The sequence below is a fragment of the Myxococcus sp. AB036A genome, from assembly GCF_006547355.1.
GTDB lineage: Bacteria > Myxococcota > Myxococcia > Myxococcales > Myxococcaceae > Myxococcus > Myxococcus virescens.
The window spans coordinates 1-57,671 of record NZ_VHLC01000005.1 but is presented as its reverse complement, the minus strand read 5'-3'; the positions used below and the strand labels follow the sequence as shown (position 1 = coordinate 57,671).

Here is a 57,671-nt window from a genome sequence, read left to right as displayed (position 1 = left end):
ATCAGCGCCAACGTCCAGTTCGGCGCGGGCTCCGCCCTGCACACCTCCAGGGCTGCCGGCTACGTGGAGCCCTTCACCGTCGTCGAACGGGATGGCCAGAAGATTGGCCTCGTCGGCCTGACGATTGCGGGCAAGACGAAGGAGTCCTCCAGCCCGGACGCGGACACCACGTTCGAGGCCGAGGTGCCCGCCGCCCAGCGCGCCATCGATGCGCTGCGGGCCCAGGGCATCAACAAAATCATCGTGATGAGCCACATCGGGTACCAGCTCGACCGGACCATCATCCCGCAGTTGAGTGGCGTGGACGCGGTCATCGGCGGTGACTCCCACACACTGCTGGGGCCTGCCGCCATGGAGACCTTCAACGTCGGAACGCCCGCGGGCCCCTACGCGGAGTCGCTGCGCAACCGCGACGGCGAAACCGTGTGCCTGGGGCAGGCCTGGCAGTACTCGCAGGTCGTCGGAGAGATGACCCTCCGCTTCGACGCCGAGGGCGTGGTCACCTCCTGTGGAGGCACGCCCCACGTCCTCATCGGCAATCAGTTCTCCGTTGACGGGACGCCCGTCTCCGAATCCGACAACGCCGCGATGCTGGCCAGCGTGGCCGCCAGCGGCTTCCTGCGGGTGACGCAGCCGGATGCCGCCGCCGCGCAAGTGCTGGCACCGTTCCTGGGCCGGATCGACGAGTACAGCCGGACGGTGGTGGCCACGGCGGACGACGAGCTTTGCAATCGCCGCGTGCCGGGAAACACGGAGCCGGGCCGCTCCAGCGTGAGCTGCAACGCCCTGGGCGAGGTCCACACTCGGGGTGGCGACATCCAGCAGCTGGTGGCCCAGGCCTACCTGGAGGTGGCGAACGCGGATTACGGCGGCGCGGACATCACGTTGCAGAGCGCGGGCGGCGTGCGCCGACCGCTGCAGGGACCGGTGACGGCGGCGGACGTCATCGAGGTGCTGCCCTTCGGCAACATGCTGTTCCGGCTGGACGTCACTGGCACCGAGGTGAAGTCGATGATTGAGGACGGGCTGCACGCCACGTTCCGGGAGGGCGGCACCACGGGGCCCTATCCGTACACCGGCGGTCTGCGTTTCGACGTCAACGCCGCCCAGGCTCGCGGCCAGCGCGCCAGCAACCTGGAGGTGCTGGACCAGACGACGGGCCAGTGGAACGAGCTCCAGCCGACCGCCACCTATCGCCTGTTCGTGCTGAGCTTCAATGCCACGGGGGGTGATGGCTACGTGACGCTGGCCAACGTGCCGGCCGAGCGCCGCTCCGACATCGGCGTGCTCGATGCCGACGTCCTCCAGACGTACATCGACCGTCAGGCCGAGCGCGAGCCCGGCACGAACCTGCCCGTCCTGCGCAAGGTGGATGCTTCGCGCTACAGCACGAAGTCGTTCGTCGAGTAGCGCGTCGAAGGAGCGCCGTCCCGCCCACCGTCCGCTGCTCGGCGGTCCCTTCAAGCAGGCACCCACCGATGAACGGTGACGAAAGGTGTTCTGGCCGTGCCTTTCGTGCTCGCCCGGTTTCTTGCTGGCCTGCGACGTGGCCTTGCGAAGTGGAAGGGCCGCCACGGTGGCGGGCATGCAGGCGGTCCTTGGCTCGCGGCGCCGTGGGTGTCCCCTGCATTCCGAGGGAGGAGTGCCCACGCTCCGGAAGAACCCTGTCGGGGCGTGAGCTCCCCGCCCACGAGGACTCTCCATGAAGACATCCATTCCGTCGCAGATGAAGGCCGCCGCCATCGACCGCTTCGGTGGGCCGGAGGTGCTTGGCGTGAAGACGGTGGCCGTTCCGGCCGTGGGCGCGGGAGAGGTGCTCATCCAGGTGGAGACCGCGGGCGTCGGTAGCTGGGACGCGGCGGAGCGCGAGGGGGAAATGGAGCTGCTCAAGCCTGGAAAGTCATCCTTCCCCTATGTGCTGGGAACGGATGGGGCCGGCACCATCGTGGCGGTGGGCGAGGGCGTTACGTCCCGCAAGGTGGGCGACCGGGTGTATGGCTCCGGCTTCCTCAATGACAAGGGCGGGTTCTTCGCCGAGTACGCGGTGGTGAAGGCCGAGGACACGGCGCTCGTGCCGAAGGGCTTGAGCGCGGAACAGGCGGGCGTCCTGGGCGCGGATGGAATCACGGCGCTCCAAGGCGTGCAGGACGCGCTGAACGTTCGTCAGGGCATGACGCTGCTGGTGTACGGCGCGAGCGGCGGTGTGGGCCATCTGGCGGTGCAGCTCGCCAGGCGACTGGGAGCGCGGGTCCTGGCGGTGGCTTCGGGCTCGGACGGCGTGGAGTTGGTGAAGCGCCTGGGGGCGGAGAAGGCGGTGGACGGGCGGGGTGGTGATGACGTGGCGAAGGCGATTCGGGACTTCGCGCCGGACGGGCTCGACGCGGCGCTGGTGCTCGCGGGCGGCGAGGGCAGGGCCTCGGCCCTACAGGCCGTGAAGAAGGGAGGCCACATCGCCTACCCGAATGGCGTCGAGCCGGAACCACGGGCCCCCGAGGGCGTGAAGCTCACCGCGTACAATGGCGAGTCGAATGCTGACGTCCTCGCGCGCCTCAACCGGCTCATTGAAGCAGGGCCCTTCCATGTCGAAGTTTTCCAGGTGTACCGGCTAGACGACGCGGGCCGCGCGCTCGAAGCCGCGAGCAAGCACCATCTGGGCAAGCTGGCCCTGCGCATCCACTGAGCCGCCGCGCGCCGCGCCAGGACGCTGGCGTGGGCTTCGCGGCCGCCGCTGCTGGAGCCGGGCGGAGGGGCCCGTCCGAGGTTAGAATCCGCGGATGAACTCCAGCCCATCCAGCCGGTCGTCCGTCGTCGTGGCGGAGCTGGGGCCCACGAACACAGGGAAGACCCACCGGGCCATCGAGCGCATGCTCGAGCACGGATCGGGCATCATGGGGTTGCCGCTCCGCCTGCTCGCCCGCGAAGTCTATGACCGGGTGACCGCTCGGGTGGGTGAGGGTCGCGTGGCGCTGATGACGGGGGAGGAGAAGCGCGTGCCCCCGCGCCCCGACTACTGGATTTGCACCGTCGAGGCGATGCCGACCGACAAGTCCGTCGACTTCCTCGCGGTGGATGAAATCCAGCTTGCTGCTCACCGTGAACGCGGGCACGTCTTCACGGATCGACTGCTCCATGCGCGGGGACGCAAGGAGACCTGGTTCCTGGGCGCGGACACGATGCGTCCCATGGTCCAGACGCTCATCCCCCATGCCTCGGTGAAGCGCGCCACGCGTCTGTCACAGCTTCGTTATGCCGGGCATCGCTCCCTGAAGAGTCTCCCGCCGCGGTCGGCGGTGGTCGCGTTCTCCGCGGACCGCGTCTACGAGTTGGCCGAGTCGCTGCGGCGCCTCCGGGGCGGCGTGGCCGTGGTGCTGGGCGCGCTGTCTCCCCGGACGCGAAACGCCCAGGTGGCGATGTACCAATCCGGAGAGGTGCAGTACCTGGTGGCCACGGATGCCATTGGTATGGGGCTGAACCTGGACCTCAACCACGTGGCCTTCGCCGCGCTGTCCAAGTTCGACGGCGCCGACCAGCGCGAGCTCTACCCGGACGAGCTGGCGCAGATCGCGGGCCGCGCCGGCCGCCACTTGAACGACGGGAGCTTCGGCACGCTGAACACGTTGCCGGAGCTGCCGCCGCGGGTGGTCTCCGCCATCGAGACGCACCGCTTCCCGGCGGTCCGGAGCCTCATCTGGCGCAATGCCGCGCTCGACTTCTCGAGCCCAGAGGCCCTGCTGGATTCACTGGCGCGCGCGCCGGGCCACAGTGCCTTCGTCCGGGTGGAGCGCGCGGATGACTTCGATGCGCTCAAGGACCTCTCGCGTCTTCCCATCATCCAGGACCTGGCCACCGGGCCGGCCATGGTGGAGCTGCTGTGGCAGGTCTGCCAGATACCCGACTTCCGCAAGGGGCTCTTTGGCCAGCATGTGGCGTTGCTGCGTGAGACGTTCCTGCAACTCACCGCGGGGGACGGGAAGCTGGACGCTGGCTGGCTGAACAAGCAGGTGGCTCCGCTCGACGACGTGTCCGGAGACATCCACACGCTGATGGACCGGCTGGCGGCCATCCGCATCTGGACGTACATCAGTCATCGGCCGGGGTGGCTGCACGAGGCGGAGCACTGGCAGGAGCGGACGCGCGGCATCGAGGATGCGCTGGGGGACGCGCTCCATGAACGGCTCGTTGAGCGCTTCGTGCAGCGCGCCGCGAGGCGCAGCACGCGTCGCTTTGTGAAGGCCACCGCGCGCCCTCCGTCCGGTTCGGCCAGTCCCTTCGCCAAGCTGGGGCAGATGCTGGAGGAGTTGCCCGGCGCCGAGGGCTTCGCGATGACGGAGGAGCAGTTCGTCCAGCGGGTGGTGGACGCGAGCCATGACGCCTTCCAGGTGGATGCGACTGGCACCATCTCCTTCGAAGGCGAGCCCATGGCACGCCTCGTTCGCGGGACGGACCGCCGCTCTCCCTTGCTGGCACTGGCGGAGCCGGAGGTCTGGACGGGCGGCGCGCGGCAGCGACTGGAGCGGCGCCTGCTCGCGCTGGCGCGGGACCTCGTCACCGAGGCCATGGGCGGCTTTCCCGCCGAGTCCTTCTCCGGAGCGGGGCGCAACGCGGCGGCGCGTGGGCTCGCGTATCGCCTGTCCGAAGGACTGGGCGTGATTACGCAGGGCGAGGCGCATGAGCAGTGGCGGCTGTTGGATGAGGAGGCGCGCGCACACTTGACGGAGCAAGGCGTCTGCCAGGGACACCGCTTCGTCTACGTCGCCGAGGCCCTCAGCCCGCATGCGCTGGAGCGGCGCTGCATGCTGACGTCGCTGTTCCTCCAGCGGACATGTCCCACCGGGGTGCCACGAGAACCCGTGCTTCAGCTCTCCGAGTTGGACCGCCGGGACGCACGTGCCTATGGGTACGAGGTGCTCGGGAGCGTGGTTCTGCGCATCGACATCGTCGAGCGGCTATGCGAGGCCCTGCGCCACCCGCACGGGGGCCGGCAGGTGCAGGCGCTCATGCAGGAACTCCGCTTGGAGGGAGCGCTTCGGGCCCGGGTGCTGCGCGAGCTGGGAGGCGCCACGGGAAACCCTCCGCCGCGGCGGCGCCGTCGCCGACGTGGCGGCGCCGCGCAAGTGTCCGGCACGAGCGGCGCTCACCCAGGTTCGTCTCGGAGCGGTGCCTCGGAGCGGGAGGGACGTCGGCCCCGGGAGGGGGCGGTCCGGAATGCCACGGCGTTTCGAGACGGACCCTCGGAATCATGAGGCGCTGGCGCACCCGTCGGCGTCGGAGCTCCTCGTCTGAAGGGGCGGCTCGCCTCCGCCAGCCTTCGAGTGCTGGTGGCGCTCATCCGGGAGCGGAGGCGAGGCCCTGCTTGGGGCTTCAGGGGACGGCGGCGCTCAGTTCGCGTCGTGCCCGTGCGGCTTGTGTCGCTTCGAGGGCATGAACGTCAGGGTGGCCGCATTGGCGCCGCCGCCACTCCCCGCCGGCACGAAGACGTCAATGAAGTTCCCCGTCTTCCCGCTGAAGCGCAACACCGTGGCCGGGAGGAAGTCCGGGATGTACAGGTTGCCGTCGGGACCGAACTCCATGTCCACGAAGTCAGTCAGGCCACCGCTCCCCGACTCGACGAAGACGTCGATGAAGGCGCCTGTCTTGGCGTTGAAGCGCAGGACGTCATCTCCAGCCGTGGTGCCAACGTAGAGCTTGTGGTCCTTGCGAATGGCAATCGTCACCGCGTCGATGTCCGGGATGAAGATGGCACCAGGCTGTCCGGCCGCGGGGAAGGGCGCGCCATTCTCGTCGTAGCGCACCACGTTGTTGCCGATGATGCTGACGACGAACAGGTTCCCCTTCTTGTCGAACGCCATCTTCTGGGGAACGAGCAGTCCGCCGCCCGAAGCGAACACGTCGATGAAGGCGCCTGTCGTCCCGTCGTAGCGCAGCACGCTGTTGGTGCCGCCAAAGCTGTCGGCGACATACAGGTTGCCATCAGGACCGAAGATGAGCCCGCCGGGGAAGCCCAGCCCGCCACTGCCCACGGGCACGAAGATGTCGATGAAGGCGCCCGTCTTCCCGTCGTAGCGCAGCACCTCCCTGCTGGCGAAGCTGGCGATGTAGAGGTTGCCGTCAGGGCCGTAGACGAGCTCCTGCGGGTTGTTGAGCCCGCCGGCGCCAGGCGGGATGAAGACGCCCACGAAGTCGCCCGTCTTCCCGTCATAGCGCAGCACGCTGCTGTTCACGTTGTTGCTGACCAGCAGGTCGCCTCCCTTCTTCTTCCGGACCTTCACCTTCACTGAATCCAGGCCCCACTGTTCGTTGGCCTCGCCTCGAGGCGGGTCCGCGAAGCGGAGTGTCAGCCGGTCTCCGGTGTGCCGGAAGGTGAAGGACAGGGGGTAGATGGCGTCCCCCTTGCTGCCAAAGCCGGACTCGTCCTGGTACCCGAGCTTGCCCTTCATCGATGCGCCGGTGAGGCCCGGGTGGCTGCCTTGGAGGTAGGGCTTCGGGTACGACTGCTCGTAGCGTGCGTCGAACGGCGCGTCGTCATTGGAGAAAGTGGCGTCCAGGAGGACGGGACCGTCGTCCACGCTCGCGACCCAGCGGTCTGGCCCCTTCGTCGTGTCGTTACCGTCCCACGACTTGAGGACGAACAGCTCCAACTGGACCTCGACCTCGTCATGGTCCGGCAGGCCAGCCAGGCTGAGCGTGACTTCCTGTTCGCTGAAGGGCCCCAGGAACTTTCGTTCTCCCTTCGGCGTCCGGGACACGGTGCGGTGGCTCCACTCGGGGCCCGCGCCTTTCCCGAAGTTCTCTGAATAGACTTTCTCCTCCGCGTTCTTCCACTGTGCTTCGACGCTTTCCTGTTCGACAGACTCCGACGCCGCCTGCTCCGCGAAGCTGTCTGCCTGCTCGTCGGGACCTCCCATGCACCCAACCAACCACCACGCCGCGAGTGCTGCACAACCCAGCCGCCAACCCTTCATGAGCTGCCTCCCCTTTGACGCGAGGCCCAGGGTGCGGACACGGCGGGAGGGCTGCCATTGACTGGGAGGGTTCCACGCGTCCGTGCAAAGGACGCTTCAATGCCCGGCAATCCGGAGCCGGAGCTCCGGGATGCGCCGCTTCATGCGCGGGGAGGGCCAGGCAGGGGCTCGGGCGCCGGGCCTACCGCTGCGCCCGCTGCACGCGACAACGGCTTGCCGCCGGGGCCAATGGGGAAAGGCCCGCAGACGCAGTCCTCGAAGAGGCAGAGGACGCCCGAGGAGGGACAGGGTTTTTCTCCACGCCTGCGGCTGCGGCGGGCGTCCGCAGCGCCGCGACCGAGCACTCCAGTGGCATGGCGGTGCTCAGGCGAAGGATGGCGGAACGCTCGATGCCGCTATTCTGCTGTCGGTGCGCTGGCATGGATGCCAATGCTCAGTCTCTCGCCGTGGCGGTCTTGGTGCTCCGGCCCCGGTTCATGCGGCTCTTGGCGAGCTTCTGGAAGGAGCGGGCATCGGAGTCGTTGGGGCCGGGCATGGCGCGATAGAGGGCTTGCGCCGCATCGGGCAGTCCGAACGCTTCCGCCAGACGTGCGCGGGCGTAGAGCATGCCTGGAGTCAGTTCTGCGGGGGTGTGCTGGGCGAGTGCGCTGTCCATCAGCTTGCGCGCCTCTTCCAACTTCCCGGTCTCTACGAGGAGCGTGGCCAGAAGCGACAGGGTTTCGAGCTCGTCCACCCGGCTCATGCGAACGGCTCGCTGCGCCCACTGGACGTCGTCCGCTGTGACGCGCCCACGCAGGAGCGCCGCCCAGGCCAGCGTCCGGTATGCCTCCGCACTGGCGGCTCCCTGGTCCACGAGCTGCTTTCCCGTCCGGCCCACATCGTCCCAGTGTTGTTCGTTCACCGCCGCCACCAGCAGCGTTTCCATTCCGAGCGGGTCGGTGTGCAGCAGCCCGAGTCGGCGGTCGGCTGCGTCGCGGAGCGACCGCCAGCGGCCTCGCTCCACCAAGAACTCTCGCTTCATGTTGAAGGCGTCCTCGGACGCGGGGACGTCCTCACGCACTTCATCCAGCAATGCCTCTGCGTCCGGGCCTTTTCCGGCTGCCTTCAAGGCCACGGCCAGGGCCATCATCAGCCGGTGACGCTCGACTCCCGATGCGAAGGAGGCTTGGGAGCGCAGCGTCTTCAGCACGCGTGCATCACCCGTGTTCGCGCCCAGATAGGCAGACGCGGCACGCAGGTGGGTGACGCCCTCCATCCCAGAGAAGCCCTTGAGGGTACTCACGAAGGAGGCGAGCGGAGAGAGTCCTTCGGGAGGAATGTCGCGGGTGTCCGCCACTGCCCAGCGAATCCACTGGATGGCTTCCTTCAGATGGCCCGCGTCCAGCCACCTCAAGGCTTCCGCGCCAAGCGGGCGCGGGTCGCTCGCCGAGGCCAGCAGCTTGTACTCCTTGTTCTCGCGCACCACGTACCAGGCGTCCTCGAACGTCTGGTCGCCCAGCAGCAGGTTCAGGCGGACGCGATACCCGACCTTCTCTTGCCCGTCGGGCTTCAGGTCGAGCGCGGACACCGCGAGCTCCGCCCGGAACTTCGCATCCGTCACGTTCCAGAAGGACTTCGCATGCCGCGATGCATAGGCATGCAGGGCCCGCAGCTTGCGACGAAACTCGCTGTCGCTCCGGTCCCTGGATGAGAGATGCGGACGAATGGCCTCTTCGAACGCGCGCTCGTCATGGGCCGTCCATGCGGCCAAGACCACACTGCGCACCAGCGCGATGGCGCCTGCGTCTTTCGCCTTTTCCGGCCCGCGGCGAGATTTCCGGGCGAGCTCTAGACGGAACTGGAGGTCGGGGTCGTAGGTGTCCTTCAGCGCGGCTTCGAAGAGGCGCGCCGCGGCATCGGCGTGGCCCTTCGTGAGCAGATGGTCTCCCGCGAGCGTCAGGGCCTCGCGCCGCGAATCCAGCCCCTCGAACTCGCGCTCCGCCAACGCCAGTGCGTCGGCCGCACCCTTCAGTTCGGCGGTCGTCATGACCATCACCCGGCCCCTGAGCTCGGACGGCGCGGCGACGCGCGCGGCCTCCAGGGCCTCTGTCGACGCCCCTGCTCGGAACAGGGCCGTCATCAATCGGTCATCCACGTTGCGAGCACGGAGCGTGTCGCGCAGATGGCGCCACGTGGTGATGGCTTCGGTGAGGCGCGCGCCCTGCCCGAATCGCTCCCCGTGCGCGTTGTGCTCCAGCATGTCGGCCAGCAGGATGTTGGCGGCGACGTTCTCCGGTTCCAGGCTGATGGCCTTGCGGCAGGCCGCCACTGCGCCCTCGAAGTCGGCGCCGGGGTGGCGCAGCCGTCCGTGGAGGTCATGTTGAAGCACCCACGCCAGGACGTGGTGGGCCAGAGGGGAGTCCGGACGCTGCGTCACCGCGCGGCGGGCCTCCTCCCGCGCCTGTCCGCCGAAACCGAGCCGTAGCAGGGTGCCCGCGTACCGGGCTCGCACCAGCGCGGAGTCCGGGCGAGCGGTCAGCCATCTCTCATACACGGCGAGCCCGTCCCGGACGCGGGCGCCCTCGACGAGCCGCGAGCCACGGTCCTCGAACTCCACTGCCTGGGCTTCCCGTCGGACCAGGTCCGCGAGCGCGGTTCGGAACGCGTTGACCTCATCAGGGGTGTAGCGACGCTTGCCCGAGTCGAACACGTAGGTGGCGGACAGTCCGCCATCCTGCTCACGCATGTATCGAAGAGAGAGTGAGGCGGGCCCCAACGCCAGCGTTTCGTCCCGGGGAACGGCGTTCACGGCGAACCCGCGGGGCGGCTTCAGGCGGTAGCGTGCCTCGGCGCGGTAGGCCACGGGCAGCACCAGGTCGGCCTGTCGCCGGGCGGGAGGTGGCCGGACGCGGCCGAGTTCATCCGGCAACAGGTCGCGGACGTCATCCAGCGTGTCGGGAAGCCAGGCGAGGGGGGACTCGATGCGCAGTGGCACCTGGACGCTGCGCCAACTCGTCGCGGCGAAGCGAGCGGAGGCGATGTCCAGCTCCATGCGGAAGGGGCCGGAGACCTCATCCAGCGGCGAGTGCTTCATCCCCTCCAGCGTGCCCTGATACTGCGCGGTGGCCACGGCCTCCATGTTCCGGCGGAAGTCCATGGGCCGCAGCTCTTTCAGCAGGCGTCGGTATTGGACCGCCAGTGCCCCAGTGAACTCCCGGAGTTCATGCACGCGCGCGGGCCCTTCCTCGGACAGCGTCACGGTCCGCGTGAAGATGGCGGTGTTCCGTTCCGGAAGCGTCTCGTCGATGCGCACGAGCCCCTGGGTGTCCGGGGTGGCCACGAGCGCGTGGCGCCCTTGCAGCTCGGGAGCGACCACGCCGGCTTCCGCACCCGGGTCGGTGGGGTCCATCCACAAATCGGGCGACCCGGGCACGTAGACGATGGCGTGATTGAAGAACCCCATGCCCGGCAACTGGGGCACGTCCTCACGGCCGACACGCACGAGCGCTACATGGGCGGGAATCCCCGCTCCGCGGAGCAGCCCGACGAGGAGGGTGGACATCTCCTTGCAGTCGCCATACTGCCGCGTGAGCACTTCCTGAGGCCGGGCGGGAACGATGGCCGCCGCGCCGAATTCCAGGCCCGTGTAGCGCACCGATTGACGCACGTGCTCCAGCATGCGCTGTGCGATGACGCGCCGGTCTTTCGTGCCCTTGCTCAGCTCACGCGCGCGGGGCTGGAGCGAAGCACCCTCCAGCCGGCCTTCGACAATCCGGTGGTAGCTGGCAGCCACGTCGTTCCAGGAGCGCCCGGTGGAGAAGGCGACATGCGGGTAGAAGGCCTGCGCCGGCGGCATGTCCGCTTCGAGCGGAGCCACGGGGGCGTAGGGACCCCCTTCGAATGACAGGCGTTTCCGGTCGGACTGGTGTTGTGGCAACGGATCCAGGGGGAGGCCCTGGACACGCAGTGTGAGTTGCGTTGTCAGCGCCACGTCCAGGTCCAGGCGCACCTTGCGGACGGGGACGGGACTGGCGAAGTAGAAGTGGGTGACGACGCCAGCTTCGAAGAATGACTGGGTGTCCTCCACGATGGACTCCACCTCGACCAGGCTGCCGGGGCGCAGGGCTGGGAGTGGCGCACGCAGCGCGCGGGTGTCCGTGTAGATGTCCGGGCCAGGATCCTCCACGGGCGCATCGTGCAGCGTCTGTTCGTCGAGCGGGTGCACCTTGCCGTCAGGGGAGATGACGCGTGCTCGCAGCAGCGGCCGTTGCTGGCGCCAGGGGGACCATTCAACGCGGGCTTCGGACCATGCGCGCACGCCCGCTCGCGTGATGATGCGGAAGACGGTGCGAGACGATGCTCGCCATTGGTGAGGCGCAAGCTCCGTGTAGCGGCCCTCCTTCAGGAGAACCTCCACATCGGTGCCTTCCGCTGGAGCCGGTAGCTTCGCGGCGGCCTGAGCCATCGTGGGCCCCGTCGCTTCGAACGCCGCGCCCTCCCAGGGAGCCATGCGCCCACTGGCAAGAGAAGGAATGCTAAATAGGAAAACGAGACAAAACAGCACAGGCTGCTTCAAGCCTACCCCCATCATATCCGTGGCGGTCACATAACACTCCGCCAGGGCAGGGAGCTACTGGGGGGCCGGGTGGCCGCCGCCGCGTTTGTCTAACGCCGCGCGGACACGAGCAACATCATGGGGCGCTCCCGCTCCTCGGCCAGTTCTGGCTGGGCGGAGAGCTGCGCCTCGGTCGGACCCCATTCGTTGACCTGGCGCAGACTGAAACCGGTGTGAATCAGGGCGTTCAACAAGGTGCCCAGCGTGCGGTGGTACTTGATGACGCCCTTGGCGAGCCAGTCCGTGGTGCGGGGCCCCTCGGCCTGGTAGCCATTGAGGGGCCATGTCTTCTGGCCTTGTTCATCCACTCGCCAGCCAGGGTGGGTGGGAGCCATGTAGATGGGATGCTCGGTGGAGAAGACCAGCGCGCCACCTGGAACCAGGGTGGCGTGCACCTTCGCGAGCAGGCGCGGCAGGTCTTCGATGTAGTGAAAGGCCAGGGAGCTGTAGACGAGGTCGAAGCTGGCTCGAGGAAGTTCCACCGTCTCCAGGTCTGCCTGGGTGTAGACGATGTCGTGGGTGGGCGTCAGCTGCCGGGCCCGTTCCAGCATTCGAGCCGAGACGTCGAGCCCGTGAACCTGCAGTGCCCCTTGTTCCCGGGCCCACCGGCAGAACCAGCCATAGCCGCAGCCGAGGTCCATCACCCGGAGGCCCCGCAGCTCGGGCAGCATCGCCCGCAGCGCGGGCCATTCCGGTGCACCTGCGAGCCCCTCCATCGAGCGCCGCAGCTGGCTGTAGCCTTCGAAGAAGCCGGGGTCGTCGTAGATGTTCTGCGCCATGCTGGCTTCTGAGCACCCTTTGCGCGGGCCTGCAACCGGTGCGCTCCCATCCGTCACTGCGTGGACGTCACGGGACGCGGCTCAGTCATCGAGCGTTCCCGCCTGGAGCGCGATGCGGGCCGTGCCCGCCATGTTCTCCGCCAGCGCTTGCACCGAACCGGACACCTTCTGCGTCTCCTCGACGGTGCGCAGTGTATGCCGCATCTGGGCTGACAGGTCTTGAATGGCCTGGGCAATCTGGGAGGTGCCCGCGTCCTGCTGCGCCACCGCCGCGGAAATCTGCCGCACACTGGTGCCGGTGTCGTCGATGATGCCCGTGAGCCGCTGGAGCTGGGTGCCGGAGACACGCACCGCGTCCAGGCTCGCCTTCACGCGTTGCTCTCCCTGTTCACTCATCTTCGCGGCCTCACGCATGCTCAGACTCACGCCGTCGAGCACCTCGCGGATGCGATGGGTCGCCAGGATGGACTGGTCGGCGAGGCTGCGGACCTCTCGCGATACGACGCCAAAGCCCCGGCCGTGCTCCCCGCTGCGCGCGGCCTCGATGGCGGCGTTGATGGCCAGCATGTTGGACTGGTCCGCCAGCCCCTTCACGGTGTCCACGATGCTGGAGATTTCGCGGGTGCGTGCGTCCAGCGCGAGGATGCGGCTCGACATCTCGGAGACCTCCTGGCGGATGGCTTCCAGGTTGGTCAGCGTGCGGGTGATGGCCGCGCCGCCATCGCGCCCCGCCTCCTCGGCGGTTTCGATGGAGCCGGCGAGCCGCCGCGCCTTGTCCGCCGTCACCAGGGAGCCCTGCCGGATTTCCTGGACCGTCTGCTCCGCCTCGCGGAGCGCCGCGGCCTGCCGGCTGACACCCGCCGTCTGCACCTCACTGGACGTGCGCAGTTGTTGCGCCACCGCGGCCAGCTCGCCAGCGCCGCTCCCCATGTTCTGGGCGAGCCGCTTCACTTCATGACGACGCTCCTCGAGCTGATGCGTGTGCGACGCGAGCGCGCGCACCACCAGCACCGAGCGGCGCACGACGATGCCCACCAATGAGAGCGCGAGCGCCAGGAAGCCCCAGTGCATGAGCGAGTCCGCGGCCTCGGCCAGCCCGAACACCGGCAGCGTGGTGTGGATGACGACACCGAAGAACACGGCCAGGCCCATGGAGAAGATTCGCGCGTCGGGGTTGCCCCGCCACGCCGAGATACCCGCGACGATGACGCACCCGAGGAGGCAAGGCACCGAGTAGAGGACGAAGAGGCCAAGGTTCCGCTGCGCCATGCCCAGGTCGACCATCACGATGATGACCTGAAGGGAGGCCGGCACGCACGCGCCCCAGGCACTCCACCGGAACCAGCGCATCCGGTTCTCCAGGATGCTGTCGGAGATGAACCAGGCGAGCGCGGGCAGGATGCAGTGCGAGCCCACCAGCGTGAGCTGGCTCCCCAGCAGATAGCCGCCCCAGAGCGCGGGAATCAGGCCGCTCATGCCGAGAAGCAGGGCCGCCGAGCCGCTCGTGAAGATGATGAGCGGCAGGAGCATCTGCGTCTGACGCCGTACCAGGGCACCCAGGGCGGCGGCACAGGCGATGGTGAGCAGCAGGATACCCATGACGAAGGGCGCCAGCCCCGTGCGCGTTACCGTCGCGAGCAGTTGATGGTGTGCCCCCACCCGAGCCGCGCCTCCCACGCCGATGATTGGACCGCTGCTCTGGATTCGCAGCAGCAGGCGCGTGTCTTCCACCGTGGGTGGCAGGGGGATGAGCCGCCATGCGAGGTTGTCCGTCTCCTCCTTGCCCGAGGGATTCAGCCGCCCGCTCGCATGGATGCGGTGGCCGTTGGCGTAGACCTCGAAGGCGTTGGCCACCGTGCCCAGGTAGAGCGCGGGCTCCAGCCACTGCCCCTGGGGGACGGGGATGCTCAGCCAGAGGAAGGTGTGCGCTCCCCGGCCCGGCGGCTCGCGGAGGGCCGCCACGGGCTGCCACGCCTGCTCATTCCCTGACTCCAGTGCCCAGGCGGGTACATCGGCGGGGCCCGGCGGTGAGTCTCCCCAGCGGTATCTCCAGCCCTGATTCAAGTCGATGCTGGGCTGTCCTGTGTCCGCCCACGCGGAGGTGGAAAGTATCAGGAGGAACGGCAGCACCCAGCACCACGACGTGCGTCGTGAAGACATGCATGCGCCGGCAGGTGAGACAGGTGAAACACCGGGGACTGCGTGAGTCGCCGGCGCGTGAGTCGGAATGCGGATGTGACGCATGGATGCGTCCATCCTCGGGTGCGGGAGACGCCCCTGTAAAATGGGTCTGCTTCACCCCGCCCGGCCGCTCGGCCTCTGCCCGTATGTGTTTCATCGACAGGTGGTGAGACTTGGGTTCGGAATTGCTCGGTTTTTGTGTTTCACGGGCTTCGTCAGCAGGACAATGCTCTGGTGGTGATACCGGACGGCGCGGTGCGTGTATCACTGCGCCACCCGGCTGGGAGTCCTGGGGCGGCGAAGACTCAGCGCGACCCGCGCTTGACGCGGCCCACCGACCATTCGACGAGCTTCCGGGCCTGACGGTGAAGGGCCGTCTGTTTGAGGGCGCCGTTGAGCTGATCCGCGAGCTGGTGTCGCAGGGGCGGGGTGGCGATGTGCTCTTCCAGCTCCCGGATGCGCTGGGCCTGCTCCAGGAGCTTCCGCTCGTCCGCGGAGACGCGTTGTTCCAGTTCGTGGAGGCGTTGCGCCTGGACCGGGTTCGACGTCTCGTTGACGAGGTGTCGAACCGGAGGCGGCGAAGGCCGGCGGGCGATGAGGTCGGCGTTGTCACCCTTGCGAAGAACGAAGTTCAGCGTGTTCCGGGTGAACGCCAGGGGCACGCGAGCGCCGCTTTTCTCCACGTACAAACGCAGCAGCTCTTCGTCGAGTGTGACGGGGAACATGTCGAGCACCTCCGGCTCGAAGCCTGTCCCCACCAGCAAGGGGTCGATGTCTCCCAGCGTCAGCTCGAGCTCATGGTGGCTGACGCCCAGGCCCCATCGGGTCAGCAGCATGGGGGCGTCTTCGGCGGACACCTGTGCCATGGATTCGCGGAAGTTCTCGCGTGGGGAGCGCGAGGCGTACGGCCACCCGAGTTCCGGCGGTAGGAAGTGGAAGAACGGCATCAGGGACGTGTGCGCGTCGAAATACACGAGCCGGTTGGGCGTATCCACGACGACGAGCAGGCCTCCCGGCCGCAGCAGGTCCCATCCGGTGCGGAGCGTCTCCAACCGCTCGGCAGGCGTCTGATGCTCGAGCACCGCGTACAGCACGAAGATGTCGGCGCCGTCGGGGGTCTCCTTCTTCAGGGTCTCCAGCAACTGCGCGGGCTCCACGACGCTCATGGCGACGTTGCGCAATCCCAGGGCCTTCATGCGGCTTTCCGCCGCGCGCACGGAGGGCGCGTGGATGTCGTACCCCGTGACGTGGCGGGCGACCTGTGCGAAGGCCGCTGTGCTGGAGCCCGTGCCACAGCCCAACTCGACGATGTCCGCCTTGCCCAACTGCGCGTACCTCGCGAGCCAGGGCAGCACATGGTCAACGCAGCGATTGTACCGGCCATCCACGTGGTCCGCGATGTCCGATTGCCCCGCCGGCGTCTTGAGAAAGCCCTGGTCGTAGTCCGCGAAGTAGGATTGCAGCAGGGCCTCCCTCACGCCCGCCAGGAGCGCAGGGTCCTCCATCCTGTAAGTCTCGAAGCCCGTTGTCATGCCTCATTCTCCTCGCGGTTGGGTGGAGCGAACTGCGGGCACGGAAGGTACCAACCGAGGCCGCTCCGGGCGAGCAATGGCGCGAGGGAATGGTGGCTTAATGGCGAAGCGGCGCGCCGGTGCTGGGGCGGATGTTCTGGTTCACTCGGAAAAGGTTGGTCGGGTCATAGCGGTCCTTCACCTCCACCAGCCTTGCGTAGTTGTCCTGGTACGTTGCCTGGACGCGCTCCTGGCCCTCGTCCATGAGGAAGTTCACGTAGGCGCCGCCCGCGGAATAGGGATGCAGGGCATTCCAATAGTCCTTCGTCCAGGTGGTGATGTCCCTTGCCTTCTCAGGAGAGGGGTCCACTCCGACGATGACCTCCGCCCACCGCGCGTTCCGGAAGCTGAAGGCGGTGTCGCCTGGTGCCGCCCGGTGCGCCGCTCCGTCGATGGGATAGAGGTGCATGGTGGAGTGCATCGTGGGCAGGCGGTGGGCGAACGCCACGTGTCGGGAGATGGCTTCGTCTCCCAGTTCTCGCACGAAGTCCGCGCGCCAGTACCATTGGAGGCCCGGCGGATAGAGCGCATCGAACATGGTCTGCAGCGCGGGGTAGGGCATGGTCTGCACGCCGTCGAGCGCGGGGGCCATGGCGCGCACGGGCGCGAAGAGCGCGTCGGCTTGAGCCGGGTCTCCGGTGTAGCACCACACCACCGCGCACATCTTCTGCAAGTGCAGGTGGGGCGGGAAGGGCGCCGCGGGCGGGACGACCAGGAAGGCGAAGAAGCCGGTGAGTGTCTCGGGCGCGGTGGGGATGAACTCGCGGTACCACCGCATCACCTCCTCGGCGCGCTCCAGGGGCCAGAGCGTCGGCCCTCCCAGGATGGTGTCCACTGGGTGGGCCTGGAAGAGGAAGGACGTGACGACGCCAAAGTTGCCGCCACCGCCGCGCACGGCCCAGAACAGGTCCGGGTGCTGCTGGGCGTTCGCGGTGACGAAGCGCCCGTCCGCCAGCACCATGTCCACGGCGAGCAGGCTGTCGATGGTGAGGCCGTAGCGACGCGAGAGGTGGCCCAGGCCACCACCCAGGGTGAGGCCCCCGACGCCCGTGGTGGAGATGATTCCCGAGGGAACGGCGAGCCCGAACGCGTGCGTGGCATGGTCCACTTCGCCCCAGACACTTCCTCCCGCGACACGCACGGTGCCTGATTCGGGGGCGACCCGGACGCCGCGCATGAGCGACAGGTCGACGACGAGCCCCCCGTCGCAGGTACCCAGGCCGGCACCGTTGTGCCCACCCCCACGGACCGCGAGCATGAGGCCCTGCTCGCGTGCGAACTCCACTGCCGCGAGGACGTCCGCCACGTCGGCGCACCGGGTAATCAACGCCGGCCGCTTGTGAATCATGGCGTTGTAGACGCGGCAGTGCTCCTCGTAGTCCTCGTCCCCGGGGCGCACGAGCCGGCCGCGCAAGCGGGCCCGTAGCTGCTCGACCCGGCCTGGGGGCAGCGCGGACGGCCGTCCTTCGCCTGTGCGCGCAGGCTCACTTCGAGGGTCCAGGGGCATGGCTTTCTCCTCCGTGGGGCCGTGATGGGAAAGGCCCCCTACAGCCAAGCTAGGGACGGTCGGCGAGCGCGAAGGCGCGTTCACGGCAGGTGGGCAGGAGGGGGCGCCCAGGCACGCGTTGGCGGAGGGATGCGGGCGTGGCGCTTGGCAGGCCTGATAGGGGAGAGGGGGCAGACCAGGAGCTTCGTCTTCCTTCATCGCCACAGGGTTTGAGTTCGAGGTCTGGGGGCCCGGCTCCCGGATGGTTGTCTGGTGATGGCTATGTCCAGAGCGGCAGCGCGGGATGGAGATTGTCAATCGATGGGCAAGTCGCCGTGCCATGCTGGCGTGAAATGGAGGGCGCTGCCAGCATGGGCATGAGGGGGATTCAGCGGCTTGTGGGTGTCATACTGGCCGCGGTGTTGTCGGTGGGGGCTGCGGAGAGGCCTCAGGCCGCCATTGTCGGGACAGTCTTTGATTCCGAATGGGAACACCCTCTTCCGGGCGTCAGCGTGACGGCAAGTTCATCCACGGCGCCTGGAGAGGTACGGACGGAGACGGATGCCGCTGGCGCCTATCGCTTGGATGGAGTTCCTTCTGGGACCTACTCGATTCGGTTCGAGCGGGAGAAGTACACGGCCCATTCCCAGGAGCGCGTGGAGGTCACTGAGGGCTCGACCCTGCGTGTCGATGCCTGGCTGAGTGAGAAAGCCCCCATCTTCTACGTGCGCTGCGGGGGAATCTCCAGCGACCTGGCCCACACCCCCAGGTCATTTACCGCACCGCGTTGGATTGTAGGCCTGCCGTTGGGCAGGCCGCGAGGCGGGAGCGGAGGACTGCGCGCCGCGGAGAGTCTTGCTGAGCTCAGTCCTGTCACGCTACTTGACCCATCTGGCTTCGCCATCCGGGGCGCCTCTGCGTCCGAGAACGGCTATCTGTTGGAGGGCTTCTCCACCCGAGATGCCGTCACGGGATTGAACCTGGTGCCGCTCAGCATGGAGTTCGTTTCCCTCGTGACAGTGCATGCGGGAGGCTCCATGCCAGACCAGGGACGGGCGAACGGTGGTGTCATCGAGGCTCGGTTGCCGTCAAGGTGCCCCCGCATTTCCGGATCCGCCTTTGCTTCCTGGACCCCAGGCGGGTTGGAGGGGGCGCGTGAGTCCATTCCGAACGCGGGTTCGGTGGGCTCCAGCCAGGATGGGCTCAAGAACCTGGGAGACTTCGGGGTGACCCTGGGCGGTCCGCTCGTGCGGAATCGTCTCTCGTTCTTCGCGGGCGTTGTTCCGACGCTCAGTCGCAACGGGCGGCGCGATGGCCTGACCGACCACCGTGGAATCCAGGCGGTGGGCCGGTTGACGTACCATGTCGCTCCTGGTCACGAGACGTCTCTGCTGGTCCTCGCCACGCCTTCGTTGGCACGAGGGATGGATACTGCCGATCGGCCTTGGGAGTTCGACAGTGAGACGGTCCTGGGGATGTTCGACTACAACGGCATGTTCCTGGACAATCGTCTGCTCGTTTCCTTCAAGGCGGGATGGCTGAATCACAAAGCCGTCAGCCGCGTAGCGACTGGCGATGCACGGCGATCGCAGCGTCGCTATTACGCGAAGACCGAAGGGTATTACTTGTTGCACGCCCTGGGGACTCACGTGTTCAAGGCAGGTGTTGACGCGGAGCACTCCATGCACGACTCGATACAGCCGGTCGCATCCCGCGCGGCAAGCACAGTCCTGGGGGGATTCGTGCAGGACACATGGAACGTGAGTCACTTGCTCACGCTTCAAGGCGGCGCTCGCTATGATGTGCAGGCCCTGCGGGAGGGATTGAACGGGCGCCGGGCGCTCACGACCTACCTGCTCTCACCAAGGGCTGGCGTGGTCATCAATCCACGGCCGATGTATCACTCGCAGCTCTTCGCATCCTTCGCGAAGTACCACGACCTGGTGCCGCTCGGGCTCATGGATGTAGAGCCGGGCCGGGGCGTCGCCTTCGATCCCAACCTCGTCCCGACCTCCTCCCGTGAGGTCATCGTGGGGGCTTCGCATGAGTTTCGCCCAACACAAAACGGCAATCTCTGGTTCCAGTTGGCTGCGCATTATGCCCGACGCCGACTTGATACCGCGCTGGCGTCCATCAACGACCCAGACGATGAGGGTGTGCTGATTGGCAATCCGGGTATCGGGCTCGCAGCGGCGCTTCCGAGGGCTGTCCGTACTTATGATGCCGTGACAGTTTCGGTACAGCCGAATTTCCGTTGGGTGCACACCCAATTCAGCTACACATGGTCGAGATTGCATGGAAACCAGACCGAGCCAATCGGCGCCGATGCAGGGCGCCCCTTGGCCCGACAGCAGTTGCTTCCAGCGGACCGGACTCATTCCATCAAGGCCACCGGTATCCGTGGTTTCGAGCTGGCTCGTAAGCTCTCCCTTGTCACGGGGGTTTCCTATCAGGGCGCGTCTGGAACGCCACGGGATGACGTGGGGACCCGGAATCGTTGGGTCCACGTCCTCGATGCCCACGTGGACTTGAAGTATCAAGTGTCGAGGTTCGAGTCGGTGTCCTTCGAACTTGCTGCACTCAACCTGTTGAATACGCAGCCGGGGGCGTGGTTGGGAGAGGGGCGCTCGGTGGAGTCTGACGGGGTGCCCCCCTTGTATGTCCTGCCGCCGCTACAGGTGCGGTTCGGAGTGCGCTACTCGTTCTGACGAGCGACCGTGATGGTTCGCTGAGTCAGAAGGGCGAACCGTCGGGGTGGCGCGCCTGGCTTACGGCGTGAACAGCGTGGGGTTGGGCGCCCACGACCAACCATGCACGGCAGGAGGGGGCGTTTCGAAACACGTGAGGCTCTGGGGGATGTGTACGGTCCAACCACCCTAGATAATGCAAAAAGCAGTAAAGCCGGTAATGCTCGGTGTCGGTTCCGCCACGGGCTCATGCGCTGGGCGAAGGGGATTGTGCCGGAGCCATGCCCCGGGTGATGAATCCGGAATGCGCCTGCGTTCGTGGTGGTGGGTCCTGGTCCTGCTTACGGTGTCCTGCGCGGGGCGGCGCTCCTCGTCCGAGGTCCTTGGGGGGCGAGACGCTCGGTCCGAACTCTTCCGGGCCCGCGGTGACGCGGCCATCGAGACGAAGCAATGGGCCCTGGCCGCGGGCTACTTCGCGTCCGCGAGACACACGGAAGACTCACCCACGGCGCGCTGGGGACAGGTGTGGGCGGAGAAGCGCGCCTCGTCGCTCGAGTGGGCGAAGCAGTTCGAGGGTTCGGTGCTGGCGCTGGCCTTCTCACCGGACGGCAGGCTGCTGGCATCGGGAGGGTATGACGCGGTCGTGCGCGTCTGGGACGTGGAGGCCGGAGCGCAGGTGGCGGAGCTGAAGGGCCACGAAGCCGAGCTCCATGCCGTCGCGTTCTCTCCCGATGGCCGGTGGCTGGCCGCCGCCGGCAGGCCCGGCGCGCTCTGGCTCTGGGATTGGAAGCAGGGGCGCAGGGTGGCCTTGCTGTCCGGGCACACCGATGTCGTGCGGGGCCTGGCCTTCTCCCCGGATGGGGAGTGGCTGGCGAGTGGTGGCCTGGACCGGACGATTCGTGTCTGGCGCATCCGCGACGGCGCGGAGGTGCTCCAGTTCACGCATGACGACATCGTCATCGCGGTGGCCTTCTCCCCCGACGGAGGACGGCTCGTGTCATCGAGCGTGGACCGGACCGCGCGGGTGTGGGACCTGACGGCGCGTCGCGAGCTGCTCCGGCTGACGGGACACGGGGACAAGGTGGAGTCCTGTGCGTTCTCCGCGGATGGCGAGCGGGTGATGACCGCGTCCGCGGACCGGGCCATCCGTTTCTGGGATGCCCGGAGCGGGGCCCTGTTCGACGTGCAGCGCAACACGGGGGCGCTTTCGGCCGTGGCCATCGATACGGGTTTCCAGCAACTCGTGCAGGCGGGGTGGGAGGGACGCGTGCAGCGCGTGGACGTGCGCGGAGGTGGCGAGGTCCTGGAGCGGTTGGATGCGCACCGGACCTTCGTGATGGCCGTGGCCCTGTCCCCGGACGGGCGCAGGTTCGCGTCCGGTGGCATGGACGGTGTCCTCAAGGTCTGGTCGCGGCCCGAGGTGCCTCCGGACGTTCTGTTGCGGGAGCTTCACGCCTGGCCTGAGGTGCTGACCTCCGTGGGGCCAGACGCCTTCGTGTCGGGTGGGGAGGACGGTCTGCGGAGCTGGTCGGTCTCGTCCGGAGGCGAACTCCACTCCCGCCTGGAGGCGCCGGACGCCGTGGGGGCCGTGGCCGTGAGCGCGGACCGGCGGTTGCTTGCGGTGGGAACGTTGAAGGGGGAGGTGCGTGTGCGAGACGTCCGGTCCGGAAATCAGCTGATGGTGATTCCGGCCGCGCACGAATCCATCCGGGCGTTGGCCTTCAGCCCAGACGGCGCATTGCTCGCCGCGGGGGTGGCGCAGGACGTCGTGCTGTGGGCTGTCCCCTCCGCGACCCAGGTGGCCCGGCTGACAGGGCACACCGGGAAGGCGTGGGCATTGGCATTCGATGCCACGGGGCAAAGGCTGGCTTCGGGCGCAGCGGACCACACGGTGCGTATCTGGGACGTGGCGCGAGGCGCGGTGATTCGCGTCCTGGAGGCGGGCGACCGGGTGCGCGCCGTCACGTTCCTGGCGTCTGGGGAGTTGCTGACCGCGGGGATGCGTCAGCCCATCCGGCTCTGGAGCTCAGATGCCGGCCGCGTGCTGACCTCGATGGATTCGCGCACAGTAGGGGTCTTGTCGCTCGCGGTGGCGCCTCAGGGGACGTTCGTGGCGTCCGGCGGAATGGGAGGAGAGCTGAAGGTCTGGCGGCTTCCCGACGGGGCGCTCATGGGGGAGGTGCCCGGGCTGCAGGGGTTCGTCTCCGCTGTGGCCTTCTCTTCCGATGGAGCGTGGCTGGCGGCAGCGGCTTCCGACCGGACGTTCCACCTACTGGGCTTCGACGCCTTCGCACACCCGCCGCCCGTGGAGCCGGACCTGACGCGGATTCTGCGGCGCCATGGGCTGCTCTGGGATGACTTGCGGGGCGTGTTCACCCTCCACTGACACTGATGGCGGTGGTCGCCCGTGGGCTTGAGAGGCATCGCCGGCAACAGGGGAGGGGCATCTGGATTTGACGCTCCGGCCGCTGAAGCGTCACGGAATGAGGAGATTGACAGCGGTGACACAGGCGCCTTGAGCCGCCCGTGTGGGTTGGCGGGCGCGCCGCTCAGGCCCCGCGAGCAGGCGGGCGGCGCCCTGTTTCCACATTGTTTGAGCTCAAAAGTATGGACGTGCTCCGTCTGACCTGTTAACGACTGATTGCACTGTCCCCTGGGTGGACTGTCTCGCGCGCCAGCGTCCTCGCTGAGTGTGGATCGGGAGAGGGCCGCCCCTTGTGCCACGTCTGGCGCTCAGGACGAGTGTGGCCCGTTCTGGTCCGCTCGCGCCTGTCGTCCCTTGCCAGGAGTTGCAGTTGTCCACCCGTCTTACCCGTTTCTCGCATGCGCTTTTCCTGTCTGGATTGACCTGCCTGCTCGCGCCCGAAGCACGCGCCGACGAGGAGGTGGTGGAAGACCCGGACATGCTCAAGGTTGGCGGTGCGCTGCGCCTCAATGCCTTCTTCAAGACGTGGCCTGGAGAAGAAGACAACCGCAACCGCGGTGGCGACGTGGCGTTCGATACATTCCGGCTCAACGTCGACGCCAGACTTTCCAAGGTGTTGCTGTCCGCCGAGTACCGCCTCTATTCGGGGTACTCCATGCTCCACCACGGCTGGGTGGGCTATGAGTTCACGAAGGCGACCCAGCTCCAGTTCGGCGTACACCGCGTGCCCTTCGGCGTGCTGCCCTACGCCTCACATAACTGGTTCTTCTCCCTGCCCTACTACATGGGGATGGAGGACGACTACGACCTGGGTCTGAAGCTGGTCCACACGCAGGGGCCATGGGACCTGCAGGTCGCCTTCTACAAGAACGACGAGGGCAGCTTCACCGGCCGGAGCACGGACAGCGCGCGCTACTCGTATGACGTGGTGCAGGTGAGCAGCTCCAACCCGGGCGAGGCATACCTGGGCGTGGAGAGCGCGAACCACGAGAGCAACAAGCTCAATGCACGCGCGGCGTACACATTCCAGCACGGGGACCTGGGCCGCACGGAAGTGGGCGTCTCCGCGCAGACCGGGCAGATCTACAACAGCGTCACCAAGCGCAATGGCCTGAACTGGGCTGGCGCGGTGCACCTGGACGGCTACTACGGCCCGTTCAACCTCCGCATGGAGGTCCTCAGCTACGGCTACGACCTGAAGAACCCCGAGGGCCACGACGACTCCATCGTGACGATGGGGGCCTATGACGCGCCCTACAAGATGGCCACCCGGGGCACCGTCTACGCGGCGGGCCTTTCGTACGACGTGCCCGTGTCGTGGGGCCCCATCACGAAGCTGACCTTCTACGACGACTTCAGCCTCTTCGACAAAGCCAACGCTGCGTTCGAGACGTCGATGCAGAACGTGCTCGGCATGCTCGTCACCGCGGGGCCCGTCTACACCTACGTGGACGTGGCCAGCGGGAAGAACCAGCCCTGGCTGGGGCCTGCTTATGGCCACGCACTTGCGGAGGGCGATCCGAATGCCCCGTGGGAGACGCGCTTCAACATCAACGTCGGCTACTACTTCTGAGAGGCCCCATGGAGAAGATTGAAGTCCGTGGCTTGCGGAAGATCTACGGCGGCAACCCGGAGCGGGCCATTGCCCTGCTGGAGAAGGGGCAGAGCAAGCAGCAGATCCTGGAGGAGACGGGTTGCACCGTCGCCATCCAGGAGGCTTCGTTCGATGTGAAGGCCGGCGAAATCTTCGTCATCATGGGCCTGTCCGGCAGCGGCAAGTCCACGGTGCTCCGCTGCCTCAACCGCCTCATCGAGCCCTCCGCCGGCAGCGTGCACGTGGACGGCGTGGACGTCACCCGGGCGGACAGGGCGGGCCTGCTGGATGTCCGGCGCCGGAAGATGGCCATGGTGTTCCAGAACTTCGGCCTGCTGCCCCACCGCAGCATCATCCGGAACGTGGAGTACGGGCTGGAGATGCAGGGCCTGGAGCGGCGGGAGTCGCGGCCCAAGGCGATGCAGGCGCTCGAGCTGGTGGGCCTGAAGGGCTACGAGGAGAAGCTGCCTCGCGAGCTCAGCGGCGGGATGCAGCAGCGCGTGGGGCTGGCGCGGGCCATTGCCACCGACGCGGAAATCCTGCTCATGGACGAGGCCTTCAGCGCGTTGGACCCGCTCATCCGCCGGCAGATGCAGGACGAGCTGCTGGAGCTCCAGTCCCGGATGAACAAGACCATCGTGTTCATCACCCATGACCTGGATGAGGCGCTGAAGCTGGGTGGGCGCATCGTCATCATGAAGGACGGGCGCATCGCGCAGCTCGGCACGCCGGAGGAAATCCTCAGGAGCCCCGCGGACGACTACGTGCGCGCCTTCGTGGAGCACGTGGACCGCACCAAGGTCCTCACCGCGCGGACCATCATGCGGCGGCCGGAGTCGGTGGTGCACCCGAAGGACGGGCCCGCCCTGGCCGTCAAGCGCATGCGCGAGTCGGGCACCTCCACGCTCTTCGTGACCAACCAGGCCCGCAAGCTGGTGGGCCTGGTTCGCATCGAGGACACGCTGCGGCTCATGGCGGAGAACAAGCACAGCCTGGAGGGGGCGCTTGTCACCGACTTGCCCACCACGTCACCGGACACGCCGCTGGCGAAGCTGGTGGCGGTGGCGGCCACGACTCAGATTCCCATCGCCGTCGTCGCCGAGGACCAGTCGTTCCTGGGCATCGTGAGCCGCGCGACGCTGCTGGCCAGCATCGCGGGGGAGCAGCGCTGACATGAGCACACTGAGAATCGGTGAAGGCTTCGAGGAGCTGATTGACTGGCTGGGCACGCGTGGCGCGCCGCTGTTCGACGCCATCCGTTCGGTGCTCACGGCCTGCATCAACGGCCTGGAGAGCGCGCTGCTCTTGCCGCCCAGCTACGCCATCATCGCGGTGTTGATGGTGCTCGCCTGGCGCCTGTCCGGCCTGGGCACGGCCGTCTTCACGGCGCTGGGCATGTTGCTCATCCAGGACATGGGCCTGTGGAAGGCCACCATGGAGACGCTGGCGCTGGTCCTCAGCTCGGCGATGGTGGCGCTGGTGCTGGGCATCCCCCTGGGCATCTGGGCCGCGTACAGCCGCGTCGTGGAGCGGGTGCTGCGGCCCGCCCTGGACCTGATGCAGACGATGCCCGCCTTCGTCTACCTCATCCCCGCGGTGCTCTTCTTCCGGCTGGGGAAGGTGCCCGGCGTGGTGGCCACCGTCATCTTCGCCATGCCGCCCGCGGTGCGCCTCACCAACCTGGGCATCCGGCAGGTGCCCGCCGAAGTCGTGGAGGCCGCCATCGCGTTTGGCGCGACGCCACGTCAGACGCTGCTCAACGTTCAGCTCCCCATCGCCGTCCCCACGCTGCTGGCCGGAGTGAACCAGACCATCATGCTGTCGCTGTCCATGGTGGTCATCTCCGCCATGATTGGCGCGGGGGGATTGGGCGAGCAGGTCCTGAAGGGCATCACCCAGCTCCGCATCGGGCTGGGCTTCGAGAGCGGCATCGCGGTGGTCATCCTGGCCATCGTGTTGGACCGCCTGACTCACGCGCTGGGCAAGCCCCGGACGCGCTCATCATGAAGGAGACCCGTCCCGTGAACATTTCCTCTCTCAATCGTCTGCCCCTGCTGCTCACGGCCGTGGCGGGGCTGCTCGTCGCCCCCGGATGCAAGCAGGAGAACAAGGCGCCCGCCGCGGGTGACACCGAGGCGCCCGCCCCCGCGAAGAAGCCCGTGGTCCGGCTGGTGTACGTGAACTGGGCCGAAGGCGTGGCCATGACGCATCTGGTCCAGGCCATCCTGGAAGACCGCATGGGCTACGAGGTGAAGACCACCATGGCGGACGTCGCCCCGGTGTTCGCCTCGCTCGCCAACGGCGACGCGGATGCCTTCCTGGATGGCTGGCTGCCCGTCACCCACCAGAGCTACATGGAGCGCTTCCAGGGCAAGGTGGTGGACCTGGGCACCAACTACGAGGACGCCCGGATTGGCCTGGTCGTCCCGGCGGACCTGGACATCACCAGCATCGAGCAGCTCAACGGCAAGGCGAAGGACCTGAACCAGTCCATCGTGGGCATCGACTCTGGCGCGGGCATCATGACGACGACGGAGAAGGCCATCGCGGAGTACAAGCTGGACCTGAAGCTGGTGCCCTCCAGCGGCCCGGCGATGACTGCGGAGCTCAAGGACGCCATCGCCAAGAAGCGCCCCGTGGTGGTCACCGGTTGGAAGCCGCACTGGAAGTTCGCGCGCTGGGACCTGAAGTTTCTGGACGACCCGAAGGGCGTCTTTGGCGCCAAGGAGTCCATCCACACGCTCACCCGCGTGGGCCTGGAGAAGGACCTGCCCGACGTCGCGACGCTGCTGCGCAACTTCAAGCTGGATGACCAGCAGCTCGGCAGCCTGATGGGCGCCATCGCCGAGGCCGAGGACGCGCCGGAGAAGGCCACCCGGGAGTGGGTGAAGAAGAACCAGGCGCTCGTGGATGGCTGGATTCCCAAGTCCTGAGCGCGATGCGAGGCGCTCCGGGGGCTTTCAGTTCCCGGGCGCCGCCTTCGGGTGTCCACGCTTTCGTGCCGCGGATTCCATCTCCATGAGCGCGTGGATGCCCGTCCGAAGCTGTTCGTAGATGTCCCGCTCGGTGACGCCCAGACGGGTGGCATTGGAGACGTCGTGGATGCCGTCCCGGGCTTCGGAGTGTTCGCCGTGCAGGCCCCGCACCGCGAGCCCCAGGCGGGCACACCGCGCGCGGAAGTCCGGCCGGCGTGACAGGTGGGGCAGGCGGATGAGGACGGAGGCTCGCATGGCGGTGCCCAGGTTGGTGGGGCACGCTGTGAGGAAGCCCAGCCGTGAGTCCTGGGCGAAGTCGAGCTGCCCGTCGAGCTGCTCGAGCGCCGTCTGGAGCCGTCGGTAGGTCTGCGCCAGCCCCGAGCCGGGCTGCATGCTGATGATGCGCAGGGCGTCTTCCTCCCCGACCCAGACGATGAAGCGCATGTCCGCGGAGTGGAAGATGCCGCGGTTGCGCGGCCAGTCGCGGTTGACGCCCGCGCTGTCCAGGAAGCGGTCCGACTGCTGGAACAGGACGTGGTGGTGCACCAGCTCCCGTCGCTCTGCCTCGGAGAGGCTGGCCAGGGGATGGTATTCGCCCGCGAGGTGACCCCTCAGACGGGAGAGGACCTGGACGACCTCGGCTTCCAGCGCGGCCCTGTCCCTGGCGCCAATGGCCGGAGGAAAGGCATACCGGGCCAGGTTCCGTCCGACGCGGACCCGCGTGGAGAGGATGAACTCGCCCGTGGGGTCTAAGTCATCCTGGGGCAGCCCGTCGAGTGAGAAGTCACTCGTGTGTTCGCTCAGGTCATGGCCCGAATGGTCCCGGATGATGGGATGTAGCAGCGGGGAGAAGAGCGCGTAGGACTCGCTGTCACCCGCGTAGACACCCATCTGGGAGTCTCCGTGGTCCAGACCACTCTGGATGGTCTTCCGGAGCGTCCAGCCATTGCGTGTCGTGAGCCGTTCGAGCCGGGACTTCAGCTCGGGGGTGAGGTGCTTGTGGAGCAGCATCGCTCCGTGGCTTGAGCACGACATGTGCCACGGTTGTTTCTGCTCAAACGTATGTGATTTTCGATGTTTGGCGAGCGAGCTGCCGTGTATCGCGCGGCGCTGACACGTCAGTGGGAGGGATGACACGTCAGCGCCGGGCCGGTGTCACGCTCAGGGCACGAGGGCGCCGAGCGTGACGGGCCGGGAAGCTGGACGGCGCCCCGTAGATGCGTGCCCACGATACGGCTCGATATGGGCCGCGGTCGTGGGTGGCTTGGATGGATTCAGCCGCTCACCGGAACGGCTTCTCCGGTAAGCGGCGTTCGCGGCGGGTTACGGGGCCGGGGGCGGTTGCAGCCGCCGGGGCGGCAGGTGCGGGCCGAACTCGACGGTGTCGGCCTCCGGGAGCGGCACCGGGGCGTGCTTCAGTGACGGGACGCCTGCCCAGCGCCGCACGATGTCCTGGGCCTGGTCCCGAAGGGTGGTGGGAAGCCAGTTGATGGCGCTTCCGTGGTTGCCGCCCAGAGCCGTGAACACGAAGGAGTCCTGGGCATGGCCGAGCGGGAACGCCGCCGCGGTCCACGGGTCCAGGTCGCCATAGATGAACATCACCCGCTCGCCATGCGTCACGAGCCAGTCCTCGATGTCCTGCATGGCCTGGGGCCGGAACACGACCGGCACGCCGGGCGTCGAGTACACCGGCGCGATGTTCGTTCCGGGGGACTGGATGAGGCTGCCCAGGTGCGCCTCGTAGGGCTTGGGCCAGCCCAGCTCCAGACTCGCCTGGTAGTAGTAGGGGTAGTACGCGGCAATGCCGGAGCTGCTGTTGTCGGAGAACGCTTCAAGGCCCACCGCCCAGTCAATGATGTCCAGCATGTACTCAGGCGACGCCGTGTCATCCGGGAACGCGTCGCAGTACTGGGGGAGGGAGTACTGCCAGAAGGCGAAGTACGTCTCGATGACGGCGTGCTCCAGGGCCCGCTCGAAGCCAAGCTGGTTGTAGGTGAGGCCCTGGTTCACCGCATAGGCGCGCAGCAGCGCCACCATGTCCTGGCGGCGGTTCAGCACGGCGCGCTGGAAGGTGTGGATTTGCTCGCGGCACCACTCCAGCTCCGGGCCTCCCACGGTGGTTTGGAAGGCGGGGAAACGCTCATCTTCGCCGCGCACGAGCGGCGCCACATAGGCCACCGTCGCGTCCACGTCCTCCGGGTGGAACCGGCGGTAGAACACCATGGTCTCTCCGCCCTTGCTGACGCCCGTGGACACCCAGGACGCGGAATAGATTTGCTTGATGGCCTGGGCGACCCGGTGGAAGTCGTCCGCTGACTGCTTGATGGTGAGCTGGCTCCAGTCAGCGGGCTCCGGACGGCTGGGCAGGAAGAAGCGGTGCTCGATGGAGAGCTGATTCGCGGCCAGCAACGTCGTCAGCTCGCGACGGCCCGCGGTCAGGGACACGTAGTAGCCGCTCGTGTAGAAGACCATGGGCGCCGTGACCGAACGGTGCAGCAGGACCAATCGCTGCTTGAATCGCTGGCACTCGGGGCGTGCGTGGTCGGCGGGCTGGTCGTACTCCATGACAAAGAAGCGGTGACCCGCGGGGACCGTGACGCCGTTGGGGTTCTCCGCGACGGTGAGGCCGGGAATGGCCCGCAGCCGGTCCAGGATGTCCGCGGTCGGGTCCTGGACGACAGTCGGATCGCCCGGGTTCGAGACACCGCCATCCGGCGGCCCGAACGGGCACTCCGGTGGCTCCGTGCCCCCGTCTCCGGTGCCCCCGTCCGTCGGGCCCGAGCCTCCGTCCTCCTCACCCGTGCCCGCGTCGCCCGTACCCGCGTCATCGGTGCCTGCGTCGTCCGGCTCCGTGCCCGCGTCGTCCGTCCCCGCGTCATCGGTGCCCGCGTCGTTCGGCTCCGTGCCAGCATCGTCCGTGCCCGCGTCGTCTGGCTCCGTGCCCGCGTCGGTCGTGCCTGCGTCATCGGTGCCCGCGTCGTCTGGCTCCGTGCCCGCGTCATCGGTGCCCGCGTCGTCCGGCTCGGTGCCCGCGTCGTCCGTACCCGCGTCATCGGTGCCCGCGTCGCCCGTCCCCGCGTCGTCCCTGCCTGCGTCGGGCGTCTGGATGCCTGCATCCTGGCGGGGCTCGGGCGTGTCGCCACCGCAGGCCGTCTGGGTCAGGGCCAGCAGCAGCGGAAGTAGCAGCAGGATGGAGTGGGACAACCTTCTTGAACAGAGCATGAACCCCTCAGTTGATGGACGCGGTGTCGCAGATGCCACGGCTGCGAGACAATAGCGCATCGGTCTGTCGTTGCCGCGCCCCGTTGTGGTGCGGGTGCCAATCTCCGCGCGCCGCTGGAGGTTTCCAGCCGGAGCGCTGTCTGCCTTCACGCTCGATGGGGCGCTTGCCGTCATCCGAGCACGCGCGATGTAATGCGTGCATGCCCCATCGTGTGACGTTCGCCGTCGATGCCGTGAAGCCCGCCGTCCTGCCCTTGGAAGAGGTCGGACTCACCGAAGCCCTGAGTGGGCGGTTGGACGCAAAGGTGCTCGGGGCCTCCCATCGTGAGGCGCGGTTCGTGCGTCCCGAGGCGACCCATCCACTGCTCTCGGCGGTGCATCTGGCCTTCAGCGGGCACCGCCCATTGGTGCTGTCTCCGGACATCCTCTGGATCACCATCGCCCAGGGGCTGGCCCTGCACATCACCCGCAACGCGGAGGCGCTGCGGTTCGACCTGGTACGTCACCAGGGGCGCAAGCAGTTGGTGGTGACACGCGACGCGTCCCAGACGGACCTCGCATCGGATGATTTCTGGCCCGGCGTCGTGGACGACTTCTCCGGGATGATTCAAGGGCACTCGCCCGCACTGCACGACCTGATGGTGTGCGATTTCTCCACGACGGGGCCGGTGGAGCGCGTGGTCAGTCAAATCGTGCTGATGGATGCGATGCGGGAGTACTTCGACTACGTGGTGATGTGCATCTGCGGCATTCCCACCATCACGCTCGAAGGCTCACCGGAGGACTGGCGCAAGCTGCGGGACAAGGTCGGACAGCTTCCTCGGTATGGCATGGAAACCTGGGCCCGGCACCTGCTGCCGCTGTGCGACCAGTTCATCCGAGCTTCTGAGGGACGGGAGGATCGCAAGTTCTGGCAATCCATCTACAAGCTGCACCACGCCTATGGCAGCGATACCTTCAATGGCTGGATTGGCAAGCTGTTCCCCTTCCTTCGCAATCAATTGACGGGCGAATATGACTTTCCCAATCCGATGCTGGAGGCCCAGGCGCTGGGCAAGCCCGACGCCACGGAGAAGGGCGAAACCCTGTCCAGTGACAGATTGCCCACCGGGCTGTCCCGGGTGTCGCTCCTGCTCGCGGTGGCCACCGATTCAGGGATGGTGAAGGCACGGATGGCCCTGACGGCGGGCTTCATGGGGACGCTCCAGTCCGCGGAGACGCTGGCGCTGCGGCCGGTGCCGGGCTGGGTGGTCCACGAGGACCTGGGGCTGGATGCGATGCTCCGGCGCATCAAGGATGAGCACTGCATGGCCGAGGCACTCTCGGAGGCGCGTCACAGCAAGTGGCGCGACCTGTGGGGCGACGGTGGAATCCCGGCGGACATCAGCCAGTTCTACGCCGCATGCGACGGCGCGTCGCTCTTCGGCCAGGGGGATGCGGCCGTGTACCGCATCCGGGCGTCGGGGGCGCTGGAGTTCCACGACGGGACGCGCTGGAGCAAGACCCATCAGGCTGAGTCGCAATCCAGCGGCTACCCGCACGGCTGGACGCGCTTCTGTGACGTGGGCGAACACGGCTTCCTGGCCTACCGTTTCAACTCACAGCAGTCTGGGAAGCTCCCGCTCTACTGGGTGGAAAGCGCTCAGTCGCGGACCGGCGTGTGCGTCGCCGCCTCGCTGACGGAGTTCCTTCACAAGGCGCTCAATTCACAGGGGCGCGTCTACTTCCAGGAGCCGGGCTTCACGCCGGGAGAGGTCGAGGAGTTGTGGTTCTGATTCCCTTGAGAGGGATTACTCCCGCCTGAGTGTGACTGTGGCGGCGCCGGCGATGGCTTCGCGTGGCTTGCCCAGGGAGAGCCCCCGGAGCGCCTTGTTGATGCACTGGGCGAGCGGGATGAGCTGGGGCGGGTGCATGCGTGCTCCGAGGACGATGCCCTCGGGGGAGTAGACCACGGCGTAGGTGTCCTGACGGCATGCGGCGTCCTCGCCGTTCCGCGCGTAGCAGCTGTCGAGCGCGGGCAGGCGCCCTTCAATGGACTCGGCGACCCAGCCGTCCGTGTACCCGCGGGGCGCGGGCGCGGCGGTGCCATTCTCCGTCAGGCGGGGCTGCTCGATGACTCGGAGGCGGGCGGGCTCCTCCGTGGGCGTCATCCCGGAGGCCGTCAAGACGAGCCCTCCCGTTGCGGCGAGGCCCACCGCCAGCGCGCTGGCGACCATGAGGAGGGTCTGCAGGCGGGAGCGCGTGCGCGGAGGGGGGACGTGTTCCGCCGCGACGAGGACGGGCTGCGGGCCGGAGCTCGTGTGTGGCGTGGCGGCGTGTTCCACCGCGACAGGCGTTGAGGGCACCGGTGCTCTGTTCGCGGGCTCCTGGGACGCGGCGCTTGCGACTTCAGGCTGAGGGGCCGAACGGGCCGCCACGGAGGCGGCGTGAATCCAGGGCTCGAGCGCCTGGGCCAGTTCGTGGGCGTCCGCGTAGCGCGTGGCCGGGTCCTTCTCCAGCGTGCGCGCCACCACCTGGGAGAAACCGTCCGGCACGTCCGTGCGCACGCCGCTGAGCGGAGCAGGCACCTGGTGCATGACGGCGGAGAGCAGGGCCACATTGTCCGCCACGTCGATGGGCCGCTGTCCCGTCACCATCTGGTACAGGCAGGCGCCCAGCGAGTAGAGGTCCGCGCGTCCGTCGACAGGGCGGCAGCGGATCTGCTCCGGGGCCATGTACGACGGCGTGCCGACCCAGGCACCAGACTCCGTGCCCAGCGCGGTGGCGTCGTCTTCATGCATGAGCCGCGCGACACCGAAGTCCAGCAGCTTCACGTGGAGGGCTTCGGTCCCCGAGTCGACCAGGAAGATGTTGTCGGGCTTGATGTCGCGGTGGACGACGCCGGCGTGATGCGCCGCCACCAGCGCGGTCGCCAACTGATGGGCAATGGCCGCCGCGCGTCCCACGGGCAGGGGGCCTTCCTTCTTCAGCAGCGACTTCAGCGTCTGGCCCTTCAGCAACTCCATCACCAGGAACGGCGGTTCATCGGGTGCGTCGTGAAAGTCCATCACCTCGACGATGTTCGGATGCTTCACGCCCGCGGTGGCCTGGGCCTCGCGGCGGAAGCGTGCGTGCACGGCCGGCTCGCCGAGGAGGTGCTGCCGGAGCACCTTGACGGCCACGGTTCGCCCTACATCCAGTTGCTCCGCCTCGTAGACGGTGCCCATCCCCCCCACGCCAATCCGCTGGCGCAGTCGATACTTCTGCCCCAGCACTGTTCCAACCAAGGATGAGCGACTCATGACGCAACGTGTATACCCGAGCCTGATGAAGAACGTTGGCGGCGATCCGCCCGATGACGGATGCAGCCGCCGTTGAATTCGCGGAAGGCCCTTCGCTCAGCGACCTACCGGTATTGTAATTGTTTCAGGAGTTTCGCGGGGCTGATTCACCCGGGGTCGTGGTGACCTCTTCCAGGTGGTCTACTGGCGGTGTCCCGCGCTTCGAGCGGCTCACGCCGGAGTTCGTGGGCACGTTCTTCTCAAGGTTTGGGCTTTTTCGCTTTCTGAGACGGGATTCGCGTGTGGATTCCCGAGCTTGGCGGTGTTCGAGCGTCGCGTATGCCGTTCGTGAACTGCACCGTTGACGTGAGGGCCCTCGCTCATTTCTATCGTCCCACGCATCTCGCGAGGGAGTCGCCGTGGCAGGACAGACCGTTGAGTTGACCCAGGAGAACTTCGAGCGCATCACCCAGGAGGCCGGGGTGTGCGTGGTGGACTTCTGGGCGGAGTGGTGTGGTCCCTGCCGCGCCTTCGCGCCGACCTTCGAGGCCGCCGCGAAGGAGTTCCCGAACATCACCTTCGGCAAGCTCGATACGGAGGCGCAGGAAGAGGTCTCCGGCCGGATGGAGATTCGCTCCATTCCCACGCTGGTGGCCTTCAAGGATGGCGTCGAGGTCCGGCGCGCCTCGGGCGCGATGTCGGCCTCGGCGTTCGCGGCCTGGCTGAGCAAGCTGGACTCCGTGGACCTGGCCGTCGAGCAGCAGCGGGCGGCGAACCGCAAGCTGACGGAGGAGGGGACGCCGCCGCCTGGCATTCCGCCCCACGCGGAATGGGACGCCGGAGACGAGGAGTGGTGCTTCGGCGACACCGACGAGGAGGGGGAGAAGCACGGCCCCTGGAAGTACTGGCGCGCCGATGGAACCCTTTGCAACGAGTGCATCTTCGTCCACGGCAAGCCACACGGCCCCTTCAAGCGCTTCCATGAGAGCGGGGAGGTGTCCCAGGATGGCGCGTTCGAGCAGGGCCATCTGCACGGCCCGCGCACCTGGTACGCGTCCGACCAATTCACCACCGAGCGGATGCATGAGAACGGCGTCAGCGAGAAGGTCCGCCGCACGGTGATGGTCTACGCGAACGGCCGCGTGACGCAGGTGCTGCACTACAACGGCGCCGGTGAACGCGTGGTGCCCTCCACCGGAGAGCCGTACCCCACACGGCCCGCGAACCTCCCCGAGAAGGCTGAGTACCGAGAGGACCAGGACCAGTGGGCGTCCGTGTCGCTCAACGCGAAGGCCGAGCGGCACGGGCTGTGCCGATTCTGGGACCGGGAGGGACAGCTCCTCTGGGAGAGCGAATTCCACGAAGGCAGCCGGCATGGCCGCTATCACTCCCGCGCCGTGGACGAGTACGCGGACCCTCGGGTGCGGTTCGACGAAGGGGAGATGGAGGACGACTTCGCGCGCGGCACGTGGAAGCTGCTGGATGCGGAGGGCAACGCCGTCGTCACCCGGGACCTGGGCGTTGTCCAGGACCACGAGGCGTTGGATGCCTCGGAGGTGTTCTCGAACCTTCCGAGGAGCGCCGCGGAATGGCGTGCGTTCGCCGAGCAGGCTCGGGCGGACCGGCGATACCGGGAGGCGCTGCTGGCCATGGCGCGGGCGAGCGCCGTGTCGCTGGATGCGGGCCCGCTGAAGGCATGGCTGGAGTCGCTCACCCTGCCTCGAACGGAGGCGAGTGCTCGCGAGAATGCCGAAGGCGTGATGAACAGCGCGGGCCATGAGCGGGCGGCGTTGGCGGATGCGATGATGCGTGGCGCGGAGGCCGCGATGTTGCTTCGGGGCTTCGCGGTGCTCCACGACCAGCAGGACCGTCCCCGGGCGGCGTTGGACTTCATCCTGGCCGCGATGCTGCTCGCACCGGAGCGCTCGGCGTACCTGTTCACCCGGAGCCTCATCCTGGCGAACCTGGGGCTGGGCGAGCAGATGCAGAAGGACGCGGAGGCGCTGGCGCCGTCGGAGCCGGATTCGTGGCAGTTCCTCTCGGCTTACGGGCGGGTGCTGTTTCCGCGCTTCGAGTTCTGGCCGGGACGTGAGCCCGCGCACTGCACGTTCGATGAGGTCCCTGACGGGCCCACGAAGGCGCTGGACGCGGTGCAGGCCGTGGTCCGCAAGTACGCCACTCGACTCCAGTTGCTGCGCGCGGAGATTCTCTCCCGCTTCAAGCCCGGCACGAACGTGCCCTGGCTGCCGCCCGATGTGTCGTCCCTGCTGCCGGACGGGCCCGTCGAGCTGGAGCAGACGGAGGTCGAGGACGCGGATGGTGACTCGGTGGATGTCGACGAGACGCTGTCCACGAAGGGGATGGGGATTCCGGCCTTGTCCCGCGCGGCCCGTGGGGACTGGAGCGCGCTGACCTGGCTCTTGTGGGCGTGCGGGGAGGATTCGATTCGGATGCCGGATGCGCTGACGCCTCCGGCCGACTTCGGTCAGGCGGCGGGACAGGCCACGCAGCGGCTGTGGCAGTGCCGCAACCGGCGGGCCCGTGGTCGCATCGACCCGGACCTGCCAACGTTCGATTTCGAAGGGGTTGCCCTCCAGGAGCTGCATCCCAATCTGGCGGGGATTGCCGAAGAGCAGTACGCGGAGACGCAGGCGATGTTCTTCTGGCTGACCGACGCGAACCACGTGTCTCCGTGGCAGGCCAATCTGAGGGGGTAGTCATGAAGCGGATTCGTCAGACGATTGAAGTCTCCGAGCCCCTGTGGCGGGCGCTGGAATTGATGAGCCGCGACATGGGCGTGGACCGGGATGCGCTGGTGGCGCAGGCCCTGTTCCAACTCGCGCGCCAGAATGGCTACGTGTCCCCCACCGTGGTGTCGCTGGGCGGGGAGGCGCAGGTGGCCGGTGGGCTCGTGACGGCTGCGGAGCCCGTGGTCCAGGCCGCTGCACCGGTGGCGGCGTCGAGCGTGGTCGCGCCTCCGGTCCCCGAACCGGTGGCAGTAGCTGTGCAGCAGCCCGTCAATTCTGGGGCCGGCGCGCAGGAGTCGGTGCCTGCCGCGGCAGGGGTGGCGGATACGGCGGCTCCGGCTGCCCCGGCCGTGGGCGCCTTCTCGGCGGACGACGCGACGGAGGAGCTCGCGACGGAACCTTCTGGCGTCACCTCGGTGCCATCGTCCGTGGCGCAGGTGAATTCCCCTGAGCTGGTGCTCGCGCGAATGCAGGAGATTCTCGCGGAGGTCGAGGCATCCGTGCAGCCGTCGGAGGGGCTGGCCGCGCAATCAGACGACTCCGACGATGAGGATTCCGACGACTCCGATGACGAGGAGTCAGACGACGCCGACGATGAGGATTCCGACGACTCCGATGACGAGGAGTCTGACGACGCTGACGATGAGGATTCCGACGATTCTTCGGATGAGGACTCGGAAGACGATGCGTCCGATGAGGATGCGGAGGAGGACGGCTCGGACGCGGAGTCCGCCGAAGACTCAGACAACTCGGAGTCCGAAGAAGCTGCGTCGGACGATGAGGCTGAGGTACCGGCGGGCAGCGGCGTGAAGGGGGATGTGTCCAGTGACGACATTGCCGCGGAGCTTGCGGCACTGGGCATCGGGGATGAGCCCTCGGAGCCTGCCAAGGCGGAGGCACCCGTCGCGACGCCGATTGCGGCACGTCCACTGGTGGCGCGTCCTGTGCCGAAGATCCGTCCACCTGACGAAGCCGCGACGATTCTGGAGGACCAGTCGGCGGAGACGACCAACATCGTGAAGGCTCCCGCGCCGCTGGAGGTCTTCGTCCAGTGGGCACAAGGCGCGCCGGTGGCCGTCTCCACGGAGCGCTTCACGATTGGCCGGGGCCCCCGTTGCGGCCTCGTCGTGAAGTCGGAGCGTGTCTCGCGCGAGCACGCCGTCGTGACGCGGGTGGGGGACGACGTCTTCATCGAGGACCTCAACTCCTCGAACGGAACCTGGTTCAACAACGAGCGAATCACACGGCAGCAGGTCTCGGACGGTGACGAGTACATGCTCGGCACGGAGGCCGTGTCCTTCACGATGCGCCCCGCGGGCGGTTGAACACGAGGGGGCGATAACGGTGTCGGGCTTGCCGACACGGTTGGAGAAGGTCGCGCCCCCGGTGGATGCCGGCATCCGGGGAGTTGCGGCGGCTACTCGAGGAGTTGCATCAGGTCCGCACGCGTAAGCGCGGTGGCTCCGGAGCCGCCGCCGAGCGCGGCCTCGAACAACTCCCGCTTCTTCGCCTGGAGCGTGAGGATCTTCTCCTCCACCGTCCCCTGGGACACCAGCCGGTACACCATGACGGGCCGCTGCTGACCGATGCGGTGCGCGCGGTCCGCGGCCTGTGCTTCCACGGACGGGTTCCACCACGGGTCCACGAGGAAGACGTGGTCCGCCGCCGTGAGGTTGAGCCCTGTTGCGCCCGCCTTGAGGGAAATCAACATCACCGGTGGGCCCTTCGGGTCCTGGAAGGACGCTGCCACCGCGCCTCGGTTCGCCGTGCTGCCATCCAGCCGGATGAAGCCGATGCCCGCTTCCTGGAGCGCGGGCTCGATGAGGTCCAGCATCGACGTCCACTGTGAGAAGACGAGCGCCTTGTGCCCGTCCTCCACCGCCGTGCCCAGCGCCTCCACCAGGGCCTGCACCTTGGACGAGGTCTTCGCCTGCTGGCCCGGCACGAGGGCAGGGTGGCACGCCGCCTGCCGCAGCCGTAGCAGGGCCTCCAAGGCCTTCAACACGCTGCCGCCCGCCTCGAGCTGCGACACCACTTCCTCGCGCGTCGCCGCGTAGACGGCGTCGTAGACGGCGCGCTCGCGCTCCGTGAGCGTCACGTGGCGCACGGCGTCGGTCCGGGGCGGCAGCTCCGGCGCCACGTCCCGCTTGAGCCTGCGCAGGATGAAGGGCCGGATGCGCGCCCGCAGCCGTTCCGCCGCGCCCTTGTGGTTGTCCGCGACCGGCCGCGCCCAGCGCTCCTCGAAGTCCTTCCGTCCGCCGAGCAGGCCCTGGTTGGTGAAGTGCATCAGGCTCCAGAGCTCCTCCAGCCGGTTCTCGATGGGCGTGCCACTCAGCGCCAGCTTGAAGTCCGCCTGCAATCCATACGCGGCTCGCGCCACCTGGCTGTCTGGATTCTTGATGGCCTGGGCCTCGTCCAGCACGACGGTGCTCCACTGCTTAGCGCCCAGGACCTCCGCGTCCAGGCGCATCAGGGCATACGTCGTCAGCGTCACGTCGGCCGACTCATCCAGCGCGCGTCCGGGGCCGTGGTACACGGAGACCTTCAGCGAGGGACGGAAGCGCTTCACCTCCGCTTCCCAGTTGGGCAGGACGCTCGTGGGCGCCACCACCAGGGTGCCCGGGCCCAGCGTGCAGATGGTCTGCAGCGTCTTGCCCAGGCCCATGTCGTCCGCGAGCACGCCGCCCAGCCCCGCCTGCCGGAGGAAGGTGAGCCAGCTCACGCCCTGGAGCTGATACGCGCGCAGCGTCGCCGTGAGGTCTTCTGGTAGCTGCGGCTCGGGAAGTTTCTCGAAGCCCTTCACCAGGGGCGCCAGCCGCTCCAGGCCCGGCGGGGAGGGGTGCTCCAGCGCTTCACACAGGCCGGTGAGCTGCGGAATGGCGTGGTTGGCGAGCCGGCCATCCCGGCCTCGCGCGGACAGCAGGTCCGCCACGCGCTGGCCATGGGACTTCAGCCACTCCGCGGGCAGGGGCGCCCAGCCGCCACCTTCCAACGGCACCAACCCGAGCCCTTCTTCCCAGGCCCGCATGACCGCCGCCGCATCCACGGAGCGGGGTGACTCCCGGTCCTCGCCCTCCACCTGGAAGTCGAAGGAGAAGCCCACGTGCGGCACGCCCTCGGTGACGGCGCCCGTGTCCACCTTGAGTACCGGGCGCAGTTGCACGTTCGGGTTCGTCACCACCGCCGCGCCATCCCCCGTGAGGCCCCCGCGCCAGCGCCGCAGCTTGTCGGCGAGCTGGACGGCTTCCTTCCCCTGCACCGTGACGCGCCGCCCGGGAGCCATGTTCAGCTCGTCGCGGAGCTGGTGGATGAGCATCTGCTCGGCGGCCTCGTCGCGCACGGGCGCGGCGCCCTTCAGGTACACCATGCGTCCGCTGTCGATGCGCACGGTCGGCGGCGAGCCATACACCAGCGTCGGCAGCACGGAGAGGCCGGTGTCGAGCTGGTTCAGCTCCAGGGAGATGCGAGGCTTCAGCGTGCGGTCGATGGGCGGCAGCCGTTGACTTCGCACATCCACCGGCATGCGCCGCGCGATGTCGGGCAGCACCTTGCCCGTCAGGTCTCCCATCTGGTGGGGCGCGAAGGCGCGCTCCTGCGGCAGCTTCTCCAGCCACGCGCCCGTGAGGCCCTGCTCCCCCAGGGGACAGAGCGTCCCGCTGCACAGCGCGAGGCCGGGGCTCACCACCTCGGTGACGCGCGGGTCCTTCTCCACCTTGAGCACCGTGTTCTCACCGCGGTCCTCCACGGTGACGCGGGGCATGAGGGGCTCGCTCGTCACCGACACCAAGGCGCCGTCGAAGAGCACGGTGCGCGCGGGCTCCAGGACGCGCAGCAGCGCGTTGAGCCGCTCGGGTGGCAGCGCGCCCCGGGTGGGCTTCAGCAGCAGCTTGTCCGCGAGCAGGTCGCACGGCTGCGTCTGGATGCGAGCGGCCTCCACGGGATTGGTGAGCAGCGAGGCCAGGCTGCGAGCCAGCAGTCGCGCGGTGTTGTCCGGACGCACCACCAGCCGCTCCAACTGGAGCCCGCCGTCCACGCGCTTGAACCGGTACACCATGCGCTCCGGCTTCGGCGCGCCAGCCGCGGATGCGCTGGGCCTGGTGACGGTGTTCGCACCTGGGCGCGCGGCGGGGGCGGCCGGACGCTGCGCGGGGGCACGCCGCGCCGTGGCATGCTGGTGGAGAATCAGCGCCGCCGCGACCACGTGCTCGCAGGGGTCCACCCGGCCGCGGCAGTCGCACTCCCAGATGGCCTCATCCAGGTAGAGCACCGTCTTCACGGGGGCGGGCCGGCTGGGCACGCGCACCCGCAGCACGGCCTCTTCCTCATCCACGGACTGCACCGAGACGGCGCCCGCGCGAGCGAGCGTCGTGCCGGCAGACCAGGTGTCCGGGCGCGCTTCCTCCCGGACGGCATCGAGCAGCTCCGCGGTCGCAGACATACGAGGCCTGCTTCCCTATCCCCATGCGGAGCCTCGTGCAACCCGGGCCTCGTTCCGGGTGCGGCGGGGTGTCAGGCGGTGTCCCTTGCCATCAGGGCGCGGTCGTCGTGAGCGGAAAGTCCGCGCGCGCCCAGGCCTTCTCGAAAGCGGCGCGGGTGCGAGCCGCCTCCTCATGGCGTCCCTGTGCTTCGAGCGACTGCGTCAAGCCGAACAGGCCCCAGCCATTCTTCGGGTTGCGCCGCAGGTCCTCGCGGTAGACGGCCTCCGCTTCCTGACTGCGCCCGGCCTCCAGCAGCGCGGCGCCCTGGTAGTGGCGCACCGGATAGAACCAGTCCGCGGGCTCGGCGTAGGAGAGCCGGTCCGCGGCGTCGACGGCTTCCCGCCACAGCGCCAGGGCCTGGGGCCGGCCCTCGGCCTGGGCCACGCGGGCCTCCAACACGCGCACGGCGACGCCCAGCACGTCCTTCGCGGTGTTGAGGTTCGCGGCCAGGGTCGGAGGCACGGTGCGGGCCAGTTGTCGCAGCTCGGCCAGCTCCGCGCGGGCTTGTGGCAGCCGCCCGGTGGCCGCCAGCGCCATGCCGTGCGCGTGGAGCCAGAGGCCCGTCTGGACGGGGTACTTCGGGTTCGGGCGGGGCTCGGCGAGGAGGCCCTCCCAGTTCCCGAAGCGCACCATGGCGAACAGCGGCTGGGCCACGAAGAAGTCCATGCCCGGCATCATCGTGAGCAGCTCCGGCGGGAAGTGTTTCGCCGACGCCCGGGCCGCCTCCAACGTCTCCTGCTTCCGCCCCTCCATGGACGCGGAGTACGCCAGGAAGCCGAAGTTGTGGGACGTGTACATGGGGTAGACGTGGCCGCGCGGCTTCGCCTGCTTCTGGTAGGCCAGGTCCGCCGCCGCCGCCTTCCGATTGCTTTCCGAGGCATCCGCGTAGCGGCCCACGCGCTGGTAGATGTGGGCCGGCATGTGGACGATGTGCCCCGCTTTCGGCGCCAGCGCGCCCAGCCGGTCCGCGGAAGGCTCCGCCTTCTCCGGGTTCGGCGAGGCCTCCACCGCGTGGATGTAATAGTGGTTCGCGCCCAGGTGGTGGGGGTCCCGGCTGAGCACGGACTCCAGCGTGGCGACAATCTGCTCCGTGCCCGGAGCCGGCGCCCCGTCCAGCGACCACAGCTTCCAGGGATTCTGGTCCATGAGGGCCTCGGCATGGAGCGTCTGCACGTCCAGGTCCTCCGGGTAGCGCGCGGCCACGTCCGCCATGGCGCTGGCATAGGCCGCGTTGAAGGGGGCCATCTTCTCCGGTGGCAGGGCCTCCGGGCCGGGGTAGCGCTGGACGAGCGCGGTGATGAGGGCCTGCTCCACCGGCGTCGTACGGGGGGCGAGCTGCCGAGCGCGTTGGAGGGCGTCCCAGGCGGCGGGCGCACTCTCCGCCAGCATGGGCATGTTGTAGTTGGGGCCCAGCACCAGCGCGACGCCCCAGAAACACATGGCGCAGGTGGGGTCCAACTGCGCGGCTCGGGCGAACGAGCGTGCGGCCTCGTCGTGGTTGAAGCCATACGCCAGCCGCAGGCCTTGGTTGAAGAAGGCCTGGGCCTGGGGGGAGGCCGTGGTGACCTGGCGTTCGTGCGTCCCCAGCCCGTCGAGCAGCAACGCGCCGTCTGCCAGGGAATCCAGGGTCGGGGCCGAGTGCTCCGCGGCAGCGGCGGACGTGCCGGCGACCGCCAGGGCCAACATCAAGACATAGGGCAGGGGAGCACGCATGGGGGACCTCCGCAGGGATGTGCTCTTCCCTCAACCTGGGGTCGCACCGACGCACTGCCCATGGGGTGGCATGGTGCGCTGCGTACTCGAAGTGATGCTTGGCGGGCCCATCACTTTCTGCGTGCGGATGAGGGTTGGGAACAAGCTCGCGCCGTAGTAGATTCCCGCCCGGCGGAATCTCACTGCATCAGCACGAGCGTCCGCTCAAGACCACCCATGCTCGATAGGTGTTCGAGGGTTCCGCCCCCCAAGGGCCGGATTCCTCGCTGCGCCGCTTTTTCCTACCCTTCCGCGTAGCGCCCAGGGAGATTCCGCCGTGCCTCACGACACCACGCTCATCGCCACCATCGCAGTTGGACTCGGACTGGCCTTCGTTGGTGGGTTCGTCGCACGCTGGCTGAAGCTGCCACCTTTGGTGGGCTATCTCCTGGCGGGCGTGGCCGTAGGGCCGTTCACGCCAGGCTTCGTCGCGGATGGGGGCCTTGCCGGTCAGCTGGCGGAGATTGGCGTCATCCTGCTGATGTTCGGCGTGGGGATTCATTTCTCCATCAAGGACCTGCTCGCCGTGCGCAATATCGCGGTGCCGGGCGCCGTCGTGCAGATTGCGGCGGCCACCGTGATGGGGACCGCGGTCTCGCACTGGTGGGGTTGGAGCCTGGGCGCGGGCCTGGTGTTCGGCCTGGCGCTATCCACCGCCAGCACCGTGGTGCTGCTGCGCGCCTTGGAGGAGCGGGGCATCCTCGATTCGGTGAATGGCCGCATCGCGGTGGGTTGGCTGATTGTGGAGGACCTGGCGATGGTGCTCGCCCTGGTCCTCCTCCCCGCGCTGGGCAACGTCCTTGGCTCCGCCGACACGCAGACGGCCGCGACGGCGGCCGCTGGAGACAGCCTCATCTGGACCCTGGCCCTCACGCTGGGGAAGGTGTGCCTCTTCGTGGCGCTGATGGTGGTCGCCGGCACGCGGCTGGTGCCCTGGCTGCTGACCCAGGTGGCCAAGACGGGCTCCCGCGAGCTGTTCACGTTGTCGGTGCTGGCGGTGTCGCTGGGGATTGCGTTCGGGGCCGCCGCGCTCTTCGGCGTCTCCTTCGCGCTGGGCGCCTTCTTCGCGGGCGTGGTGGTCAGTGAGTCGGAGCTCAGCCACCGGGTGGCGGAGGATTCGCTGCCGCTCCAGGACGCGTTCTCGGTGCTGTTCTTCGTGTCGGTGGGAATGCTCTTCGACCCGATGGTGATGGTGAAGCAGCCGCTCGAGGTCCTCGCCGTGCTGGGCATCATCGTCCTGGGCAAGTCGTTGGCCGCCTTCTTCATCGTGTTGGCGTTCCGCTACCCGGTGAACACCGCCCTCACGGTGTCCGCGAGCCTGGCGCAGATTGGTGAGTTCTCATTCATCCTGGTGGGGTTGGGCGTCACGCTCGGGCTGCTGCCGAAGGAGGGGCAGAGCCTGGTGTTGTCGGGGGCCCTGCTGTCCATCACCCTCAACCCGCTCGTCTTCAAGACCATTGATCCGCTGCTGGCGTGGCTGCGCCGGCACCCACGGTTCGCCGCGCGCATGGACCCCGAGGAAGACGAGCTGTCCGACCTGCCCATTGGCATGGGGGATGTGCAGCTGCGCGAGCACGCGGTGTTGATTGGCTACGGGCGTGTGGGCGGCGTGATTGGCCAGAGCCTGGCGGAGCAGAAGATTCCCTTCGTGGTCGTGGAGCAGAACCGCGAGTACGTGGAGCGCCTTCGTGAGGAGGGCGTGCCCGCCATCTACGGGGACGCCGCGGTGCCCGGCATCCTGGAGCACGCGCACCTGGATACGGCGTCCATCCTCATCGTCGCCACGCCGGACGCGCTGCAGGCTCGCGCCATCGTGGAGCAGGCCAAAGGCGTGAACCCGTCCCTTCCCGCGGTGGTGCGCACGCATGGCGACGAGGAGCGGGACTATCTGGAGTCGCTGGGCGTGGACCGGGTGGTGATGGGCGAGCACGCGCTGGCACGGAGCATGTTGGACTACGTGCTGGAGCGGCTGTCCGCACTGAAGGCCGGGCCTCTGTTGCCGGCACCCGCGGACGCCGTGGTGCCTTGAGGCCCGCGGGAACCGCGGCGCGGCTCCCACTCGAGACGGCGTCGTCGTGACATGAAAAAGGCCGAGGCGCGGCAAGCGCCTCGGCCCGTGCGTTTCATCGCCGCGTCCGCCCGGATGGGGACGCGGCGTCAGCCTTACATGTTGCGCCGGTACTGCCCGCCCACCTCGTACAGCGCGCGGGAGAGCTGGCCGAGCGTGCAGACCTTACAGGCGTCCATCAGCGCGGCGAAGATGTTGCCGTTGTCCAGCGCCGCGCGGCGCACGGCCTCCAGGGCCTTGGGCGCCGTCGCCTCGTTCCGCTTCCAGAAGGCGTCGCGCGAGGTGATGGCGTAGTTCTTCTCCTCCGTCGTCGCGCGGATGACCTCGGGCGGCGTCACCGTCGGAGAGCCCTTGGGGTCCAGGAACGTATTCACCCCGATGATGGGCAGCGTCCCGTCGTGCTTCAGCGTCTCGTAGTAGAGGGACTCTTCCTGAATCTTGGAGCGCTGGTACATGCGCTCCATGGCGCCCAGCACGCCGCCGCGCTCGGAGATGGCGCGGAACTCCGCCAGCACCGCCGCCTCCACCAGGTCGGTCAGCTCCTCGATGATGAACGCACCCTGGCTGGGGTTTTCGTTCTTGGAGAGGCCGAACTCCTTGTTGATGACCAACTGGATGGCGAGCGCGCGGCGCACGCTCTCCTCGGTGGGCGTGGTGATGGCCTCGTCGTAGGCGTTGGTGTGCAACGAGTTGCAGTTGTCGTTGAGCGCGAGCAACGCCTGCAGCGTGGTCCGGATGTCGTTGAAGGCAATCTCCTGCGCGTGCAGGCTCCGGCCAGACGTCTGGATGTGGTACTTCAGCTTCTGCGAGCGGTCATTGCCGCCGTACTTGTCCCGGATGGCCTTGGCCCAGATGCGGCGCGCCACGCGGCCCAGCACGGCGTACTCCGGGTCCATTCCGTTCGAGAAGAAGAACGAGAGGTTGGGCGCGAAGTCGTCGATGTCCATGCCCCGCGACAGGTAGTACTCGACGAAGGTGAAGCCGTTGGCCAGCGTGAAGGCCAGCTGGGAGATGGGGTTCGCCCCGGCTTCCGCGATGTGGTAGCCGGAAATCGACACCGAGTAGAAGTTCCGCACCTTCTGGTCGATGAAGTACTGCTGGATGTCGCCCATCACCCGCAGGGCGAACTCCGTGGAGAAGATGCAGGTGTTCTGCGCCTGGTCCTCCTTCAGGATGTCCGCCTGCACGGTGCCGCGCACCGACTGGAGCGTCTTCGCGCGGATGCGCTCGTAGACGTCGCGCGGGAGCACCTCGTCGCCGGACACGCCGAGCAACAGCAGGCCCAGCCCGTCGTTGCCCTGCGGCAAGTCACCCTGGTAGCGGGGCCGCGGCAGGCCGCGCTCGCGGTAGAGAGCATCAATCTTCTGCTCGACCTCGTCGACCTTGCCGTTCTCGCGAATCCACTTCTCGCACTGCTGGTCCACCGCGGCGTTGAGGAAGAACCCGAGCAGCATCGGCGCGGGGCCGTTGATGGTCATGGACACGGACGTGGACGGGTCCGCCAGGTCGAAGCCGGAGTAGAGCTTCTTCGCGTCGTCCACGTTGGCGATGGACACGCCCGAGTTGCCCACCTTGCCGTAGATGTCCGGCCGGTGGTCCGGGTCCTCGCCGTACAGCGTCACCGAGTCGAAGGCCGTGGACAGGCGCTTGGCGGGCAGGCCGCGTGACACGTAGTGGAAGCGCTTGTTGGTGCGCTCCGGGCCGCCCTCGCCGGCGAACATGCGCGCGGGGTCCTCGCCCTCGCGCTTGAGCGGGAAGACGCCCGCGGTGAAAGGGAAGGCGCCGGGCGCGTTCTCCCGCAGCAGCCAGGTGAGGATGTCACCCCAGTCCTCATAACGGGGGAGGGCAATCTTGGGGATGCGCAGGTGGGAGAGCGTCTCCGCGTACAGGTCCAGCTCGATGACCTTGTCGCGGACCTGGAACTGGTACTTGGACGCGGCGTAGCGGCGCTTCGTCGCGGGCCACTCAGCCAGGAGCCGGCGGCAGTCGGCGTGGAGCCGCGACTCCAAATCCTTGTACAGCTCCACCAGCTCGCTCAGGTAGGCGGGCTCGCCCTCGACGCGCTCGGTGACCTGCACCGTGTCCGAGGGGTCCTTGGGCTCGACGATTTCCAGGCGCTTCCTGCCCACGTTGGTGCGCAGCGCCTCGATGGTGCCGTGGAGCTGGTACATGCGCCGGGCGATGGCGGCCTGGGCCTTCACGAAGCCGTCATAGGACTCACAGGCCTCGACGATTTCCGCCAGGTAGCGCGTGCGCTCGGGCGGGATGATCCACTTCTTCTCGCTCATCCCCGGCGTGAGCTCGAAGCCGGACTTGAGCGGCGCGCCCGTCTTCGTGGAGATGGTGTCCATGAGGGCCCGGTAGAGCTGGTTCATCCCCGGGTCGTTGAACTGCGAGGCGATGGTGCCGTACACGGGCACCGCGTCATCGGCGGTGGTGAAGGCGTTGTGGTTGCGCTTCCACTGCTTGCGCACGTCGCGCAGCGCGTCCAGCGAACCGCGCTTGTCGAACTTGTTGATGGCGATGACGTCCGCGAAGTCGAGCATGTCGATCTTCTCGAGCTGCGTCGCCGCGCCGTACTCCGCCGTCATCACGTAGAGCGCCACGTCGGAGTGCTCGGTGATTTCGGTGTCGGACTGGCCGATGCCGGAGGTCTCCACCACGATGAGGTCGAAGCCGGCGGCCTTGCAGATTTCGATGGAGTCGCCCACGTGCTTGGACAGGGCGAGGTTGCTCTGGCGGGTGGCCATCGAGCGCATGTACACGCGCGGATTGTCGATGGCGTTCATCCGGATGCGGTCGCCCAGGAGCGCGCCGCCGGACTTGCGCTTGGACGGGTCCACGGACAGCACGGCGAGCGTCTTGTCCGGGAAGTCCGCCAGGAAGCGGCGCACCAGCTCATCCACGAGGCTGGACTTGCCCGCTCCGCCGGTGCCGGTGATGCCCAGGATGGGCACGCGCGGGCCCTTGGCCTGGATATGCGACATGGCCTCGCGCAGGGCCGCGCCCTGGGACGCGAAGTTCTCCGCGATGGTGATGAGCGGGGCAATCCGGGACGGCTCGCGCATCGAGGGCGCGTCGAGCAGGGGCGCGAAGTCCGCCGGCCGCTTTTCGAAGTCGCACTGGGAGATGAGGTCGTCAATCATCCCCTGAAGGCCCATGGCCCGCCCATCGTCCGGCGAGTAGATGCGCGTGACGCCGTAGCGGTGGAGCTCTTCAATCTCCGACGGGAGGATGGTGCCGCCACCACCGCCGAAGACCTTGATGTTGGCCTTCCGCTCGCGCAGCAGGTCAATCATGTACTTGAAGAACTCGACGTGACCGCCCTGGTAGGACGTGATGGCGATGCCCTGCACGTCCTCCTGGATTGCGCAGTCGACAATCTCAGCCACCGAGCGGTTGTGCCCCAGGTGGATGATTTCCGCGCCCGAGGACTGCATGAGGCGGCGCATCACGTTGATGGCGGCGTCATGCCCGTCGAACAGGGAGGCGGCCGTCACGATGCGGACGTGGAAACGAGGCTTGTAGGGCTGGGGAACGGGTGTCTGCTGGACGTTTCGCACGGCGCGTACAGTAAGAGCGCCGTTTGTGTCGAGGCAAGGGATTGGAGCGTGACTGACCGCTCCTCGACGCGGGCTGTCAGGCCCTCGTTTCAGGGAGGAACGCGCCCAGCACCCGCAGTGCGGCCGACGTCGGTGTCGCACGCCCTTCGCGCACGTCCGCCTCCAGCGTGGGCACCAGTGTGGACACCTCGGGGTGCGCACGCAGGGCCGCTCGGAGGCCGTCCTGCACCATGGACCACATCCACTGCACCTGCTGCGCCTTGCGGCGGCGCTCCATCGCGCCCGAGGCCGCGCTCCGCCCGAGCTGCGTCTCGACGGATGTCCACAGCTTCTCGATGCCGGTGCCCTCCAGGGCACTGCAGGTGGTGATTTCCGGCTCGGCGCCCGGCCGCATCAGGTGCAACGCGGCGCGTAGCTCGGAGCGGGCCCTTTCGGCGCGCGGCTTGTTGTCGCCGTCCGCCTTGTTGATGGCGAGCATGTCCGCCACCTCGAGGATGCCGCGCTTGATGCCCTGCAGTTCGTCCCCGGCGCCCGCCAGCATGAGCACCAGGTAGAAGTCCACCAGGTCGGCCACCACCGTCTCCGACTGGCCCACGCCCACCGTCTCTACCAGCACCACGTCGAAGCCCGCCGCCTCGCACAGGAGCAGCGTCTCGCGCGTCTTGCGTGCCACGCCGCCCAGAGTGCCGCTGGAGGGGCTGGGGCGGATGTACGCGGCTTCCTCGCGCGACAGCCGCGCCATGCGCGTCTTGTCACCCAGGATGCTGCCGCCGGACACGGTGCTGGACGGGTCGATGGCCAGCACCGCCACGCGCTTGCCGGCCTTCACCAGGTGCATGCCCAGCGCGTCGATGAAGGTGCTCTTGCCCACGCCCGGCACGCCGCTGATGCCCACGCGCCGGCTGCCACCCGTGGAGGGGAGCAGCCGCGTGAGGACCTCCTGGGCGAGCGCGGCGTGGCGCGGCAGCTCGCTCTCCACCAGGGTGATGGTGCGCGCGAGCATGGCGCGGTCACCCGCGCGCACGCCGTCCACATACGCGTCCGCGGACAGCAGCTTCACGCCCCTTCCTCCAGCGACGCGGCCAGCTTGTCGAGCAGCTCGATGGCCGCCTTGGAGATGACCGTGCCGGGGCCGAAGATGGCCGCGGCGCCCGCGGCGCGAAGCGCGTCGTAGTCCTGCGCGGGGATGACGCCGCCCACGACGACCATGATGTCCTCACGGCCCAGCGCCTTGAGGGCCTGCTTGAGCTGCGGCACCAGCGTCAGGTGGCCGGCGGCGAGCGAGCTGGCGCCCACGACGTGCACGTCGTTCTCCACCGCCTGCCGCGCGGACTCCTCGGGCGTCTGGAACAGGGGGCCGATGTCCACGTCGAAGCCCAGGTCCGCGAACGCGGTGGCGATGACCTTCTGGCCGCGGTCATGCCCGTCTTGCCCCATCTTCGCGATGAGGATGCGCGGCCGGCGGCCGAAGCGCGCGAGGAACGCGTCCGCCTTCTCGCGCGCGTCGATGATTCCCTGGGCGTCCTTGCCCGCTTCGCTGGAATACACACCCGTCACGCTGCGCACCGTGGCCTCGTAGCGCCCGAACACCTTCTCGAGCGCGTCGCTGATTTCGCCCACCGTCGCCTTGGCGCGGGCCGCGTCGATGGCCAGCGCCAGCAGGTTGCCCTCGCCGCGCCGTCCCGCCTCGGTGAGCGCGTCCAGCTTGCGGCGGACGTCCTCCGCGTTGCGCTCGGCGCGCAGCTCGCGCAGCCGGGCAATCTGCGCCTCGCGCACCGCCGAGTTGTCCACCTTGAGAATCTCGATGGAGTCCTCGCGCTCGGGCGGGTACTTGTTCACGCCGATGATGGCCTGGCGGCCGGAGTCGATGCGCGCCTGGGTGCGCGCCGCCGCCTCCTCGATGCGCAGCTTGGGCAGGCCGGCCTCGATGGCCTTCGTCATGCCACCCAGCGCCTCGACCTCCTGGATGTGGGCCCACGCCTTGTGCGCCAGTTCGTGCGTGAGGCGCTCCACGTAGTAGCTGCCACCCCACGGGTCGATGACGCGCGTGGTGCCGCTCTCCAACTGGAGATAGAGCTGGGTGTTGCGGGCGATGCGCGCGCTGAAGTCGGTGGGCAGCGCGATGGCCTCGTCCAGCGAGTTGGTGTGCAGGCTCTGCGTGTGGCCCTGGGTGGCGGCCATGGCCTCCACGCAGGTGCGCACGACATTGTTGAAGACGTCCTGCGCGGTGAGGCTCCATCCCGACGTCTGGCTGTGGGTGCGCAGCGCCAGGCTCTTGTCCGTCTTCGGAGAGAAGCCCTTGATGAGCTTCGCCCAGAGCAGGCGGGCGGCGCGCATCTTGGCCACTTCCATGAAGAAGTTCATGCCAATGGCCCAGAAGAAGGACAGGCGCGGCGCGAAGGCGTCCACGCTCAGTCCCGCCGCGAGCCCGGCGCGCACGTACTCCACGCCATCCGCCAGCGTGTAGCCCAGCTCCAGGTCCTGCGTCGCCCCGGCTTCCTGCATGTGGTAGCCGCTGATGCTGATGCTGTTGAAGCGCGGCATCTTCTCCGCCGTGAAGCGGAAGATGTCGCCGATGATGCGCATCGACGGAGCGGGCGGGTAGATGTACGTGTTGCGGACCATGAACTCCTTGAGGATGTCGTTCTGGATGGTCCCGCTGAGCTGCTCGGGGCGCACGCCCTGTTCCTCGGCGGCGACCACGTAGAGCGCCAGCACCGGGAGCACGGCCCCGTTCATCGTCATGGACACGCTCATCTGGTCGAGCGGAATCCGGTCGAACAGGATGCGCATGTCCTTGATGGAGTCGATGGCCACGCCCGCCATGCCCACGTCACCCGCCACGCGGGGATGGTCGCTGTCGTAGCCCCGGTGCGTCGCGAGGTCGAAGGCGATGGACAGGCCCTTCTGTCCCGCCGCGAGGTTGCGGCGGTAGAAGGCGTTGGAGGCCTCGGCCGTGGAGAAGCCGGCGTACTGCCGCACCGTCCACGGCTGCTGCACGTACATGGTGGAGTAGGGGCCGCGCACGAAGGGCGGCAGGCCCGGCAGCGAGCCCAGGTGCTCCACGCCCTCCATGTCCTCGCGCGTGTACACCGGCTTGACGGGGATGCCCTCGGGCGTGTCCCAGCGCTCGGCGTTGCGCGTGGCCTCGCCGGCCTGACGCAGTTGCTGGTCGCGAGTGGGCGCGGCGGAGTGCGTTTCGGGGGCGTCGAAGTCGATGCCCGAGAAGTCCGGTACGTGGGGGCGCATCAGGCCACTCCGAGCTGCTGGTGCAGTGAGGACAGGAGCGCGAACAGGTCCGCTCCCGCGTAGAAGAAGACGTCCACGCCGGCCGCGCGGAAGGCGGCCTCATGGTCACCAGGCCGGCCCGCCACGGCCACCGCGCGCGCGCCCTTCGACTTCAGCGCCGCCGTCAACGCGGGCACCCATTCTGGATACAGCGCGTCCGGCCCGGAGATGACGGCGAGCGGCGCGCCGGATGCCTGGAAGCGGGCCACCGCGTCCGCGATGTCCGCGAAGCCATGCTGGTCCGCCGGCTCGATACCGCCCGCGGCCAGGACGTTGGCCGTCCACGTGGAGCGGGTGGTGTGTTCGGCCACCGTGCCCAGGCTGGCCAGGAAGGCCTTGGGGCGCGCACCGTGCGCGGCGAGGTAGCGGTCGCTTGCGTCGCGCAGCGCCTCGAAGGGCTCGGCCACGCGCGCCGGGCGCAGCGGCAGGGGGCCCGACGTCGCGGGCGCCGTGGACGCCTCGGCGCGGGACGCCCGCTGAACGGGCGTTTCGCCCAGGTGGGGGAACTCACTCACGCCGACAATGGGCAGGCGGCGGGTGCGCACGGCCTTGTCACGCGCCGCGCGCGTCTCCGCGAGCACGCGGGCCACGTCGCCGCTCGTGAGCGCTTGCGCCATGCCGCCCAGCGCCTCGATGCGCCGCAGCTCGGTCCACGCCGCGCGGGCGGTGTCCTGCGTGAGCTGCTCCAGGTAGTAGCTGCCGCCCGCGGGGTCGGCGACGCGGTTGAGGCTCGACTCGTCGCGCAGGATGAGCTGCGTATTGCGCGCCAGCCGGCGGGCGGACGCGTCGGGCGCGCCCAGGGCTTCGTCGAACGGCGAGGTGCTGACGCTGTCCGCGCCACCGACGACGGCGGCGAAGGACTCCGCGGTGGCGCGAAGGATGTTCACCCACGGGTCCCGCTGCGTCTTCGTGGTGCTCGCGGTGCGTGCGTGCAGCACCATGGCCTGGGCCTCCGGCGAGCCGCCACATGCCGCCACGGCCTTGGACCACAAGAGCCTCGCCGCGCGCAGCCGGGCAATCTCCGGGAAGAACTGTCCCCCCACGGACATGGCGAACTGGACGGAGCGCGCCGCGACGTCGGGGGAGACGCCCGCGCGCTCCAGTCCGCGCAGGTACGCCACGCCCGTGGCGATGGCCCAGGCCAGCTCGTGCACCGACGTGGCGCCCGCGTCCGCGTAGGCGCGCGTGGACACGAGCAGCACCCGGAGGCCGGGCGCGGCTTCACGCAGCGAGGTGACCAGGGGCGCGGCCTGGGACAGCGTCGCGTCCAGCCCCAAGGGCAGCGAGCCCGTGCGGGCCAGGATGCCGAGCGGATCCACGCCGAGGCTGCCCTTCAGCGCCGCGCGGGACACGCCCGTCTGCTCCGCGACGTGGAGCAGGTGCTGGGCGGCGGCCAGCGGGTCGGACTCGGGCTCCAGGTGGACGGGCGTCGTGTCCAGTGGCGCATGGGCGAGCAGCCGCCGCAGCGCCTCGGCATCCGGTACGCGAACGCCGTGCGTGTCGCCCAGGTGGAGCCACACGCCCCAGCCGCCCCGCTCCAGGTCCGTGCGGATGGCCTCGGCGGCCTGCGTCACGTCCGGCTCGCTGTACTCCTGGCACACCACCCATCCACCCTCGGTGAGGCCCAGGGCGTGGGTGCCGCGCACGTAGGGGGCCACGCCGGGCGGCTCGGGCGGCGCGACGGCGGCGTCCTGCTGCGTGTAGAGCGGCTGGAGCGACAGGCCGCCTTCCAGTTGTGACTGGAGCGCGGTGAAGGGCTTGCCCTTCAGGTCCTTGTCCACGAGCCGGCGCCAGTCTTCCACCGACGGGGCCGGGAACTCCGAGGCGATATGGAGAGGCTCTTGAGCCATGCTGCGTCCTCGCGGGATGGGAGTGGCACCGACCCATAGGCGCAATGGACCGGCGGGGCAATGGGCTTGGAGGGGCTGCCTCAGTCTTCCGACGGGACGTCCTGGCCCTTGAAGCCCCAGTCCTCCAGCACTTTGGCTTCATCCAACGCGTTCTTTGTCTTCTTGAAGCGGGCGCCGGACACACCTTTTACCCGGCGCTCACACGCGGCCCAGGAGGCGTGGCGCTTCACGGAGCTGCCCACCTGACTCAGGTAGGAGTACGCCTTGGCCGCGGCCTCCCGCTGTTCCCTGGGCTTCTCTGGAGGCAGTGACATGTCCTCCGGCAGGTCGTGCACCGCCACGCCGTAGCCGTGGAGCGGGCCGGTGTAGAGCCTCGCGTCACGCCCCTTGGAATAGGCCACGGCGATGGCGTCCACGCGCTCGTTGCCAGGAACGCCCACGTGGCCCCGGATGTAGAACCACGCCACGGCGGCCGCCTCGGCGGCATGGTTCTCCTTGCGCTGCGCCAAGAGCGCCATCAGCCGTTTCCAATAGATGGCGTTGGCGACCTCGCCGCCCTCGGCCGTCTTCCACCCGCGCCGGCTCCAACCGAACGCCCACTTGGTGGCGCCCTGAATCACATACGTGGAGTCCGTGTGGATGTGGATGGGGCCCGGCGCGCGCTCCAGGTGGCGCAGGGCCTTGCCCACGGCCGTCAGCTCCATCCGGTTGTTGGTGGTCTCCGGCTCGTGGCCGCCCAGCTCCGTCACCAGCCCGTCGGGCGTGACGATGATGCTCCCCCAGCCACCCGGGCCAGGGTTTCCTGAACAGGCGCCATCAGCGAAGACAAGGGTCGGGCGGTGCTCCATGTCGGCACCCTATTCGGCGCGAAGTGCTCCCGCCAGGACGGCGGTGGCCGCGCGCTCAGTGCACGGCACTCAGGGAGGGGCCCGGCCGGACGCGCGCGAAGGCGGCGCGAACGGCCTCTTCCGGCTGAGCGCCGTTCAGCAGGAGCACGGGCCCATTGCCCGAGAGCCGCATGGCCGGGACGCCGCGGATGCCCAGCCGTTGGGCCTCCTCCTCGTCGGCGAGCACGCGCGCGGTGTACCGGCCCGCCTCCAGTGCGCGTGTCATGGACTCGCGGTCCATGCCTGCGTCCTCCGCCAGCGCCCCCAGCACGCGCAGGTCCCCGATGTCCCGGCCGTCCGCGAAGAAGGCGCGGAAGAGGGCCTCATGGAACGGGGAGAAGGCGCCGGCGTCCTTGGCGAACTCGGCGGCTTCGAGCGCCAGCCGGCTCTTCGGTTGCACCGGCGGGGGCTTCATCGTCAGGCCCCGCTGCTCGGCCAACGGGTAGACGGAGCGGGCCCAGGCCGACCGCGGGGGCTCACTCACCGGGGCGAGCGGCCGCTCGGGCACCGGACGCAGCTCGAACGCGCGCCAGTGGATGTCGAGCGCCGAGCCCAGCCGGGCATGTAACTGCTCGAGGACGGGAAGCTCGAGGTAGCAGAAGGGGCAGACGTAATCGCTCCAGACGTCGAGGCGGACCGGCGTGTCCGATTGGGTCATGGGCGAGGCTCCTTGAAGGCCCCCGCAGGGGACGTCTCCTCACGTTGGCCATCCCCGTGCGGGCACGAGAGTCAGTGGCGCCGGTCCTCCTGGACTCCAGCCGGGCGTGCGGGCCGTTGCCGCGCGCTCGGATGGATGGAGGGTGCGCCGCGTCACGAAGCCGAGAGTTCCTTGATGAGGGATTCCATCAGGGCGGGCACGGTCCGGTGCCGCAGGTTGGGCGTGGCCTGTCCTGCCCAGAGCGACACGAGGTCCGTGCGGCCCGCCTTGACGGCCGCGGGCTTGAGCTTCGACAGGAACCAGCCCTGGATGGGGAAGGGCGCGAGCGCTGACAGTTGATGGGCCACCTCCTCCGTCCAACGATTGCGCATGCCTCGCGCCAGCCGGCCCGTGAAGGACCTCGTCAAGGTCGTGTGCTTCGCGCGGTCGCTGAAGAGCAGCTCGCGGTGGGCGTCCGTCGTCCCCGACTCCTCGCAGGCAAGGAACGCCGTTCCCAGTTGCGCGGCCTGGGCACCCAGGGTGAGCGCGGCGCGAATGCCTCGGCCATCCGCGATGCCGCCCGCCGCGATGACGGGCACCTTCACGCGGTCGGCGACGAGCGGCGTGAGGGCCAGCGTCCCCATCAGCGAGTCCTCGGCGCGCGCGAGGAAGGAAGGACGGTGTCCGCCCGCCTCGAAGCCCGTGGCCACGATGAGGTCGACGCCCGCCGCGTCCAGGGCCTCGGCTTCGGCCAGCGTGGTGGCAGCGCCGGAGGTGAGGATGCCCTTGCGCCGACACTCCGCCAGGACCGAGGCGGGGGGCACGCCGAACACGAAGCTGAAGATGGGGGGACGGGCTTCGAGCAGCGCCTCGACCTGGTCCTCGAAGCGGTGGTGGAAGCGCTCGGGCATGGCGGGCTTCTCCACGCCGAGCTCGCGGTAGTACGGCTCGAAGAGGCGGTAGATGCGGTCGAAATCCTCAGGGCTGAGCGCGTCTCCTCCCGCGTCATGGTCGGAGACCCAGAGGTTCAGCGCGAAGGGCTTGTCCGTCAGCGCCCGAATCCGGTCCGCCACGCGGCCAAGCTCCTCGGGCGGGAGCTGATACGCCCCATACGAGCCCAGCCCTCCGAGATTCGACACCGCCGCCGCGAGTCGTTCGGTGGAGAGCCCGCCTCCGAAGGGGCCCTGGATGATGGGGTGTTGAATGCCCAGCTTCTGGAGGGCTTCATTCGTTCGGTGCGGGCTCATCGCGGCTCCTTCGGTCGGGAATGGCGGAGGGATAACCGCGGCCGCTGGACGGAGTGGGAGAAACGACACGCGGAAGCGCGCGGGATGTCCGGATGCGGGACTCCGATTCCCATTCCCGTGCAACCGGGCTTCTCGCTTCGTCCAGATGGCCTGTACGCCGGGTGTGGCACGCGGCATGCTCGGGCGTCCTGGACATGACGATGACCCTTGGCCAGGACCTCCGCTTCGCGTTGCGCCGGCTTCGTGGCAGTCCCACCTTCACGCTGGTCGCGGTGGCCACGCTCGCGCTTGGGATTGGCGCCAACGTCTCCATCTTCAGCGTGGTGAATGCCGTGTTGCTGCGGCCGCTGCCCATGCACGACGACGCCCGTCTGGTGCGCGTGTACAGCCTGAGGACGCAGGGGCCGGGGCCCACCTCCGTGCTGGACTTCATGGACCTGCGGGAGCAGAGCCGCACGTTGAAGGGTCTGTCCGCGGTGGCGCCCGTGGCGATGACGCTGGCGGCGGACAGCGCGGACACCTCGCCGGAGAAGGTGCAGGCGGGGATGGTGACGGGCGACTTCTTCCCGATGCTGGGCGCTCGCGTGCAGTTGGGGCGCGCGCTTCACCCCGATGACGTCCGGCCCGGCGCTCCGAAGGTGGCGGTGATTTCCCATGCGCTGTGGCAGCGCCGCTTCGGCGGGAGCGCCGCCGTGCTGGGGCGCTCGGTGAACCTGGGCGCCCCGGAGCCGTGGACGGTGGTGGGGGTGATGGCGCCGGGCTTCGACTTCCCCGCTCGCTCGGAGCTGTGGAGCCCGCTGCTCTGGGAAGAGGGCATGACGAAGCCCGACGGGCGCGGGGCGCACTGGCTGGAGGTGTACGGCCGGCTGGGCCCGGACGTGGCGCTGGAGTCCGCGCGCACCGAGCTCTCCGCCATCGCCCACCGTCTCGCGGGGCAGTACCCCCAGACGAACGAGGGCAAGGATGCGCGCGTGGAGCCGCTGCGCGACGTGCTGGTGGGCAACGTCCGTCCGTCGCTCCTGTTCATGCTGGGCGCGGTGGGCTTGGTGTTGCTCATCGCGTGCGCGAACCTCACGCACCTGCTCCTGGCACGGGCAGCCTCGCGTGAGGGGGAAGTCTCCGTGCGCATCGCCCTGGGCGCGAGCCGTGGCCGCATCGCGCGCGAGCTGTTGGTGGAGTGCGGCGTGCTTGCGGGGCTGGGCGCGGCCGTGGGGCTGCTGGTGGCGATGTGGGCGCTGGATGCGCTGGCCACGTGGGGGCCTCGGGACATTCCCCGCATCGAAGAGGTGTCGCTGGATGGCCCGGTGCTGGCCTTCACCGCGGGACTGGCCATGCTGACCACACTGCTGTTCGGGCTGGTGCCCGCGCTCCAGGCGGGGCGGTTGGACCTGGTTCGTGGGTTGAAGCGGGTGGTGGGC

32 protein-coding genes (1 of these 32 running past the window's edge) are annotated in these 57,671 nt (G+C 68.4%); 14 read left to right on the top strand and 18 right to left on the bottom strand.

Going from position 1 to position 57,671, the window contains the following annotated elements:
• The 3 genes from FL344_RS03340 to FL344_RS03330 form a co-directional block, all read left to right on the top strand.
• Positions 1-1,410, top strand: the 3' portion of a protein-coding gene (locus tag FL344_RS03340) for a bifunctional UDP-sugar hydrolase/5'-nucleotidase (protein ID WP_228564745.1). The gene continues 522 nt to the left of window position 1, outside the view; only the last 1,410 of its 1,932 coding nucleotides appear in the window; its start codon lies beyond the left edge, outside the window; it ends in the stop codon at positions 1,408-1,410.
• A gap of 292 nt (positions 1,411-1,702) precedes the next feature.
• Positions 1,703-2,680 (top strand): NADP-dependent oxidoreductase, encoded by a 978-nt coding sequence (locus FL344_RS03335; protein ID WP_194858291.1) that lies wholly within the window; start codon positions 1,703-1,705, stop codon positions 2,678-2,680.
• A 94-nt stretch (positions 2,681-2,774) separates the two neighbouring features.
• Complete coding sequence (locus tag FL344_RS03330; protein WP_141617491.1) at positions 2,775-5,243, top strand: helicase-related protein; 2,469 nt, start codon at positions 2,775-2,777, stop codon at positions 5,241-5,243.
• Between the two features lie 135 nt (positions 5,244-5,378).
• Here FL344_RS03330 and FL344_RS03325 read toward each other — a convergent pair whose 3' ends face one another.
• The 6 genes from FL344_RS03325 to FL344_RS03300 form a co-directional block, all read right to left on the bottom strand.
• Positions 5,379-6,905, bottom strand: a complete 1,527-nt coding sequence (locus FL344_RS03325; protein WP_228564744.1) for an SMP-30/gluconolactonase/LRE family protein — start codon at positions 6,903-6,905, stop codon at positions 5,379-5,381.
• Between the two features lie 490 nt (positions 6,906-7,395).
• Positions 7,396-11,451 (bottom strand): DUF3857 domain-containing protein, encoded by a 4,056-nt coding sequence (locus tag FL344_RS03320; RefSeq protein ID WP_194862975.1) that lies wholly within the window; start codon positions 11,449-11,451, stop codon positions 7,396-7,398.
• Between the two features lie 155 nt (positions 11,452-11,606).
• Entirely contained in the window at positions 11,607-12,335 is a 729-nt protein-coding gene (locus FL344_RS03315; protein ID WP_141589411.1) for a bifunctional 2-polyprenyl-6-hydroxyphenol methylase/3-demethylubiquinol 3-O-methyltransferase UbiG, read from the bottom strand.
• Positions 12,336-12,416: 81 nt separating this feature from the next.
• A complete protein-coding gene (locus FL344_RS03310; RefSeq protein ID WP_141617488.1) occupies positions 12,417-14,591 on the bottom strand; it encodes a methyl-accepting chemotaxis protein in 2,175 nt (724 codons plus the stop codon).
• 230 nt (positions 14,592-14,821) lie between these two features.
• On the bottom strand, positions 14,822-16,048 hold the full coding sequence (locus tag FL344_RS03305) for a methyltransferase (protein WP_141617487.1): 1,227 nt from the start codon (positions 16,046-16,048) through the stop codon (positions 14,822-14,824).
• Between the two features lie 97 nt (positions 16,049-16,145).
• Positions 16,146-17,594: an FAD-binding oxidoreductase gene (locus FL344_RS03300; RefSeq protein WP_141617486.1), complete on the bottom strand. Its 1,449-nt coding sequence runs from the start codon at positions 17,592-17,594 to the stop codon at positions 16,146-16,148.
• A gap of 332 nt (positions 17,595-17,926) precedes the next feature.
• On the opposite strand from FL344_RS03300, the gene FL344_RS03295 reads away from it, so the two are divergent.
• From FL344_RS03295 to FL344_RS03270, 6 genes are all read left to right on the top strand, one after another.
• Entirely contained in the window at positions 17,927-20,281 is a 2,355-nt protein-coding gene (locus tag FL344_RS03295; RefSeq protein WP_141617485.1) for a TonB-dependent receptor, read from the top strand.
• 283 nt (positions 20,282-20,564) lie between these two features.
• Entirely contained in the window at positions 20,565-22,646 is a 2,082-nt protein-coding gene (locus FL344_RS03290; protein ID WP_228564743.1) for a WD40 repeat domain-containing protein, read from the top strand.
• Between the two features lie 517 nt (positions 22,647-23,163).
• Positions 23,164-24,258 carry a hypothetical protein gene (locus FL344_RS03285; protein WP_194858295.1) on the top strand — a complete coding sequence of 365 codons (1,095 nt, stop codon included), beginning with the start codon at positions 23,164-23,166 and terminating at the stop codon, positions 24,256-24,258.
• 8 nt (positions 24,259-24,266) lie between these two features.
• A complete protein-coding gene (locus FL344_RS03280; protein ID WP_141589417.1) occupies positions 24,267-25,451 on the top strand; it encodes a glycine betaine/L-proline ABC transporter ATP-binding protein in 1,185 nt (394 codons plus the stop codon).
• Between the two features lies 1 nt (position 25,452).
• Positions 25,453-26,286, top strand: a complete 834-nt coding sequence (locus FL344_RS03275) for a proline/glycine betaine ABC transporter permease (protein ID WP_141589418.1) — start codon at positions 25,453-25,455, stop codon at positions 26,284-26,286.
• A 14-nt stretch (positions 26,287-26,300) separates the two neighbouring features.
• Positions 26,301-27,212 carry a glycine betaine ABC transporter substrate-binding protein gene (locus FL344_RS03270; RefSeq protein WP_228557797.1) on the top strand — a complete coding sequence of 304 codons (912 nt, stop codon included), beginning with the start codon at positions 26,301-26,303 and terminating at the stop codon, positions 27,210-27,212.
• Positions 27,213-27,239: 27 nt separating this feature from the next.
• On the opposite strand, the gene FL344_RS03265 is transcribed toward FL344_RS03270, so the two are convergent.
• Together FL344_RS03265 and FL344_RS03260 are read right to left on the bottom strand one after the other, a co-directional pair.
• Entirely contained in the window at positions 27,240-28,265 is a 1,026-nt protein-coding gene (locus FL344_RS03265) for a phosphagen kinase (protein ID WP_141617561.1), read from the bottom strand.
• 312 nt (positions 28,266-28,577) lie between these two features.
• On the bottom strand, positions 28,578-30,458 hold the full coding sequence (locus tag FL344_RS03260; RefSeq protein ID WP_228564741.1) for a S28 family serine protease: 1,881 nt from the start codon (positions 30,456-30,458) through the stop codon (positions 28,578-28,580).
• A 251-nt stretch (positions 30,459-30,709) separates the two neighbouring features.
• On the opposite strand from FL344_RS03260, the gene FL344_RS03255 reads away from it, so the two are divergent.
• The gene (locus FL344_RS03255) at positions 30,710-32,251 is read left to right on the top strand and encodes a DUF4419 domain-containing protein (protein WP_228564740.1); all 1,542 of its coding nucleotides are present in this window, start codon (positions 30,710-30,712) and stop codon (positions 32,249-32,251) included.
• 15 nt (positions 32,252-32,266) lie between these two features.
• On the opposite strand, the gene FL344_RS03250 is transcribed toward FL344_RS03255, so the two are convergent.
• On the bottom strand, positions 32,267-33,757 hold the full coding sequence (locus tag FL344_RS03250) for a serine/threonine-protein kinase (protein WP_141617481.1): 1,491 nt from the start codon (positions 33,755-33,757) through the stop codon (positions 32,267-32,269).
• Positions 33,758-34,155: 398 nt separating this feature from the next.
• Here FL344_RS03250 and trxA point away from each other — a divergent pair, with 398 nt between their 5' ends.
• Together trxA and FL344_RS03240 are read left to right on the top strand one after the other, a co-directional pair.
• Positions 34,156-36,453: a thioredoxin gene (trxA, locus tag FL344_RS03245; protein ID WP_141617480.1), complete on the top strand. Its 2,298-nt coding sequence runs from the start codon at positions 34,156-34,158 to the stop codon at positions 36,451-36,453.
• A gap of 2 nt (positions 36,454-36,455) precedes the next feature.
• Positions 36,456-37,808 (top strand): FHA domain-containing protein, encoded by a 1,353-nt coding sequence (locus FL344_RS03240; RefSeq protein ID WP_141617479.1) that lies wholly within the window; start codon positions 36,456-36,458, stop codon positions 37,806-37,808.
• 92 nt (positions 37,809-37,900) lie between these two features.
• Here FL344_RS03240 and FL344_RS03235 read toward each other — a convergent pair whose 3' ends face one another.
• A complete protein-coding gene (locus FL344_RS03235) occupies positions 37,901-40,921 on the bottom strand; it encodes a DEAD/DEAH box helicase (RefSeq protein WP_141617478.1) in 3,021 nt (1,006 codons plus the stop codon).
• Positions 40,922-41,012: 91 nt separating this feature from the next.
• The gene (locus FL344_RS03230) at positions 41,013-42,674 is read right to left on the bottom strand and encodes a hypothetical protein (RefSeq protein WP_228564739.1); all 1,662 of its coding nucleotides are present in this window, start codon (positions 42,672-42,674) and stop codon (positions 41,013-41,015) included.
• Positions 42,675-42,990: 316 nt separating this feature from the next.
• Here FL344_RS03230 and ybaL point away from each other — a divergent pair, with 316 nt between their 5' ends.
• Positions 42,991-44,742 (top strand): YbaL family putative K(+) efflux transporter, encoded by a 1,752-nt coding sequence (gene ybaL, locus FL344_RS03225; RefSeq protein WP_141589426.1) that lies wholly within the window; start codon positions 42,991-42,993, stop codon positions 44,740-44,742.
• A 134-nt stretch (positions 44,743-44,876) separates the two neighbouring features.
• Here the strand turns inward: ybaL and FL344_RS03220 are convergent, their stop codons facing one another.
• The 7 genes from FL344_RS03220 to FL344_RS03190 all read right to left on the bottom strand — a co-directional run bounded on the left by FL344_RS03220 (position 44,877) and on the right by FL344_RS03190 (position 56,253).
• Positions 44,877-48,344 (bottom strand): methylmalonyl-CoA mutase family protein, encoded by a 3,468-nt coding sequence (locus tag FL344_RS03220; protein WP_141617477.1) that lies wholly within the window; start codon positions 48,342-48,344, stop codon positions 44,877-44,879.
• Positions 48,345-48,420: 76 nt separating this feature from the next.
• The gene (gene meaB / locus FL344_RS03215; protein WP_141617476.1) at positions 48,421-49,404 is read right to left on the bottom strand and encodes a methylmalonyl Co-A mutase-associated GTPase MeaB; all 984 of its coding nucleotides are present in this window, start codon (positions 49,402-49,404) and stop codon (positions 48,421-48,423) included.
• Positions 49,401-51,593: a methylmalonyl-CoA mutase gene (gene scpA, locus FL344_RS03210; protein ID WP_141617475.1), complete on the bottom strand. Its 2,193-nt coding sequence runs from the start codon at positions 51,591-51,593 to the stop codon at positions 49,401-49,403. The genes meaB and scpA overlap by 4 nt, the downstream gene beginning before the upstream one ends.
• A complete protein-coding gene (locus FL344_RS03205) occupies positions 51,593-53,482 on the bottom strand; it encodes a methylmalonyl-CoA mutase family protein (RefSeq protein ID WP_141617474.1) in 1,890 nt (629 codons plus the stop codon). The genes scpA and FL344_RS03205 overlap by 1 nt, the downstream gene beginning before the upstream one ends.
• A gap of 80 nt (positions 53,483-53,562) precedes the next feature.
• On the bottom strand, positions 53,563-54,330 hold the full coding sequence (locus FL344_RS03200; protein WP_141589431.1) for an RNase H family protein: 768 nt from the start codon (positions 54,328-54,330) through the stop codon (positions 53,563-53,565).
• 55 nt (positions 54,331-54,385) lie between these two features.
• Positions 54,386-55,027 (bottom strand): DsbA family protein, encoded by a 642-nt coding sequence (locus tag FL344_RS03195; protein ID WP_141617473.1) that lies wholly within the window; start codon positions 55,025-55,027, stop codon positions 54,386-54,388.
• Positions 55,028-55,179: 152 nt separating this feature from the next.
• A complete protein-coding gene (locus FL344_RS03190) occupies positions 55,180-56,253 on the bottom strand; it encodes a nitronate monooxygenase family protein (protein ID WP_141617472.1) in 1,074 nt (357 codons plus the stop codon).
• Between the two features lie 194 nt (positions 56,254-56,447).
• On the opposite strand from FL344_RS03190, the gene FL344_RS03185 reads away from it, so the two are divergent.
• Positions 56,448-57,671, top strand: a 1,224-nt coding sequence (locus FL344_RS03185; RefSeq protein WP_228564738.1) for an ABC transporter permease, incomplete at its 3' end; no start/stop codon positions are given.

Coding starts and splice junctions, on each gene's coding strand:
- FL344_RS03235 (WP_141617478.1), bottom strand. CDS start 40,921: ATGTCTGCGACCGCGGAGCTGCTCGATGCCGTCCGGGAGGAAGCGCGC.
- FL344_RS03205 (WP_141617474.1), bottom strand. CDS start 53,482: ATGGCTCAAGAGCCTCTCCATATCGCCTCGGAGTTCCCGGCCCCGTCG.
- FL344_RS03335 (WP_194858291.1), top strand. CDS start 1,703: ATGAAGACATCCATTCCGTCGCAGATGAAGGCCGCCGCCATCGACCGC.
- FL344_RS03275 (WP_141589418.1), top strand. CDS start 25,453: ATGAGCACACTGAGAATCGGTGAAGGCTTCGAGGAGCTGATTGACTGG.
- FL344_RS03310 (WP_141617488.1), bottom strand. CDS start 14,591: ATGGACGCATCCATGCGTCACATCCGCATTCCGACTCACGCGCCGGCG.
- FL344_RS03265 (WP_141617561.1), bottom strand. CDS start 28,265: ATGCTGCTCCACAAGCACCTCACCCCCGAGCTGAAGTCCCGGCTCGAA.
- FL344_RS03320 (WP_194862975.1), bottom strand. CDS start 11,451: ATGGCTCCCTGGGAGGGCGCGGCGTTCGAAGCGACGGGGCCCACGATG.
- FL344_RS03285 (WP_194858295.1), top strand. CDS start 23,164: ATGCTCAAGGTTGGCGGTGCGCTGCGCCTCAATGCCTTCTTCAAGACG.
- scpA (WP_141617475.1), bottom strand. CDS start 51,593: ATGCGCCCCCACGTACCGGACTTCTCGGGCATCGACTTCGACGCCCCC.
- FL344_RS03280 (WP_141589417.1), top strand. CDS start 24,267: ATGGAGAAGATTGAAGTCCGTGGCTTGCGGAAGATCTACGGCGGCAAC.
- FL344_RS03195 (WP_141617473.1), bottom strand. CDS start 55,027: ATGACCCAATCGGACACGCCGGTCCGCCTCGACGTCTGGAGCGATTAC.
- FL344_RS03305 (WP_141617487.1), bottom strand. CDS start 16,048: ATGACAACGGGCTTCGAGACTTACAGGATGGAGGACCCTGCGCTCCTG.
- FL344_RS03190 (WP_141617472.1), bottom strand. CDS start 56,253: ATGAGCCCGCACCGAACGAATGAAGCCCTCCAGAAGCTGGGCATTCAA.
- FL344_RS03240 (WP_141617479.1), top strand. CDS start 36,456: ATGAAGCGGATTCGTCAGACGATTGAAGTCTCCGAGCCCCTGTGGCGG.
- FL344_RS03230 (WP_228564739.1), bottom strand. CDS start 42,674: ATGCGTGCTCCCCTGCCCTATGTCTTGATGTTGGCCCTGGCGGTCGCC.
- FL344_RS03295 (WP_141617485.1), top strand. CDS start 17,927: ATGGAGGGCGCTGCCAGCATGGGCATGAGGGGGATTCAGCGGCTTGTG.
- FL344_RS03330 (WP_141617491.1), top strand. CDS start 2,775: ATGAACTCCAGCCCATCCAGCCGGTCGTCCGTCGTCGTGGCGGAGCTG.
- FL344_RS03315 (WP_141589411.1), bottom strand. CDS start 12,335: ATGGCGCAGAACATCTACGACGACCCCGGCTTCTTCGAAGGCTACAGC.
- FL344_RS03250 (WP_141617481.1), bottom strand. CDS start 33,757: ATGAGTCGCTCATCCTTGGTTGGAACAGTGCTGGGGCAGAAGTATCGA.
- FL344_RS03300 (WP_141617486.1), bottom strand. CDS start 17,594: ATGCCCCTGGACCCTCGAAGTGAGCCTGCGCGCACAGGCGAAGGACGG.
- FL344_RS03290 (WP_228564743.1), top strand. CDS start 20,565: ATGCGCCTGCGTTCGTGGTGGTGGGTCCTGGTCCTGCTTACGGTGTCC.
- FL344_RS03200 (WP_141589431.1), bottom strand. CDS start 54,330: ATGGAGCACCGCCCGACCCTTGTCTTCGCTGATGGCGCCTGTTCAGGA.
- FL344_RS03325 (WP_228564744.1), bottom strand. CDS start 6,905: ATGGGAGGTCCCGACGAGCAGGCAGACAGCTTCGCGGAGCAGGCGGCG.